Source organism: Kiloniella spongiae (assembly GCF_001026905.1).
GTDB classification, from domain to species: Bacteria; Pseudomonadota; Alphaproteobacteria; order Kiloniellales; family Kiloniellaceae; genus Kiloniella; species Kiloniella spongiae.
Genome location: NZ_LAQL01000008.1, coordinates 228981 through 286503, shown reverse-complemented (window position 1 = coordinate 286503; position 57523 = coordinate 228981). Strand labels below are relative to the sequence as shown.

Here is a 57523-nt window from a genome sequence, read left to right as displayed (position 1 = left end):
AAAGACGGTGAATCTATTAAGTTACTTGAAATTAATCCTCGTATATCATCCTCAACATCTATTCGTACTGCTTTTGGCTATAATGAAAGTGAGATGGCAGTAAATTATTTTCTCGAAAAACAGGAACAAACCCAACCAATACTTAGAATGGGCCGGGCTGTTCGCTATACTGATGAGTATGTTTTTTATGACGATAGCATTTATCTCTGACATTCACGGTAACTTTGAAGCCTTAAAATCTGTGTTATCAAAATTGGATAACTTAGGGATTACTGATATTTACTGTTTGGGTGATACAGTTGGATATTATAGTCAGATTAATGAGTGCTGTAACGAACTGCGAAAAAGAAAAATACCATCGGTAATGGGGAATCATGATTGGTATATGGCTGGGGGTGGATTTTGTTTAAGATCGAAAAGCGTAAATGATTGCCTAGAATACCAGAAAAGAGTGATTGATAAGGAAAATCGCGATTGGCTTAAAGCGTTGCCGATACACTTAAGGGTTGGTCATATTAAAATGGTTCATGGTGGCTGGGATAACCCTATCGATGAATATTTAAGCCCTAACCAAACCTATTTTGATCGCCTTGAAGGAGAGGTGTTTGTTTCAGGTCATACACACGTTCAATCAATACATAAATTTGGCAACAAAACATATTGCAACCCAGGTTCTGTAGGTCAACCAAGAGACGGAGATCCTCGTGCAGCCTTTGCTACATTTACTGAGGGTATTTTTCAGTTGCACCGTGTGAAATATGATATGCAAAAAGTATTTGACCTTATGAAATTGGCTGGATTTAACGATTATTATTATGGGTGCTTAAAAACAGGTGCCAATAAGTTAAAAAAACTAAATGAATAATAGATTAGATGTAAGGTATATTCTTCATAATGTTTGAGTTAATTTGATTTTGAGGTGATTGTTGTTCAACTGGGAAAAGTTAGGGAAAATTTTTGATCCTCGTGATCATAGATACTGTGGTTGGATGAAAGAATTTGCCCAATCTCCTTCTGTGGTTGTTTTTGAAGAGTATGTTCGCGTATTTTTTTGTACACGCCCCAGTCCTACGAATGATGGGAATTATCTTAGCTTTCTCTCTTTCATAGATCTGGATCGAAATGATTTACGTAGGGTCATAAAAATATGCTCTTCACCTCCTTTAGCATTGGGAGATTATGGTACTTTTGATGAGTTTGGTACGAACCCAATCAGCGTAATTCAATGTGAGAATGAGATTTGGGTGTATTATGCAGGGTGGACAAGGTGTGAATCTGTTCCGTTTAACGGTGCTATAGGTTTGGCTGTCAGCAAAGATAATGGTGTTAATTTTACACGAATTGGCCGTGGACCTGTCTTGTCATATAGTCCTGATGAACCCTTTTTAATCGGTAGTCCCCGAGTGCGAAAGCTTCAAGGTAAGTGGTATCTTTGGTATGTCGCAGGAAAGGAATGGATAAAAGGAAAAGAGAGGCCAGAGCCTATCTATAAGATACGCATGGCAACCTCAGAAGATGGCATTAATTGGATTAAGCAAGGAGAAGATTTGATCCCAGATAAATTAGGGTCAAATGAATGCCAAGCTTGTCCTGATGTTATTGAAAAAGGGGGAAGATATCACATGTTTTATTCCTATAGATATAGCCACGATTACAAGGGGGGGAAAAATGGTTATCGAATTGGTTATGCTACATCATCGGATTTAGAAAAGTGGACAAGGCGGGATGAGTTGGCAGGAATGAACCTTTCTAAAGAAGGTTGGGATTCTGAAATGGTAAATTATCCACATGTGTTTGTCGTAGATGACACAACCTATATGCTTTACCAGGGAAATGAGATGGGACGATCGGGTATTGGGTTAGCAAGATTAAACAATTCTGAAGATTGGAATGAACAATTAAGTGGTTAAAGCTGGGAAAAATATTTGCTCCAAAAAAGCATATTCTTCCAAATAATTGCTCTGAATTTGCCCAGTCTCCACAAGTACTAGTCAAAAAGGACCGTGTTCGAATTTATTTTTCTACACGTGTAAGAGATAGTATTGGAAAATATTTAAGCCATGTTGCCTACGTAGATTTTAATAAAGAGCTTAATTCTGTTCTTGGTGTATCTAAACATACTGTCATTGAGCTTGGTGGATTAGGGTGTTTTGATGAGCATGGCATATTCCCCTTTAATGTATTTGACGATGGAGATAAAATTTTTGCTTATACGTCAGGGTGGAACCGAAAAATATCGGTGTTGGTTGATTCTTCTATAGGTTTTGCAGTTAGCCACAATGGTGGATATAGTTTTGATAAATATGGGACAGGCCCTATTCTATCGGCATCATTAGATGAACCTTTTCTCGTTGCCGATGCTTTCGTATCTAAATATGAAGACATTTATCACATGTGGTACATATTTGGTACAAAATGGAAGAAGTTTTGTGAGGCCGGGCCTCCTGAACGTATTTATAAAATTGCGCATGCAATATCGAAAGATGGAATCAATTGGCAACGTGATGGGCAGCCAATTATTGCCGATAGGCTAAATGAAGATGAATGTCAGGCCTTACCGTCTGTTTTTTATCATAACGGTATGTATCATATGTATTTTTGTTATCGGCAAGCTCATGGTTTTCGAGAAAACAAAGAAAGATCTTACCGAATTGGATATGCTGTTTCAGACGATTTAATCAATTGGAAGCGTGATGATACTCTTGCTGGCATAGATGTTTCTGAAAAGGGATGGGATTCTGAAATGCAGTGCTATCCTCACGTCTTCCATTTAGAGGATAAAGCTTACATGTTGTATAATGGCAATTCTTTTGGTCGGGATGGTTTTGGCTTAGCTGTCTTAGATGATTGATATTGTAGATTTTAAGGTAAATTAATATGGCGATGAAAAGAAATTATGACAAAGAGCTAAATGATAGCGGTAATAAAGAAAATGAGAGATATGCTTACAGCTTTGATTTTGATGTTCTACACCCATTTATGATTAGGTCGTTTGAAGCTTTCTTTAAGAAAGGGAACATGCTCGAATTAGGGAGTTACAAAGGAATTTTTACAAAACATTTATTGTCTTATTTTCAAGATATCACCTGTGTTGAGGCCTCTGGAATTGCTATAGCTGAAGCTAAAGAAAAGCATGGTGATAAAGTAAATTATGTAAATGATGTTTTTGAAAAAGCTAGTCTTCCCAAAGAATACGATAATATCGTAATGACTCATGTTTTAGAGCATATTGATGACCCTGTGTTTGTCTTAAAGCGAATAAATGAAGAATGGTTAGCAGATAGTGGAAGGCTTTTTCTCGTTGTGCCTAATGCTAATGCGCCTTCAAGACAAATAGCAGTGAAAATGGGTTTGATTTCGCATAATTCTGCAGTGACCCCTGCAGAGGAAAAGCATGGACATCGTTGTACTTATTCGCTTGATACTCTTGAACGAGATGCTGTTTCTGCTGGATTAAATGTGACTTATCGGACAGGTATCTTCTTTAAAGCATTAGCTAATTTTCAATGGGATCGTTTGTTGAAAACAGACATTATTTCCAAGGAATACCTTGAAGGGTGCTACCAACTTGGGCAAGTTTATCCCGATTTGTGTGCAAGTATCATGTTAGTTTGTGAGAAAAGGAAATAAAAGAACGTACGACGTATTATTTTTTGCGTGATTTTAACTGTATAAATAATGATTTATCAAAGCAAAAGCTGAGTTCAATATTATCTTGATTATCTTGCAAATACTCGTCACCGGCTCTAGTCGGCCCATCTCCGTGAAGCCAAACATAATCATCAAAAATTATCCATCCACCAGGTTTCATAAACTTTAGCCAAGAATCGCAATCCTTTTTAACCATGTCATAATCATGATTCCCATCTATGTGGATAAGTGAAATTTTACCGCAGTATTCTGTTGTCCCAAAGGCAGAGGATTGTATTTCTTTGTTGGATAAATAAATTATAGCTGCATCCTGAGATGGTTTCCGAAGATAGTTTATGTGGCCAATAAATGGCGATAGAACCGCGAGAAAACCATGATATGCAGCTTCCCAAAATGATTCGACATCTTTGACCATCTCTTGCTTCGGATCTTTTAATTGATCAGGGGAATCATTTTGTTGCGCAATGGCTGAGTTCCAAGGATCAACGACGAGTACCTTCCCAATATTATAACGTTTAGCTGCCCAGGATAAAAAGTAAGATGATTTTCCCCTGAAGGCACCAATCTCTACAATATCGCCTTTGGGAAGTTGAGGAAATATAGACGTAAAGGCAGCTAGTTTTTCTTCTGATGTCATGCCGGGTATGGCCCGTGTATAAAAAAGCAATCCGGCAATTTCTTCTTTGTTTGGCAATTGGTCCTTATGATTTGTTGCCATATTTGATGCAATTTCATGGAACTCAGTTGCTGATTTGTAGAGTGAATTTATTTTAGTGGTTTCAAGCTCTCCTGGAGGAGGATTTCTGAAACAGACAGAAAGGTTGTTCGATAATATGACTTTTTCTATCGCTTTATAAAGAAGCAAATGAGGGCAATAAATCTGAGAAACGTTGTGTTCTAGTATTGTTTTTACAAAGGCATCTTCAAAGTTGTTGCTGTGTATTGATGGAATGTGTTGCCATTCGTCATAGAGTTTTTTTGCAGGATCATTTGGCGTGCACGAAGCGCCAATGATTCGTTTATTTAGGGCCTCGGCTTCAAGTTTATAAGCTTTTGAATCAGGTAATCCGCCGGGAAATATCAGTTCAGTTGACGATGTCATATTTTTTATTATTTTCGAGTAAAATTTCTTGTAGGTATTGTCCATAGCCACTGGACATCAAATTTTTGGCTAAAGCATTTAAATCCTTGGATGTTATATACCCCATGCGCCAGGAAATTTCTTCCGGGCAAGCTATTTTAATTCCTTGACGACTTTCAACGGATCGAACGAATGCTGCGGCGTTATGCAGTGATTCTACAGTGCCAGCGTCAAGCCATGCATAACCGCGACCAAGTCTTTGAACGTGAAGGTTTCCTTGTTTTAGGTAGTGGTTGTTAATGTCGGTTATGTGTTTTTCATTGTTCAATGTAGGTTTGATATCTCGTGCTATTTTCACAACGCTATTATCATAACAATAGAGGCCAATAAGCGCGTAATTGGATTTTGGATGTTGCGGTTTTTCTTCAATATCTATTCCGATACCCTTTTCATCAAAGGATACAACACCATAATTTTCTGGATCTTTCACGCGGTAGGCAAAAACTGTAGCCCCTGATTTAGGCTTCATTACGGATTGTAAAAGACCTACTAATCCATTCCCAAAGAGAATGTTATCGCCTAGGGCGAGTGTGCAATGATCGTCGCCGATAAAGTCTTCTGATAATATAAATGCTTCTGCTATTCCATTTGGGTCATCTTGAACGCACCAAGAAATGTTAATCCCCCACTGATGCCCATTTCCCAATAAAGTTTGAAATGCTTGTTGATGTTCTTTTGTTGTGATGATTTGTATGTCTCTGATTCCCGATAACATCAGATTTGTAAGCGGGAAATATATCATCGGTTTATCGTAAACAGGAAGTAGTTGTTTACTAACGACGCGTGTGATCGGGTAGAGGCGGCTACCTGTTCCTCCTGCTAATATAATCCCTTTCACTGTATATCCCCCCGGTTTCTAGTTTTGTTAGCCTGAGGCAAAAAACTAGTTTACAGCGTGGCGAACATTATATTTTTCGGAATTTAAAATATGCTGCCAAGCGAGTTTGTTCTCTGTGTCTATAAAAACGGGCGCCCTTAAGTTTACAGTCTTTTGAATTGCATTCGGCGTTTGACGTAAAGTTGTGACGAGCATCACAGCAAGATTTTCGGGTGCTATGGCATGTTGGTTCATTGCCCCGGCAAGATCTTTGTCTTCGATCTCTCCGCTGGTCAAGTCGTAAGGTTTTAATATAAAGGTCAAATCTGCTTCATCAATGGATTGCAAAAGCATATAGCCGTCCAGCACTGTATGTGATGGAACGGATAAACCGTACTCTTTGTATTCCGAGAATCCTACAATACCTTGAGGGACTTTGATGGTTTTTTCGCGATCTATTTCCATCACCCCAAAGCGGGTTTTCAGCGTTATAACGTTATTTGACACTTCCTCGGCCTTCGGCATTGTGATCCCGGCGAAATTTTGAGCTTTATAATTTGTTTCCAAGTCCAACATAATGGTCTCTCTAGTCACAATAGGCAACCATGATTAACGAATAGTAAGCGTGAAATCACAAAGGCTTATCTAAGGTAATTTAAAAGGGTTGTTTCGTTTATTCGTGTCAGGCTGATATATGAGGCCTGAAGCTGTACTTGATCAAAGGCTAGCTTACTCGTAGCTTCGGCAACATCAACGTCTTCAATGCCAGAAATTGTGTTCTGTACATAGGTTTTGAAATCAGCATGATTTTTATTTGCACCTTCCAAAACAGTTAATTGTGCGCCGATTTGACTTCGGAATGAAGCAACGCCATCAAGAGAAGTTTGAAGTAGGTTATATGCTTCTTGTAAAACAGTGGTATCGTTATTTGTTCCCGCATATTCTACATAGGCAAGACTTCTGAGCAGTTTTTCAAATGTTGGATCATCTGCTGTAATGCCATAGGTAAGGGTGGCATCTTGGTCAATTCTATTGCTTAGCTTGACGTTATCGCCGTCGTAGTAGTCGAAGTCGGCTGTGAAAACACCAGGCAGCCCTGCTTGTGGTGTGTAGGCCGGATCATTAATATCGACAGGCGGTGTATCGGTCAAGCTACCGGAGAAAAGGTAACGTCCTTCATGTTGGGCATTCATTAAGGCGGTGATTTCCTGACGGAAACTTACAGCAAACTGTTCAAGCGGAATTTCTTGAATGTTTGAACTATTCAGACCGTTTAGGACATCGCTTAACAAGTTCGTAATGCGTTCTGACATGGTTGTCATGTTGCTATCCATAATCTCCAGCCGTGTTTTTGTTGTCTGGATATTACGTTCAAACTGAGTGGTTCGGACATTATCGCGTTGTAGGCTTACTAATTCCAAGGCTTGAGAAGAAAGATTGGTATATTCCTGCGTTACTTTACCGCTGGCTATTTGTACGGTTCTGTCAGAGACCTTGGCCTGTGTAGAGGCCATGTTCGTTTGTAATAGCTGATTTTGGGCATAGCTGGAAACGCGAATCATCTATTTTCTCCTTAGGCGAGCTCAATAATTGTATCAAACATTTCACCTGTAATCTGTATTACACGTGCAGCAGCGTTATAGGCGTTCTGAAAAACAACCATATTGGCCAATTCTTCATCCATATTAACACCGGATTCATTTTGCATTTTCACTTGCAGGTCGCCTGTGAGAGAGCTTTGAAATGAAAGAGAGTTTTCAGAAGCCTGCGCTGTTGTTGCGCTATAGGATAGCATGACACCTGCATAGCCACTTATTGTGGTTGATGTCGTATCAGGGCCGTTTGCAACACCGTTAAAAGTCTGGTTTTGTTCGAAAACGGCTGCAAGTTGAAGGGCGACATCGTTATTGCCCGGTCCTAGCGTATAGTTTGGTGGGGTGCCACTTAGACTACCTCTTGAAATATTTGATGGGGTGTCAATCATGTCTTGTCTGACAACGATACCCGAAGAAATACCTGTCTGAATGCCTTGTCCTTCAACCGCAGGAACAGTTGTTGATAATTGTGGAGTGACAAAGAAGTCATTTAAGCCAAAGAAATTTGAAAATCCGTTGTAATTTTCAAGAACAGTATCACCGTCGGCATCGTATTGAATAACAGAGTCTCCACCGTTTGTTGCGGCGCCTGTATCTTTAAATGCTAATTTGACATTGTTATTTAGTTTTATTTGTAGCCTGCCATCGGCATCAAAGCTGGCGTTACCATTTGCGCCAAGAAAGGCGTTGATTGATGCCTGAACTGCAGCCGGAGTTGTTGCTCCTGCTGCAATGTTTCCCATTGCTCCAACCATTGCACCGGTTGAATCCAGAAGAACCATGTTAACGTCGCTGCCAAGGGTCATAGCTTGTGCTGTATTTGGAAAAGATCTTGAGCCGAGCATCGTTGCTGGGTCAAGAGCCCCAGTACCCAATCCGATCGGCGTATTGGCCCCTCGGTTGTGAATACGGTTGACCTGATCCCTTAGTTTTTCGGACATTTGGTCCAGTTGATTCGTCATTGACGGAAGAATCGTATCACGAGCTTTGAAAAGCGCGCCTAATTTACCGCTTGTAATGCTTGAAGTGATGTCGTTTGCCGCTGAAGGGGTATTGCCAGCATTTAGATGAATACCATCAAGTACACTAGGATAGGTTTCATTTGCAGTTATAAGGGTTGTTTGGCGAAAAGATAGATCGGCTTGAAAGCTACCACTAATCAATGTATGGCCAGTTTTCGTTAGAATATTAACTTGGTTTTTATCCGTCTGGAAATACTGAATATCCATGTATTCAGCTAATTTGTTTATCGCTTGATCTCGTTTATCTTCAAGGTCACCTGTAGGTAGTCCTAAGGCGGTTTGGCCCGGGATTGTTCCGTTGATTTCTGCAATAATAACAAGTTGTTGTTCAATGTCATCGACAGCTTGTTTTATTTCTTGATCAGCGCGGATACGTTCTGACTGAACTGTGTCTGCCATATCTCGGATGCGTTGTGCCAGAATTGCCCCATTATTTACCGAAGTAAAGTAATTAGATGAAATTTCAGGACTGCTTCCTAAGCTTTCCAAAGAGGCAGAGAATTTATCAATAAGATCACCGACAGAATTCTTGTTTGCGACTGATCCAAACATCTGTTGGATACGATTTAAATAGTTACTTTCTGTCTGGATAGAAGAAAGTGTTGTTGTCTCTTCTCTGAAATCCCTTTGGATCAATGTGTTTACATTACGTCTTATGGTATCAGCTGTTACACCGGAACCAACTCCAGCGATAACCTGTGTTTCCTGTAAAAGAACCTTACGGGAATAATTCGCGTTATTTATATTGGCCAGGTTAGATGATGTGACTGCCAGAGCATTCTGGTTCACTTTCAATCCTGTTAGCGCGTTGTTCAGGGCGATGGATAGAGACATAATGTCCTCAAATTTTATTACTTATTTAATCAGAGTTTAGAAATTAGAGGCACTGGTTTAAGTGCATAGGTGTGGTTGACTGTGTCGATTGAGCTTTTTGAGCTGCAAGTACACCTGTCTGTGAGTAACTTGTGCTGCTTTTTACTTGCTGTTCCTGAACCGCTTCGACAACGGCTTGCATTAGGCGTTCATTACTTGTTTTTGCGGCAAGAAGGGCCGTTTCGTTCTCGGTCACAGTGGTATTAAGTAACTGGATCACATCACGAAGTTCCCCTTTTAAAAGAGGGTCTAGGTGTTGCATGAAAGAAGGATCTTTCTTGAGCTGAGAGGAGCCTTGCTCATAGGCATTCACGAGAACAAGTTTTTGTTCTTGTAATTGGCTCATTTCCTTGATTTTCATTGCACGGAGAAGCTCAATTTCCCGGCTCATGACTGAAACGAGGCCTTTAACTGTTGCAATGACACTATGAACAGTTGTTTCCGGTGTGTGTTGTATTGCAGTTGCTGTAGTCATTTAAACCTCCTGCAGCTTCATTATTTCGCGATAGACAGCATTGGAGATTCCAACACCACCTGATTCGGCAAGAGATTTTCCGTACTCTTGAACCATGAGAGAACGAAAAATCTTCTCTCCAGAGCCTCCACCCATGGGACCATCGGTAGGTAGGCTCTCAAAAATAGGGGTTAACATTTGTGTTAGAAAAACGGCCTCAAAGTCTTTGGCTGTCGCCATTGCTTCGGCTTCGCTTTTCGGCTTCATGCTGGCAAGGGATTGAGCTTTTCCAACAATCGAATCGTTGATTACGTTATCGGCGAATGTTTTTGTATCTATCAGCATTATAATAACTCAATATCAGCTTGAAGCGCGCCAGCGGCTTTGATGCTCTGTAGAATGGCGATCATATCTCTGGGACCAACACCAAGTGCATTAAGGCCATTAACAACTTCTTGAAGCGTTACGCCTGATGGAAGAAGAGCCAGGCGTTTGTCACTATCGTCATCAATTTCAATTTCTGTACGGTCAACAACTTCTGTTGTGCCTGTGTTCGAAAACGCATTAGGCTGACTTACTTGCGGTGTTTCTGTGATCCGGACAGTAAGATTACCCTGGGCAATTGCGACTGTGCTGATGCGAACATCATTGCCAATGACAATGACACCTGATTTTTCATCAATAACCACTTTTGCAGGTGTATCAACGCGAACAGTTAGCTGTTCAATATCTGTCAACATTGCAACGGTATTACCTCTGTAGCGTTCAGGTACATCCAGTTGAACAGTAGAGGGATCAGTACTCACAGCTGAATTGCCGCCGAGTTGAGTGTTAATAGCTTGGGCGATCCGTCGGGCTGTTGTCAGGTCCGGGTTTTTAAGGGCAATTTTTACACTCTGAAGTTCTTTGAGATCGAAATCGATTTCTCTTTCAACAATTGCGCCGTTCGAAATCCGTCCCACAGTTGGTACGCCGCGGGTAATTGTTTCTGCATTACCAGCAGCGCTGAAGCCGTTTATGGCGATCGGACCTTGGCCTACAGCATAAACTTCACCATCAGCACCCATAAGAGGTGTGACAAGCAATGTGCCGCCTTGAAGGTTTTCTGCAGTGCCTATTGCGGAGACAGTTAAGTCAATTCGTGTTCCTTGGCGTGCGAAGGGAGGAAGGTTTGCTGTGATCATAACTGCAGCTACATTGTCAGTATCGAGATTACTATCTCTAGCGTTAACGCCTAAACGCTGTAATACACCGATAAGGCTTTCACGAGTGAAAACAGCATCATCAATGTCATCCCCTGTGCCATTAAGGCCAACGACCAATCCGTATCCAACCAAAAGGTTGTCACGAATGCCCTCAAAATTGGTGATATCTTTAATTCGTGACTGAGCAGAGGCATCTGGTACTTGGATAGCAAATGATACTAACAACGCACCAAGCAGGGCTGTAGCTCTGTTTAAGATGTTTATGTGTTGTACTAAGTTCATTCTTCTACCCATTGTTTGGTTGGTCTTTGGTGATATGATTAAAACCAACGCGATGTTCACTGTACCTTATGCGAATTTCGTGCCAATATGATGAGACCTTGACGATTGGCACGAAACTGCCAATTTATAAGGAATAATTTTGCTTCTAATTGTGAGCTGGGTAACAATGGTGCTGTTGATTTGGTAAAAGTTGCCCACAAGAAGACAAAATTTCTTGCGACCCTGAAGTCCATTTGTAGTTAGATTAGGTAATAGACTTGAAATGAAGATTAGAACGGGATCATCCGTCACACCTGCTGCCGGGGCAAAGTCGAAGCGTAAAGCTTCTGGCGTTAGCGGTAGTTTTAGCGATGCACTGGAAGCGGGCGCTGGAGATTCTGTTTCTGATGCTGGTGGCGTATCTGCCGCTGGTGGGGTCGGTGGTTTACTATCTATTCAAGAAGTCCCGGATGCATTGACGGGAAAACAAAAGGCTAAAAAACAAGCTGAAGACATTCTGGATGAGCTGGAAGAATTACGCCTTGGTCTGTTATTTGGGTCTATTCCTGTTTGGCGATTGGAAAGAATCGAATCGCTTGTTGCTCAGCGAAAAGAACAGATCAATGATCCTCGACTCCTTGAGCTTTTGAACGAGGTAGAGGTTCGAGCGGCTGTTGAACTCGCTAAATTAGGGCGATAATCTACTGTTTTTAATCGTATAAATAGAAAATAACGCTAATTTTTCATGACTAACTTGTCGAGACAGGGAAATTCCCTATACTGCACGCCCAAATTGCCAATTTATGGGGGTTGCCATGACTATTCCTCTTCCAATTGATTATCGTCCGCAAGAAGACGAAGAGTTTATGAATCCAGTCATGCTGGAATTCTTTAAATATAAACTTTTGGCTTGGAGAGAAGAACTACTCGCTGAATCTTCTGCTACGTTGCAGACGCTCCAGAATGAAACATTACAAGAGCCTGATCTTGCTGATCGTGCTTCGTCTGAAACCGAACGTGCCTTGGAACTGCGCACAAGGGACCGTGAGCGCAAGCTTATTGGGAAAATTGACGAAGCTCTTCGTCGTATTGATGAAAATGAATATGGCTTTTGCGAGATTACCGGCGATCCGATAAGCATTAAACGGCTTGAAGCTCGCCCGATTGCAACAATGACGCTGGAAGCTCAGGAACAGCATGAGCGGATGGAAAAAGTTCACAGAGACGATTGATGAGTAACTGATTAGTTCTCTTCTGTTGAACTTTACATAAAAAGGGTCCGTGAAAAATATTTTTCACGGACCCTTTTTATGTAATGGCTTCCAGTTTCTTAGAATGGGAAGATTATGTCATACAACTGCTGACCATAACGTGGTTGCTGAACATCGCTGAGCTGTCCACGTCCACCATAGGCAATACGTGCTTCTGCAATTTGATCATAACTGATCGTATTTGTTGAGGTTATGTCCTCTGGTCTGATCATGCCAGAGACTAGGAGCTCTCGAACTTCAAAGTTAACGCGAACTTCTTGGCGTCCTGAAATAATAAGGTTTCCATTTGGCATAACTTGAGTAACCAAAGCGGCGACACGAAGATTGATTTCTTCTTCTCTGTCGACAGTCCCTACGCCTTTTGAGGCGCTTGTGCTTTCTCCGTCAACAAGTGTCGCGGGATTCAGGTTATCGTTAAAAATACCGCCGAGTTCGGTTTCATATCCAAGGAAGTTGGTCAAACCTGCACCTTCTGCATTGGCTCTTGTGCGCTCTGTTGTATTAGAGACGGCCGCTTTATCATCGATCTGAATAACGACTGTCAGAAGGTCGCCAATTTCATCAGCGCGCTGATCTTTCAGAAATGCTCTCGAACCTGGGCGCCACAGAGAATTTGGTTGTCTTGTTGCGACTTGTGGTGCTGGCATTGGTAGGGTAATTGGTTGAGGCGGCGCTGGGTTTTCGATTTTACTCAGCTTGGGAACTTCCCCAATTTCTGAGATACGAGATATCGCATTACAAGCCGTTAATGAGAAGCCTAATACGCCAGCTATTAGATACCTGCTTATGGGGGATTTCAGTAAAGTATTCATAGCTGAGCTCCTTAGTTTGTGCCGATGATGGTTTTGTTGACAAGTGAGACTGTAACTAGTCCGGCACCTGTAACTGTACCATTGACGATTGTGTTGGATTGCGTGTTGACCAAACGAATGACTTCGCCGATTGCACCATTTTCCAGTGCCCTGCCTTGAGTACGAAGATTTAAGGATCCGCTTTGTAAGAGCATAGTAACAAGTCCGTTCTTGCTAACGGCTTTTGGTGTGTCAACATCACTGGTTCTGATTATCGCTTGATCTTTGAGGGTTTGTTTCGGTGTCATCCCGATCAAATTATCAATATCAGTTATAGCATTTTTACTGAGCTTGGACTCTTTGACCGTGATCCACTGAATGTCATTTGCCTGAATGATGTCGCCTTTTGAAACGCGCCGTTTGAGAACGGGTACGTTGACCATTTCTATTAAATAACCGGATACTGTTTTGTTGATGTGTGGACGACCTTCGGCAGGGATCACAATCTGTGCGGTGAAGCGATTTCGACCAGGCCTGTAGCTTATGTTCTCTACGCGAAGAGTAGGCTCAATTTCAGCCGGAATTTTAAGGTCGCGATCTTTCCGGTCAAATTCGATTTTTTTGTCATCAACCAAACCTCTTTCGAGTAAGGCAGTTTCAATGCTGTTGCGAATATCAACAGCATCAATTATTTGGCTGGCCCGGGTTACCATCGCTGTATCTAGGTGTGAATTGGGTTGCCAGTCGAGCTCATTTTGTTGTGCTAATGCCCAAAGCCATCTTGCAGAAAGCTCCACATCTTTTCCTAATGCGGGGGAACGAGCAATTGCTGTTCTGTTGTCAGTACTGACGCCTGAAAAAATATCATCTAGATAAACGATATCTCCTTCAATCACGATATCCTTGTTCAGGTTAATGATTGATGGAACTGCATTTACATTTACCTCGGCAAAACTTGCCCCAACAACACTAATTTGAGTAGAGAGGGATAGACTGGTAGCAAATAATAATGTTTTAAATAGATGCATTGTTCTTCTCCACCTAGTCTCTGTTATCTTAAGTTCGCAACAGAACGCATCATTTCATCCGATGCAGTCAGTATTTTGGAGTTCATTTCATATGCTCGTTGTGCCGTAATTAGATTTGTGATCTCAGAAACGGCATTGACGTTTGATGTTTCCAACGCGCCTTGCAAAATACTACCAAACCCGGTTGAATTCGGAGATCCATTGGTCGGCGCACCTGATGCGGGTGTCTCAAGGAAATAGTTATCACCAATGGCTTCCAGCCCGGCTTCATTTGGAAATATTGCAAGATCAAATTGTCCGGCTAACGCTGCATTAACCTGACCATCAAGTTTTACATAAACTTCACCAGCAGAATTAATGGAGATGGACACTGCATTTGTGGGCACATTAATACCTGGCTGTACTGTGTAGCCATCGGGGGTCACAATATCACCGGTTGGTGAAAGTTGAAGGGCACCAGCACGTGTATATCCGGTTTCGCCACTTGGTAGTTCAACGTTGAAGTAACCTTCGCCGTTAATAGCAACGTCCAACGAGTTATCGGTGATGTTCATTTCGCCTTGGCTTGTGATACGGTAAGTCGCTGATGGCTTTACACCTAGACCAAGTTGAATGCCGGTTGGAACAACAGTACCTGTATCGGAAGAGTTGGTTCCGACCCGTCGTAGGTTTTGATATAACAGATCGCTGAATTCTGCTCGTTGGCGCTTAAAGCCTGTTGTGTTGAGGTTGGCAATGTTGTTTGAAATGACCTCAACATTAAGCTGTTGAGCCAGCATTCCGGTTGCACCAATGTTTAATGATCTCATGTTACGGCTCCCGTTAAACTTTTGTACTGGCCAGAGTTCGAATAGCTTGAAGCTGGCGGTCATGTTCTTGTTTGATAAATTTAGCCATAGAAGTATAGCTGCGTGTCGTATCGATCATCCGGGTCATCTCGATGACACCTTGAACGTTAGAGCCTTCGATTGCTCCCTGGATGATTTCGCCAGTTACCTGATCAATTGGCTCTTGATTGTCTGCGGGGCTGAAAACGCTTCCGGCCTCTTTCACAAGAAGTTGTTCATTTTCAAAATCAACAGTTTTAAGGCGGCCAGCCGTTCCCGCACTTGATGCGATGGTTCCGTCCCGGGTGATTGTTATATCTGTCGCCGTTGCTGGAATTGTAATTGGCGCATCACCATCACCAAGTACCAGATGTCCTTCTGATGTGACGAGTTCTCCATCAGGGCTTAATTTGAAAGACCCATTGCGTGTGTAACGGCTTTCACCGTCCACTTCGACGGTAAAATAACCTCTTCCCGAGATTGCAACGTCAAGAGGATTGTTCGTTGTATGAAGTTCACCTTCGGCAAGGTTCCTGACCAGTCTCAAATCTTGTGTGAAACTAAGATTTTCACCCGTTTTGGTATCTTTAAGATACTCAACAAACATCATGCCTTCGTTCTTGTAGGCGTTGGTGTTCATATTCGCAACGTTGTTAGCAATAATTGCCATCTCTCTGCCGAGGGCCATTTGCCTTGAAAGTGCTATGTAACTGGGGTTTTCCATCCTGGATACTTCCTTGCCATCTTGTGTTTGCTTTCATCAATGCATGATGCATGCCAATTGTGTAATGGCTTGAATATCAAGGAGTGTTGTGAAAGCTAGTCAGTACAAGAAGCCTATTTGATGGTTAACAATTTCCGGTGTAGGGAAACATTTACCGCTAGGTGGGAAGCTATGATATTCATGGTTCGATTAGGGGGGGCGAACAGGTGGTAGAATTAATATAAGCAGAGTTTAACTATAAAATTTCTGGCGGGAGCTATTTAGTATAGGGCAGATATTAACACTTTTCGAATAAGCTACTTTCGGATACAAATAATTTAAATGAAGAGTTTATTTATTAAACCTATCTTTTTACTGATAAGTATCTGATTTAGCATCTATACTACTTAACGACTTTTTAACCATCTTGACCCCTTATTAAGTGGGGTATTTTAATTGGAGGCTGATATCAGCGTATGACTGATGAATCTGTTGGTGAAGAAGATCTTGAGGTAGAAGCGCGCCCGAAAGGCGGGATGTCGGGGAAGAAACTCGTTCTCTTTTTCATATTGCCTCTATTGTTGATAATTATAGCAGGTGCTGGGGCTTATTTCACTGGTATGCTTGATTCGTTGTTAGGTAAAGAAGAGGTCGCTGAAGAAGAGGTGGTTGAGGAGGTTATTCCAGCGCACGGCCCAGCAGCATTTTATGATGTCCCGGAATTATTGGTTAACCTTAATTCTTCTGGCAATAAAAAACATTTCTTGAAAATTACCATTAGTTTGGAACTGGAAGCGCAAACAGATATTCCTGGTATTGAGGCCGTCATGCCAAGGATTGTCGATAATTTTCAGGTATACTTACGTGAACTTAGAATTGAAGATTTGAGCGGATCGGCCGGTATTCAGCGTTTAAGAGAAGAACTACTCCTTCGTGTAAACGCTGCGGCAGCTCCTATTAAGGTGAAAGATGTATTGTTTCAGGAAATGCTGGTACAGTAACCTGTAAGGTAAGAAATGGCTGACGAAACGGAAGAAGAAGTCGATCAGGAAGCCATGATGGCCGAATGGGAGGCCATGGCGGATGATGATGCGGATGAGGCTGATGATGTTTTCGACGAAGTCGATGACGGGCCTGGTGGTACGCGCGTTCTAGACCAAAGTGAAATTGATAGCCTGTTAGGAGTTGACGCCGGAGATGATGACGGTGGAGACAATTCGGGCATTCAGGCTATTCTCAATTCGGCGTTGGTGTCTTACGAACGTCTTCCAATGTTGGATATCGTTTTTGACCGCTTGGTCAGAATGATGTCCACGTCTCTGCGTAATTTTACTTCTGATAACGTTGAAGTAAGTTTGGATAATATCACGTCTGCGAGATTTGGTGATTATCTCAATTCAATTCCTTTGCCTGCAATGCTGACAGTTTTTAAAGCCGAGGAATGGGATAACTACGGTCTCATGACGGTTGATTCAGCATTGATCTATTCAATTGTAGATGTGTTACTTGGTGGGCGTCGGGGAACGGCGGCCATGCGAATTGAAGGGCGTCCCTATACAACAATTGAGCGTAATCTTATCCAAAGGCTGGCTCATGTTGTCCTCGCTGATTTATCCAGTGCCTTTGACCCTCTTTCGCCTGTTACTTTTAGATTTGATCGATTGGAAACAAACCCACGCTTTGCAACAATTGCGCGTCACGAAAATGCTGCGATTGTGATCACTTTGCGTGTTGATATGGAAGATCGAGGCGGACGTGTTGAACTTCTGATTCCTTATGCAACGTTAGAGCCTGTTCGTGAACTCTTGCTCCAGATGTTTATGGGCGAGAAGTTTGGTCGTGATTCCATTTGGGAAGGACATCTTACCGCCGAGCTATGGCAGACAGATGTTTCCATTCTGGCAGTATTGGAGCAGGTGAATATTTCTCTTGGTGATGTGATGAACTGGAAGGTTGGTGATACTATGGATCTGACTGTTTCCCCTGAATCACTGGTGGAATTGAGATGTGGTGATGTCTCTATGTTCAAAGGTAATATGGGCCGTAAAAGTGGTAATATTGCGGTGAAAATTGCGAATAAAATTGTTCGTGATGATGGCGAATAAGCGATGTTAGATATTTCAAGTATCGAGCTTGGATTTAATATTCTTGTTGCAATCTTACTTGTGGCAACGATTGTCTATGCAGTGATCTTAAATAAAAAGCTGGATGCCCTTCGGGAAGCCAAGGCTGAAATGGAAGGGCTAATTGTCTCATTTGCAGAGACAACGGCAAAGGCAGAAAAAAGTTTGGCCGAGTTTAAAATCCATGCTTCTGATACTGGATCTGGTCTTAAAGAAAATACAGTTAAAGCCGACGGGATCCTATCTGATCTTAGTTACTTGGTTGATCGAGCCGAAGTCGTTGCGGATCGGTTGGAAGAAGATCTTGGTTTGGCCCGACAGAAATCACCTGAAACAGTTCTTCCCAAAGGAGTAAAGTCTGGTGATGTCAAAAAAGACAAAGCCAAGTTAGCTCATAAAGATGGGGAAGCAAAAAAAGATTTGTCCCCTGCTGCAGAAGACCTTTTGAAAACCCTCAAAGGCATGCGTTAAGGAGAATATATGATGCGTTTGCTGCCTGTATTAATTGCTGTGTCTTCATTGACTTTGCTTGTAAAGGCCGGGGGAGTTTGGGAAGGACTTAATCAGTCGGGTGAAGCTTTTGCGCAAGCTGCGCCTGACGCTGAAAAAACAACCGAAGAACAAGCGGAAACAGAAGTACTGGAGAATAAAGAAGAAGGCATAACAGCAGAAGAGACTGATCCGGAGAATACGCCTGAGACTGCTTCTGTAAGCGGGGAAGTTAAAGAAATTCCAAAAGTTCAAGGAATTGAAGCGGATCCATTTTCGATGACTGATGAAGAAATTGAATTACTTCAATCTTTATCAGCGAGAAGAGAGCAGCTTGAAATTCGCGAACGTGATGTCGAACAGAGAGAAACTCTTTTGCTGGCTGCAGAGCGCCGAATAGATGAAAAAATTGCAGAACTTGGCAAGCTTCAAAATACAATTGAGGGATTGATTGTTCAGCACGACGAACAAGGCGAGAAACAGATGCTGAGTTTGGTGAAGATATATGAAAGTATGAAGCCTAAAGATGCGGCCCGGATTTTTGAAGAGCTGGATATGATTGTGTTGCTGGGGGTTGTCGAGCGGATGAAAGAAAGAAAAACGGCGCCGATTCTGGCAAGTATGAATCCAAAAAGAGCAAAAGAAATCACGCTTGAGTTGGCACAAAGAAGAGAATTACCCCTATCAAAAGAGTAATCGAATCCCTAATAGGAATTATGGTTAATTTTCTTTATGACCATCTCTTAGCCTTAAATAAGCCCTGTATCCGTTGAGATATGGGGCTTTCGTTTTTTTGATGTTGAATTTTTTGTAAAAATAAAAGTCTAAGATCTTGAAAAGCTGTGGTTTGTTTACACTGCGTTAATTCTATGCTGATAGCTTAAAATCACAATTTATGCGAATGTGTGTGCAGAGAGATAGTTAAGGGAGTTGCTGATGTCGGATGTCGACATGAATATGCCAATCCTCATCGTGGATGATTATAAAACCATGTTGCGTATTGTGCGCAATTTGCTCAAGCAGTTAGGCTTCAACAATGTTGATGAAGCAACAGACGGCAGCAGTGCGTTACAAAAGTTACGTGGCAAGCAATATAGTCTGGTCATTTCTGACTGGAATATGGAGCCAATGAGTGGTCTTCAGCTGCTCAAAGAATGCCGTGCAGATGCGCATTTGAAAGACTTGTCTTTCATTATGGTTACTGCTGAGAGTAAAACAGAAAACGTCATCGCTGCAAAACAGGCGGGTGTGAACAATTATATTGTGAAGCCTTTCAATGCTGCGACCCTCAAAAAGAAGTTAATTGCAGTACTTGGAAACTTCTAAGGGGTAAGTGTTATGGCCAATCCGGTCAGAGAAGAGTTACTCGAAAAACTAAAGGCTTTTGACATTAATGCGCAAGATTCTGATCTTGAGGCATTAGTGGATAGCTTATTGCAAAATTTTGGTGAAGATGCAGTTGAAACCAATCACAAGCTTTTGGCTGAGATTGGGTCTGTTGCAAGTTATATTCACGATATGAAAACGCAATTGGCTTCCTTGAGGCCTGATGAAATTAAAAGTGACTTTCTTCCGACCGCGGCTGATGAACTGGATGCGATTGTGGGGGCTACAGAACAAGCCACCCACAACATCTTGTCGGCTATGGAGACTTTAGAAGAGGTGTCTGAAAAAATTGAAGATTCAGATGTTTCTGACAAAATAAATGATGCTGTAACTCAAGTTTATGAAGCCTGCAGTTTTCAAGACATTACAGGGCAACGTATTTCAAGAGTTGTGAATGCCCTTCAGCATGTCGAAATTAAAGTTGATAAATTACTTGGTGCATTTGGTGGTGAGGAATTTTTACCAGATGCAACAGGGGCAAAAACAACACCAAAACGTGCGGATGGTGTGGAAAGACCAGATGAAGATCTGCTAAATGGCCCACAGCTACCAGGCGAAGGTGTTAGCCAAGATGATATCGATGCGTTAATGGGATTTGATTAGTTGATATGCTTGGGCCTTTATTTCGCACACGCCGAGATGATGGCGATCGAAATTATATCGCTTTATTAAGCCTTAAGCTCCTGCTTTTGGCTTTTTTCATTATGCTTAATGCAATTTCTTCTTATGAAGAAGAGAAGGCTAGGGCTGTTCTGGAATCTGTTAATAATACTTTCCGGGGCGATGCCAGTCATATGGAACGCTATGCCTCTTTTGATCAGGCACTTGATAATCTTGATGATAAAGCTGATCTCGTCACCGAAATTGAGAGACTGTTTGAAACAACGATTCCGGCTGTGGAAAGAGAGCAGGGGAGCACGCAAAATTTTTTACGTTTAAAGCTGCCTGTTGATGCGATGTTTCTCGGTGATGAAGTTGAACTTGCTTCTGGGCGAGAGCTTCTTCTCAAAAGACTGGCTCAGTCTCTTCAAAAACTTGATGCCGAAGGCAGTTACTATGAATTTGAGTTTCTTTACGGAACTACTGCACGTAATACAGACACTCAGGTTGTGTCATTTGATTTAATCCTGAAGCGTTTGGAAGTTACTGCAAACGAGGTTCTTACAGCAGGTATTCCCAAAGAAAGATTGGCCGTCGGATTACAACCAAATAGAGCGGGCTCTGTTTTTGTAGTTATTCGGATATACGACCAGGTTCCTCCAAATATTACTTTTAGCTCTTACAGAGAGGAAAGGTAATGGCAGATCAGGGGAAGACAAATAATAATGGAAGTAGCAAGCGGGATAATCAAAAACGAGCTTCTGTTGGTGTCGATAAAGTTTACGAAAATAGCAAAAATATCTCTGGGGGTAAGAGTAAAGAAAACAGCGATCAAAAAGTTGAGTCGTTGAGTATTTCTAAATCCATGGCTTTGACGAACAGAAGGAAAAACGAACAGGCTGTTGCTGTGAACTATGGCTCGAGCTGGATGGTAACCTTTACCGATCTGGTTGCGTTAATGCTAACTTTTTTTGTTCTGTTGTACTCGATGTCTGTAATGGAGGAAAAACAATGGCGGAATTTGGTTGATTCACTTTCCAGTAATTTAAAAATTGAAAGAATTACTGCTGAACCCAAACCTGCGAAAAGTTTAACGATGGAACCGGTTGATTTTATTCCCGGAGAAGACTTGGATTATCTACAGGCTTTGCTGTCTGAAAAATTTAAAGAAGATAAAGATCTGTCTCAGGCTATTCTGACGAGGTTGGAAGATAGTATCGTAATTTCTGTTCCTGGTGATATTCTATTTCCGACTGGTGCGATTGAACCCTCGGATGAAGCTAAACCTGTTCTACGCAGGTTGGGTAGGATATTTCAAAACATTGATAACCTGATTGAAATTGCGGGTCATGCAGATCCGGCAATCCCATCAGGACAGCAGGAATTTCAAACAAACTGGCCATTATCTGTTGCGAGAGCTGACTATGTTGCTGGTTTATTGGAAAAAACTGGATATAAGAGTACAATTTTATCGCGCGGGTACGGTGATTCGCGTTATGATGAGATAGCCGACAGCTTACCCGAAGATCAAAGGAAAAAACTCGCGCGCCGTGTTGATATTATTGTGCATTCCTATGCAGGAGAAAATAGGTGATTAAAGCGCTATGCCAAATATTTCTGGCAGGGGCGTTTTTGTTGGTTTTTTCCTCAGCTCCTGATGCTCAGGAAATTCCTGTAAGAGCAGGAATCCATCCTGGTTATGGCCGCATTGTTTTTGATTGGCCACGGCAAGTGTCTTATAGCGCAAAAATAGATAACGGGCAGTTGATTGTAGAGTTTGACAACGCTGCGGACTATCAGCTGGATAAAGTTTCACAGGGTATAAAGGGGTTTACGGGAAAACCTTCGATTGATTCGGGTAAAAAAGTTCTGACTTTTCCTTTGCTTGATGACTTTTCACTTAAGACATTCAAAGCTGGGACAAAAATTATTGTCGATCTGCAAGTTGACTTAACCCAACCTTCAAATCAGTCACCGCAAAAAACAACGAGTGCGTCTATACTAGGCGTTGGCTTCCGCTTTGCTGAGCACCCTGATTATAATCGACTTGTTTTTGACTGGTCGGAAAAAGTCAAAGGAACTCTATCTCAATCTGGGAATACGCTTACTGTTCGTTTTAATGAAGGTGCTACAGTTGATCTTCGAAAATTGAACAAGCAGAAGATGCCCTTTGTGCAAAAGGGGCGGGTTGTTTCGACAGAGCCAAAATTGACTGTTGAGTTTGGGCTTGTACCGCAGGCACAGGCGCGTCTTTTTAATGTCGGATCTAAATCGGTTATTGATGTTCAACCTGCTAAAGTGACCAACACAAACGTATTGATCAACTCTGACAAGCAATCGGATAAGGTGCCAAATAAGGTAAATGAGCAAACGGCAACTAAGGATAAAACAAACTCAAAGAATAAAGAAGAGAATGTTCCTAAGGCCGAAACGGCTCAAGCGCTAAAAAAGAAGATTGAGGATGCATCCGAGACGACTTCAATTACTTTGCCTGAGCTGCAGGAGTTAGCGGGGCCTGGTCCTTTATCTCTCTTACCGAAGCCAACGGGTTCCAAGGCTACTGAGACTGCAAAGGAAACCGAAACGATTGAGGCAAAGAAAAGTGTAAATGTAGCTGATAATTCTAGAGCTAAAGAGGATAACAGTGATGATCAGGCTGAAACCTTAGATAAGAAAAATGATATAATAAAGCCAAGTAATAAAAAAAGGCTTTCCACACCACAGGGAAACAATTCTGGTCCCGTCAAATTGTCAGAGTTCAAGTTGGTCGACGATGACAGGGCCGATGAGGACGGTGAGGTTGGAATTGAGCAGGATCTTGTTACTCTCACCGAGCCGTTGGAAATTCCCAATCTTGTTCCTCCACCAGGGCGTTCCGCGGATTTGTTACCGCCAACAATTTTGAATTTTAATTGGGATGGGCCAACCGGGGCTGTTGTTTTTCGTCGAGGTGAGCATCTTTGGCTCGTTTTTGACCGTGAAGGGCCAGACAATCTGGCAGAAGCCATCGGAGCAATGGTACCGCACTTTGCGCCTGTTGATACCCAGAAGGTTTCCGGGGCTACTGTGGTTCGTCTTACGGCTCCTGTTACACAGGTCCCAAGGCTCAGTAAGGAAGATAATACCTGGATTGTCGATATCCGTCGTCGTTCCCCTTTGCCTGTACAGTCCATTTCCAATGTTTTGGGCGAAGGTGAAGATGGGCCGGAAGTTCGGTTCCTCGTTAAGTCAGTTAGTCGTTTATTATCGCTCTCTCATCCTGAGCTTGGCGATAGGTTGATTGTTGCGCCTATTGGAGAGCCCAATCTTGGGTCATCCAATATTGACGAGTTTCCACAGTTCAGGTCCTTGCCTTCCTATCAAGGGGTTGTTCTACAGCCAACAGCGGAGGGTTTAATTGTTGCTCTGACGCCTCGTGCAGTTGTGGTTCGTAGTCGTGACCAATTGATTGTTTCTGACGAAACTGCGAGATCACTCCCTCGTAGTGGTGAGATTACCCCCTCAGAACCTTCGCGGATGCTTAATTTGAATGTTGATCGGTTGGGCAGTGAGGACGATTATCTACGTAACTTACAAGATTTACAGCGAGCAACGGTTGAAACCACAGGCATGCAGCAGGGCTTGGCGCGATTGGATCTGGCTCGGTTCTTTTTTGCCCATGGCCGTGTTGCTGAAGCTGCGGGTATGTTAAAGCTCATTGGTCAAGAAAATCGCCGGTTAAGTGATGATCCTTCCTATCAGCTTCTATTGGGGGCCTCTCAATTTTTAAGTGATAAATTTGATGAAGCGCAAAAGACGCTCTCTAGTCCTGTGCTTGCTGGGGAATGGGAAGCTAACTTATGGCAAGCTGCCCTTGCTGCATCGGGTCAAGATTGGGGGCCTGCGGCGATTGGGTTTACACAAACAGAGAAATTGATGGATGACTTTCCTCAGAACATCCGAAACAAGCTGTATTTGCTGGCGGCTGATTCGAAATTGAATGTGGGGGATACAGGAAGCGCGAGCTTGTTCATAGGTGAAGTTCTATCGGGAAATCCAATCGAGTTTGAAAAAGCCCAGGCAGATTTTCTTGAGGGGCAAAGGTTACTTCAAGATGGTTTTCCTGAAGAAGCGCGAGCTATATGGAATGGCCTGAAGTATAACAGGCATCGTCCGACAAGTGCCCGAGCGCGACATGCTCTTGCGAAGTTGGGTATGGACGAGGGAACCATTACGCAGGAGGAGGGGATCGAACAACTCGAGCAACTCAGATTTGCTTGGCGAGGCGACAAGTTCGAATTTGCTATTCTGAGTGAGTTGGGGGACCGTTACGCCGATATTCTGGATTTCAGAAAAAGCTTACACTCGTTGCGACAGGCAGCATCTTATTTTCCGCACTCTGAACGTGCCGATAAAATTGCTAAGCGGATGCAAGAAATTTTTGAAGGTATGTATATTGATGATGGTGGGAAAAGAATACCTCCGCTGTCTTCTATTGCTCTATACGAAGAGTTTAAAGAGTTAACTCCTTTGGGTGACAAGGGGGATACAATGATTACCAAGCTGGCTGATCGTCTTGTTGATGTTGATCTACTTGAGCAGGCGGGTAATTTGTTGGAAGAGCAGGTTGATTTCCGTCTTGAAGGCGAAGAGAAGGCCCGTGTTGGAAGTCGTTTGGCCCTCATTCGTTTGCTTGAAAGAGATGCCGAAGAAACCCTTGTTGCTCTGGATAAAACAAATAGTGAGAACTTACCTGCGGATTTGGTACAGCAACGTTTACATTTGCGGGCACGAGCCTTGGCAGAACTCTCTCAGGAAAAAGAAGCACTGGATTTATTGGCCGAAGATCAGAGTCTTGATGCCTTACGTTTGAAAGCTGACATTCTTTGGAAACAACGTAAATGGGAAGAGACAGGTAAAGTCCTAGGAAAATTGATTCCGGCTTCTCCCTCAGCTGATGGTGTTTTGAATGACAAAGAAAGTCAGGCCGTTATTAATCTTGCTATTGCACAAACTCTATCCGGGGATAACGAAGGGCTCAAGCTATTGAGAGACAGCTATAGCTCTATTATGAGTAAAGGAACACATAACGATACGTTCAAGCTTTTAACCAACAGCCTGAATTCCGGTTCTGTAACGTCGATCGCGGATGAGCTGAAACAAATTTCCCAAGTTCAAGCCTTTATGGATCAATATCGTAGCCGGCTTAAGGCGTCACCACTGAGCGAAATCAATTAGGGCTCAGTGAATTCAGCTAACTGGCGAATCTGGTTTGTGGTTGTTTCTGTGCATTGATGAATTTCGAAAACTATCCGAAACTTCGAACTAAACTTCCGGCAATCAAATACCAACCATCAACCATCACAAAGAAAATTAGCTTAAAGGGCAGCGAGAGCATAATTGGCGGTAGCATCATCATACCCATGGACATGAGCACTGAGGCCACGACCATGTCTATGATCAAAAAGGGTAGAAAGATAAGGAAGCCAATTTCAAAAGCTCTTCTTAATTCGCTGATCATAAAGGCCGGTATAAGTGCACGAAGAGGGGTTGCAGATGGCTCTGCGACTTCCCCGGTCTCAGCAAGATCAAGAAAGAGGCGTAGGTCCTTTTCCCGGACGTGTTGCAGCATAAAATCCCTGATCGGCCCCGTGCCTCTGTCCCATGCTTCAATTTCAGAAATTTCTTCATCGACAAGCGGTTTTATTGCGTCCTCATAAACCTTTTCCATTGTTGGCGTCATAATAAATGCGGTTAGGAAGAGTGCTAAGCTGATCAAAACAGTATTTGGTGGAGCTTGCTGAATACCCATCGCGGTACGAATGAAGGATAGAACGACAATAATTCTGGTAAAAGATGTGACCATCATAAGAATGGCAGGGGCCAGACTGAGGATGGTCAGCAGAGCCAGCATCTGTAAGATGCGACCACTTCCAGATCCAAGCACCTCATTATTTAAATCAAGCGTGAGTGCTTGGGCCCAACTGTGCTCTGGAATGAATGAAAAACCTGTTGCAAGTACGGCAGCGGTAACAAACTTAGGATTAAAGTATTTTGTCATACCCCTGAATTTTCATCCTGTTTCCTGAAATTAATAACATCTTCCTGAGTGGCTGCTTGATTTGATGAGGTGCCGCAAGGAATAGAATCAATAAGAAGATCGTTTGTTCCGCCAACCAAAATAATGTGTTCTTTATTATCACATTGTACAATGATCACTTTCCTCTTGGCATCGAGCGGTCGAACTTCTTTGATTTGAAGGCGCTTTAGTTTGTTACCGGTTATCGCGGGACCATTACCTAGGCCAAGTTTTTTGGCGATAAGTGAGAAAGCAAAGATAAGACCAATAATAAAGATCAGACTCAGGAAAAACTGGAAATAGTTACCATAATCCATAGGGTTATTTTTTACCGGATATGTTGGCGCTGGTATACGCGCGGGCAGCTTTATTGTGGCTGGTTGTTTCTTTTATTTCCACGCGAACCTTATCCAGATTGCTGTTTATGGTGATTGTCAAATTATCCAATTCTTCAATTAAGGCTAAAAGTTTAGATGATAACTTGGCCCGTTCTGCTGCCGGAAGATTTTGTAGTTCTTGGCATAAAAAATCGGTGACCTTGGGTAAATCAGTCATATCAAAATCGCCGCCTGATTTGATTGTTGAATTGGCTAAAGCGATTTGTTGGGAAAGATGGATTATCTGTTCCTGAAGTTCTTCAAACTTTGTCATGACTGTTTAAGTATTTCATCAAGAGGTTGTTTTTGTTCATCATAAACATAGTTTAGGATTGTGGCTACAGCTGTTAGTGCCTCCAAAGGTATTTCGCTTTCCAGATCAACATTTGCGAGTATCTGAGCCAAGTCTGAATCTGTTCGAACTTTAACACCTTGGTCAAAGGCAATTTGCAGTATTTGCTCTGCGACTTCCCCTGTTCCTTTGGCCGTTACTTTGGTTTGCCCAGCAACATTTCTTTTGACCGCAATGGAAAGTTGTGGCGTATCCTTGTTTTCTTCTTTGTCGGCATGAGCTATTAATTCGTTTTGTGTGTCTGAAAACGAAGGGGTTAATTTTTTTACAGGATCTTCGTCAGTTACACTCATTCTGTCTTTTCTAGTGAAATCAGAAAATTCGCATACAGTTTGCCCTAATTATGCTTAACGAAAGGTTATAGTGGCAATTCTTATTGTATCATTATCGGATGGGAGAGGGATCAGTCTTCTTCAGAGGTAAGATCAATGTCGATGCCCAACATGTCCAGCGATCCAGCTACGGCTGCTTTGTTTTCTTCCTGAATTCTTTCATGGAGTTCTTGCCGTAGGACGGTTGCATCTTCTGGAAAGGTAAAGCCAATTTTCACTGATTTTCCACGAATATCAACAACCTTGACCTCTATGTCATTGTTAATGATGACTGATTCACCAATTTTTCGGGTAAGGTATAACATCGTGGACTTTGGACTCCCTGTCCTTAATATGCCAAATGTTGACTGGAAGGATTTTATAATTAACTACCTGTTCTATTCACGTATTTATACGTGCATTTTTTACTTAGGTCGAGCCAAACTTGTCATTTAAGTTTATTTTTTACTAGATCTGGAATTCGTTAACAGGTTATTAAGTGAGTAAGCGTACTATTTCGAGGGTTGTGGGCCTTATTGACGTATGAGGAGAACTGGCATTGGCTGATAAGCTTAAAATTACGGATGTTTTAGCCAGAAAAATGGACTGGCTGACACAGCGTCAAGCAGTGATCTCTAAGAATATCGCTAATTCAGATACTTTGAACTACGTCCCGCTTGATTTGAAAGACAACCATTTCAAATCCCTTGTTAGTCGATCAGCGCCTGTTATGGCACAGCGGTCCAGTCATGAGGGACATTTGTCGAGTAATCCTCTCAAAGGGGATCAGGCAAGGGCAAATAAGGCGAAAGATGTTTATGAAACTGCTCCGGCGGGAAACGCTGTCATTTTGGAAGAGCAGATGATTAAGATGTCTCAAACACAATTAGATTACCAGGGTATGGTGCGCCTTTATAAAAAGCATCAAGATATGTTCAAGATGGCTCTCAAGGGACCATGAGAAACGTTGGTATGTTTTAAGTATCTGGTGATAAATTAGGAATACACGCTATGTCCGATCTATATAAATCGATGCAGGTTTCTGCTTCTGGGATGCGAGCCCAAGGGACGCGATTGCGCATAATTTCCGAAAATATTGCCAATGCGGATTCTGTTGCTCAGGAACCGGGCGGTGCACCTTATCGGCGTAAAATGGTTTCTTTTGGCTCTGAATTGAACCGGGAACTTGGCGTTGAGAAAGTTGTCGTTAAAGACGTCCTGACGGATAAATCAGAATTTAAAAGAGAATATTTACCAGGTCATCCGGCTGCAGATGAAGATGGGTATGTGCTTCAACCAAACGTTAATTCGTTGGTCGAAATGACAGACATGCGTGAAGCTCAAAGAAGCTTTGAAGCTAATTTACAAGCGATACAGGCATCGAAGAGCATGTTGCAGCGTACCTTGGAAATACTTCAGTAGAATAGGCGTGAAAGGATTTAAATGATGGCTGTAAATTTTGTTGATGCAGTAAACGCTTATAATCAAGCTGCTGAAAAAGGTATTGCGGGCAAAAAAGATAAATCGGACCCTGTCGGAGAAGACTTTGCGTCTACACTACGCGATGTTGCTAGTGATACGCTGGCGACAATGCAAACGGCTGAAAATAAAACATTGATGGCAGCAGCAGGTAAGGCAGATGTAACCGATGTGGTGACGGCAATGTCAGAAGCGGAAGTGACTTTACAAACTGTTGTTGCTGTCCGGGACAAGGTTGTTCAAGCCTATCAGGAAATTTTACGGATGCCTATTTGATCTGGCTAAGATGATATTCTAGGTTGGTTACATATCAGTATTTAAATTTACAGGTGGGGCATGAGTGAAACCGACGTCATTGAGTATGGTAAAGAAGCAGTGTGGGTGATGTTGAAGATGAGCGCCCCTGTTCTTTCTGTTGCGTTGCTTGTTGGCCTGATCATTTCTCTTTTTCAAGCTTTGACACAACTTCAGGAAATGACACTTACCTTTGTGCCCAAGCTCATCATTATTAGCTTAACGCTTGTTGCGACAGCTCCTTTTATGGCGCAGACTCTTGGAACATTTACTGAAGAGCTTATGGACAGGATTGTCGCCTTAGGATAGATCATGCTCTATGATTTACTCCCTTCCAGTGTTTACATTGTTTTAATCGTATTCACACGTATCGGCAGTGCAATGGTATTGTTGCCGGGATTTGGTGAATCATATGTATCCCCCCGAACCAGATTAGCTTTGTCTATGCTGATCAGTATTCTGATTGCACCAATACTTGCATCTAATATCCCGACTATGCCTGATGATGTTTCAGGGCTTGGGTTCTTAGTTTTTAGCGAAGCTATCATTGGCTTTTTTATGGGCACAGTTGCGCGCATGTTTCTCAGTGCTGCTGCATCTGCGGGTATGATTGCCGCGACAATGTCGTCGTTGGCAAATGCGTTGGTTCAGGATCCTGTCTCGGCACAGCAAGCTTCTATTATGGGAACATTTTTAACGGCGATTGCGATTGTCTTGATTATGGTTTTAGATATTCATCATCTTTTCATTCTGGGATTGGTGGATAGTTATGAACTTTTTGTCCCTGGTCAGATATTACCCACGGGCGATTTTTCAAACATGATTGCTCGCATTGTTGGGGATACCTTTATTCTGGCAACGCGAATGGCTGCTCCTTTTATTGTTGTTGGAATGATTTTCTTTTTGGGCTTAGGGTTACTCGCAAAATTAATGCCGCAAATGCAGGTGTTTTTTGTGGCGATGCCTCTTCAGGTTGCTATGGGCATTACTGTGTTATTTCTTTGTGTTCCGGTCATGATCAAGGTCTATATGATTAGCCTGGAAGAGCATTGGATGGTGTTCGTGAAATGATTGATACAGCTGCTGATTTCGCAAATTTAGTGGGAGGACATCATGTCAAATGAGAGTGATGAATCCCAGAAAACGGAAGAACCGACCGCGAAAAAGCTAGCCGATGCGCGTGAAAAAGGTGATGTCCCTAAATCCCAGGAGATGAACTCTTGGTTTTCATTTTTTGGATTTTTGTTGTTTTTGAGTTTCTTTACAGTCTGGATTAGTAAGGAATTAGGATCCACACTCGCTACATTTTACGAACGTCCAGATACAATACGTTTTGAAACCGGACATATCTATGAAGCGACGATTTCACTTATTAAAGATGTAGGCATTCTTTTTATTGCGCCTGCGATTATCATGATCGCATTTGCGATTGCATCGGGCTTAATGCAGCATGGTTTTTTGTTATCATCTGAGTCTTTGACGCCCAAATTAAGTAAAATTTCACCTCTTGCTGGTTTTAAGCGGCTTTTTTCACTTCAATCTGTAATGAATTTAGTTAAAGGTCTCGCCAAGCTTATTATTGTTGGTGGAATCATTGGCTTTGTTCTTTGGCCTAAACGCGCAGTGGTACCTCAACTGTCAGAACTTAATGTCGCACAGATGACGATGATGTTGCTTGATTGGGCGACGCTTATTGTCATTGCTGTCGTTGCCGTTATGGCTGTGATTGCTGGTCTGGATTATTTGTATCAGTATTTCGAATACATAAAAAAACTGAAGATGACAAAGCAAGAAATCAAGGATGAGTCCAAGCAGAGCGAAGGTGACCCGATGGTCAAGGGGCGTTTACGCCAATTACGAATGGAAAAAGCACGTCAACGTATGATGGCCTCTGTTCCCAATGCTGACGTTGTTATTACAAACCCGACGCATTTTGCTGTTGCTCTTGAATACAATGGTATGATGATGGAGGCGCCAAAATTAACGGCAAAAGGGGTGGATGCTGTTGCTTTTCGTATTCGCAATGTTGCTGAAGAAAACAAAATTCCAGTAATCGAAAACCCGCCACTTGCTCGAGCGCTTTATGCGGGGGTTGAAATCGATCAAGAGATCCCACCGGAACACTATAAAGCTGTGGCTGAGATCATTGGTTACATCATGAAATTGAAAAAATAATCAAAATTCTTGAAAATAAGGAAGCTTTCTTTAGCTATCCAGTTTGTTTTTAAACGATTTTCGGGTTAATCTTTCATTTACTGTCTTTTCTTTCTTTTATTGGCCGACTTATAGAGCCGAAAAAGAAGACATTTCGTGGGGGAAGCAAGGAAGTGTCACCTACCATCTGGATCGCTCTTTGTAGCTTCTTAGCACTGGTCATATTTGTTCTTGGCTTCGTTATCTGGCGATACAGAAAAACACTAGCCCTGCGTCAATACGCTTTTGCCGCTGTTCCTCGCCCTCGGCAGATAGTCGATCCAAATGGAAAATGTCTTTTTGCAAATCCTGCATTTGAAGATTTTTTTGGTGGAGACTTAAGAGCCGTTCCCGACTTAATCCTTGATGAGAGTAATGGAAATGAAGAGATTGGCCGTAAACTGGCGACGCTTCAGCTAAATGCGAAGAACGGTGTTTCTGGGCATGTAGAGATTGAGATACCGGGGGCTGGGCCGGGATATAACGATGTTCAATGGCGTCATGTTGCGGCGTATCCTCTACCAAACCGCCCGGGGTATGTGTTCTGGTTTGTTGATGACATTACGATGCGTCGGCAAATGGAAAAGGTTATTAATGACCAGCAACAACGTTTTGTTGACCTTCTGGAAAATGCGCCGATAGGTTTCTTTTCTGTTGATGCTGCGGGCGCGTTTCTTTTTGCCAATCAAACACTGACAGATTGGTTAGGGTATTCGTCATCTGAATTGGAAAGCGGGCAAATCAAGCTTCATGATATTGTTGCTGATGCATCATTGGATGAAGTCCCTGCCTATCACCCCTTTGAAGACGTAGAAAGCCGTTCTGGCGAAGTTTTCCTTAAAACGGCGGACGGTGAGAAACGTATTCTTGCTGTTATCAGTCAACACATCGCCGAAGGGAGTGGTGATAAAGGTTTTAGGACACGATCTGTAGTACGAAACCTTACGCTTGAGCGCGAGATGGCAACAGCGCTGGAACAATCTGAGAAGCGGTTCCGTAAGTTCTTTAACGAAGCCCCAGTTGGTATTGTTTTGTTAAATGAGCGAGGTGTTATAACCGAAAGCAATAGAGCTTTTGAAGAGCTTTTGGCGGCAACAGAGGAAGTTAAGGGGAAACCGCTCCTTTCTTTGATTGGTGATCAGGAAAGAGAGAGCGTACGAGAAGCTTTGGTTTCTGCAACAACCTATGAACGCAAGGCTATGGAGGTTCATCTTACGGGCAATGCAGATACAGTTTGTAATATGAATGTTACCCATGTTGATGAGAATTCAGGCCTACCGAGTGGGTATATCCTGAACTTTACGGATACAACTGAACAACGCAGTTTAGAAGCTCAGTTTGCTCAATCACAAAAAATGCAGGCGGTTGGACAATTGGCTGGGGGGATTGCGCATGATTTTAACAATCTACTCACAGCAATGATCGGCTTTTCTGATCTATTGCTTTTACGGCACCGTCCGGGTGATCAATCTTTTGCGGACATTATGCAAATTAAACAGAATGCCAATCGAGCCGCAAATCTTGTTCGCCAGTTACTTGCTTTTTCCCGCCAGCAAACACTACAGCCCAGACGCCTAAATGTTACGGATATTATTGCCGAACTTGCTCATCTTCTTCGTCGTCTTATTGGCGAGACAATCGAGTTACGTATCACACATGGTCGGGACTTGGGCGATGTCAAAGCTGATCAGGGGCAGCTGGAGCAGGTTATTATTAACCTTGCTGTAAACGCCCGTGATGCTATGGATCAAGGTGGCATGTTAGAAATTATCACGTCAAACGTGATGGTGGATGCGCCATACAAAGTTAAAGGAGAAGAGATACCGCCGGGCGATTATGTTCTGGTTAAGGTGCAGGATACAGGACATGGCATTCCGTCTGAAATTATTGACCGTATTTTTGATCCCTTCTTTTCAACAAAAGAAGTGGGTGCGGGAACCGGGCTAGGGTTATCAACTGTCTACGGTATTGTGAAGCAGTCCGGTGGCTTTGTTTTTGTTGATTCAACAGCTGATCAGGGAACAGTGTTCTCACTGCTGTTGCCACATTTCCAGGAAGATGCGCAAGATCAGGAAGAACTTGTTGCAGAAATACCAAAAGCACAGGATTTAACGGGGCGAGGCAATATTCTTTTGGTTGAAGATGAGGATGCTGTACGATCCTTTAGTGCGCGAGCCCTTGAAAATAAAGGTTATAAAGTGCTCGAAGCGAATTCGGGAGAGGCAGCGTTAGAGATTCTTCAGCAAGATGGAGAAACCATTGATCTAGTGATAACAGATGTCGTTATGCCAAAGATGGATGGCCCAACTTTAATCAAGACGCTTTATAAAACGCACCCGGATTTAAAAGTTATTTTCATTTCCGGTTATACAGAAGATTCATTCCGAAAAACACTAGATGTAGATTCTGCAATTGAATTTTTGCCGAAGCCCTTTAGTTTGAAGCAGTTGGCTTCCAAAGTTAAGGATGTTCTGTCCGCACAGTAATCTTATGTATCGATGTTATTTCGAGTATAGTTGTATAAATAATAATGATTTATAGCTACGTATTTCCAAAATAATTGCTCTTTATATTGTTTTTGTTCTCTTAATGTTCTTTTTTGTTGCTTAGTGAGAACAAAGAGGGTACATTCTTCTCGTTGCAGCAAGTGTGAGCCTGTGGGATAAGGGAGGCAACGATGGCACAAAACGTCTTACAGTTAGTGGAGAATAGCACGGTGGATAAACAAAAGGCATTAGATGCAGCCCTGGGACAGATTGAACGCGCTTTCGGTAAAGGCTCGATCATGAAACTGGGAGAGGGAGCGACTGTTGAGGCTGAAGTTATTTCCACGGGATCCTTGGGATTAGACATCGGCCTTGGCATTGGTGGCTTGCCACGTGGGCGTATCGTCGAAATTTACGGCCCGGAGTCATCTGGTAAAACAACCCTGGCTTTGCACGTTGTGGCCGAAGCCCAAAAAGCTGGTGGTACCTGTGCTTTTATCGACGCAGAACATGCTCTTGATCCTGCTTATGCAAATAAGCTTGGAGTTGACGTAAGCGAGTTGCTAATTTCTCAACCTGATGCTGGTGAGCAGGCATTGGAAATTACGGATACTTTGGTACGTTCTGGCGCATTGGATGTGTTGGTTGTCGATTCCGTGGCTGCCTTGGTTCCTAAAGCAGAACTCGAAGGTGATATGGGTGATTCTCTTCCTGGTTTGCAAGCACGTTTGATGAGCCAGGCGATGCGTAAATTGACAAGTTCGATTTCCAAATCCCGTACACTGGTTATCTTTATCAATCAGATCCGAATGAAAATCGGGGTGATGTTTGGTAATCCGGAAACAACAACGGGCGGTAACGCTCTTAAGTTCTATTCTTCTGTACGTTTGGATATCCGTCGTATTGGTGCGATTAAAGATCGCGAAAATATTACCGGTAACCAAACCCGGGTGAAGGTTGTTAAAAATAAAATGGCCCCTCCATTTCGTGTGGTAGAGTTTGACATCATGTACGGTGAAGGTATTTCAAAAACGGGTGAAATGCTGGATCTCGGTGTTCAAGCCGGGGTTGTTGAAAAGGCAGGTGCCTGGTTCTCTTGTGATGGACAGCGCATTGGCCAAGGTCGTGAAAATGCTAAAAAATTCCTAACAGAAAATCCGGAAGTTGCAGCGAAAATTGAAACCGCTGTACGTAAAAACGCAGGAATTGTTGCAAACGTAATGCTTGAAGGAAAAGAAGAAAGCGAAACAGAAGACGCTTAATACTTTTCATTTTTGAAAATATAAAAGGAGCCATTTAGGCTCCTTTTTCTTTGCGTGTATGGGGTTTGATTTTGGTTATGGATTGGTGACACGCCCATAAGCCTTTGTGAAACCTTTAAGAGAAAAGGGGATTTCAATTTTTTTATTTACAGCATCAGAAAAAATAACGCGTCCTTGAGTTCCTCTTTTAAAGCTGTCACGCAATTCATCATCAAATTGTATTTCAGATTGGCATCCTGAACGAAGGCATCGAATAAAGGGGTATTGACGCTTTATGTTATCTCCGACCTGAATTCTAAATCCGCTTGGTAGTCTAATCCCTAATGGTAGAGTAATAATCATTATGGTACTTGCGGGGTTTTCGCTTGGATGACCAATGTCTAGAGCTAAAACTGGGTTTGGATTATCTCCAAAAACTATGATGTGATTGATGTGACAACTAAGAGGTTCGTTGACTGTACATAATGCTGTCCAATCACCAAAACGTTCTGTCGATCTTTGCGGAGCTTGTTGTTGAGCCGATGCGATTGAAGAGGTTGCGATGAGAAACAGGCCGCAACTGGCAACAGATTTAAAAATATTCAGGAGATTTATAAAGGCCATGATTTCAAGCTTATCTGTTGAGTAAATAGATGATCGTGAACGTCGATTTATAAGATATGGCTTTTAGCTATATCGAATAATCATGGAAAATTAAAGACAAGTTATTATAAGGCTTGTGTGAAGGTTAAGGCGGGGAAATTGTATTGCTGTAAGCGAAGTCTAGACAGAGCCTTGGCGGCACGTTAAAACCGCAGATAAGATTTCCCGTATTCTGATGTGAAAAGAATGCGTCCTGTCCAAGTTTTAGGGTAAGTGATTAAAATGATTACCGGCAATGAGATCCGTAGGGTCTTTCTCGACTATTTTGCAAAGCATGGTCATACAACCGTAGAATCTTCGCCGCTGGTGCCGCGAAATGATCCAACGTTGATGTTTACAAACGCGGGAATGGTGCAATTCAAGAACGTCTTTACCGGTAACGAGACATGTCCCTATAGCCGAGCGGCAACTTCGCAAAAATGTGTACGTGCAGGTGGTAAGCACAACGATTTGGAAAATGTCGGCTATACGGCGCGGCACCACACCTTCTTTGAAATGATGGGGAACTTTTCCTTTGGAGACTATTTTAAGGATGTGGCCATTGAACACGCCTGGAACCTGATCACCAAAGAATACGGTGTTCCGGAAGAGAAGCTATTGGTTACCGTCTATTCTGAAGACGAAGAAGCTGCTGCTCTCTGGCGTAAAATTGCTGGTCTTAGTGATGATCGTATCATCCGCATTTCGACAAGCGATAACTTTTGGTCCATGGGGCCGACAGGACCTTGCGGACCTTGCTCAGAAATTTTCTATGATCATGGAGATCACATCTTCGGTGGCCCTCCTGGTAGTCCAGATGAAGATGGTGACAGATTTATCGAAATCTGGAACCTCGTTTTCATGCAATATGAACAGATTGATGCACAGACACGCGTCGACTTACCCAAACCGTCAATTGACACGGGCATGGGCCTTGAACGCATTACTGCAGTTCTTCAAGGCAAACATGATAACTATGATGTTGATTTGCTTCGCACCATCATTGAGGCGTCAGCGCATGAAACTGGTGTTGATGCAGACGGGGACCATGCTGTATCTCATCGCGTTATTGCGGATCACCTTCGTTCGACTGCGTTCCTGATTGCGGATGGTGTTTTACCATCTAACGAAGGACGTGGTTATGTTCTGCGTCGTATTATGCGACGGGCTATGCGCCATGTGCACAAGATTGGTGTTAAAGATCCTGCTATCTACAAATTGGTTCCGTCTCTTGTTGGGATGATGGGGACTGCTTTCCCTGAACTGACACGTGCAGAATCCCTCATCACAGAAACGCTTAAGCTGGAAGAAAACCGTTTCGGTCAAACATTGGATCGCGGCATGAAGTTGCTGTCAGCTGAAACGGACAAGTTAGGGAACAAGGGTACGCTTAATGGTGAAGTAGCCTTTAAGCTCTACGATACCTACGGCTTCCCGCTTGATCTCACACAGGATGTTTTGCGGGGTCAGGGACAGTCTGTTGATACCGAAGGATTCAATGCGGCTATGGAACAACAACGTGCTGCTGCGCGTAAAGCGTGGAGCGGTTCCGGAGATGCTGCGACAGAAAAAGTTTGGTTTGAAATACAAGAACGTGTAGGGGGAACAGAGTTCCTTGGTTACGATACCGAGACAGCCGAAGGCCAGGTTCTGGCAATCTTAAAAGAAGGTGACGAAGTTTCTACTGCAAAGACTGGTGATGAGGTGATGGTTATCACCAACCAGACACCTTTTTATGGGGAAAGCGGTGGTCAGCAAGGTGATCACGGCCTTTTGTTCTCGGCTGAAGGTGCGGAAGTAAGGATCAAGGACACTCAGAAAAAACTGGGCAACATATTTGTTCATATCGGCGAAGTTACACGTGGCGAGATCACAGTGGATCTTGCGCTGGAAATGAAGGTTGATGTTTCTCGTCGCTCTGCTCTGCGTGCTCATCACTCTGCGACGCACTTGTTGCACGAAGCTCTTCGTCGACGTTTGGGGACACACGTAACCCAAAAAGGTTCCCTAGTGGCAAAAGAACGTCTTCGTTTTGATATCAGCCAGCCAAAACCTTTGGACGCTGATGATATTGCGATCGTTGAACGTGAGGTGAACGACTACATTCGAAGAAATGATCCTGTTGTTACCCGTCTAATGACTCCGGATGAGGCAATTAAAGAAGGTGCAATGGCTCTCTTCGGTGAGAAATACGGTGAAGAAGTTCGCGTTGTCTCGATGGGTGGTTCAGACAGTTCTACTGGAAGCGGGTATTATTCCACTGAACTTTGTGGTGGTACCCATGTCAAAAGAACCGGAGATATCGGTTTCTTTAAAATTGTTTCCGAATCTGCGCTTGCCTCGGGTGTTCGCCGTGTTGAGGCTGTCACGGGGCAGGCCGCACTGGAATATGTATCCCTACAGGAAACTCAACTGGCTGCGGCTGCAACAGCAATGAAGGCATCTCCTGCTGAATTGGAAGCGCGTGTTACATCGCTTCTGGAAGAAAGAAAGCGGTTGGAACGTGATTTAACCGATGCACGTCGCAAGCTGGCTGCTGGCGGTGGTAGTGCAGCAGGTGAGGCCGAGTTCAAGAGCGTGAATGGTATTAAAGTGGCTGCCAGAGTTCTCGAAGGGGTGTTGCCAAAAGATCTGAAACCTACCGCGGATGAGCTGAAAAAACAGATCGGTACCGGTGTTATTGTTCTTATTGCAGATACGGATGGCAAAGCCTCTATTGTTGTGGCTGTGACTGATGATCTCACTGCCAAAGTTTCAGCGGTTGATCTTGTTCGGGCTGGTTCTGCCGCACTCGGCGGTAAAGGCGGGGGCGGACGTCCTGATATGGCACAGGCCGGTGGACCTGATGCGTCAAAAGCTCAAGATGCAATAAAGGCCATCGAAGCTTTACTTGGGTGATTTACATTTCGTTCAAGACAAAAAGCTCCGTGGCTATAAAAGTTACGGGGCTTTTTTTATGACGAGGAAATCTTTAAGATATTACTTTTTGCCATTGGCGAGCTTTCTCGCGTCAGGATGATGGCGTAATTTTGCCATAGCCCAAACACCGAGGAATGGCCCAATGGCCAATGGCATAAAGGCATAATGCCAACTGAGAAGATCAACGGCATAAGGCATCAAATGGATTGTGATTAAAGTCAGTGTAAACCCTAGTGAGGTTTGTAATGTCAGCATTGTTCCCACGATTTCGGGAGGAGCTAATTCCGCCACGGATGCTGAAAATTGAGCTGAATCGGCAATGATGCTGATGCCCCAAAGAATACAGACGAGTGTCAGCCACAGAGGTGACGCCCCGAAAAGGAGGCCAACGAGCAGCGCGCAGCTACCACTAATTAACATAGAGATAATGGTAAGGGTGGTGCGACCGAGTTTATCTGCAAAATATCCCACTGCTATACAACCAATGGCGCCCGCTGCCATTGTTGCAAAGGTTGCCAGCTTGGCAAGATCATTAGCTTCGCTACTTTTCATCGATAGTGAAAAGCTGGCCGTAAGAAATATCCCAATCCAGGCCCACATAGCATAAAGTTCCCACATGTGACCAAGATAACCAAGATTTGCGAGGCGAACGGATTTGATTCTCCAAGCAGAGAGAATGTGAAGAGGATGGAACTTAGGTGCTTTGGTATAAGCAGGACCCATTTTAAAAAAGAGTACCCCGATAGCTGCAATAATTGCACAAACTGATGCCGTTGCAATTGTAAAGCGCCAGTCTATACCGCCTATTGCATTGAATAGGTGCGGAGAGGCTGAGCCGAGAGTTAGCGCACCGACGAGAATACCAACAAGAAGCCCCATATCTCCTTTGGCCCAAGTTGCGGCCATTCGCATTCCTACCGGATATATGCCTGCCATACAGATCCCTGTAATAAAACGAAGCAACGGGACGATTGGATCAGTTGGCTCAACGATTAATAACAGGGCGTTGGCTATAGCGGCTGTAACGGCAGAGCCCAAGAAAAATAATTTCGGGGGTAAACGATCCGCAAGGCCAAACAGGGCGGAAGACAGGCTACCTACGACAAAGCCAACTTGGACGGTGGAAGTGAAAAGGGCTTGTTGAAAAGGAGTAAGACTATACTCAATCGTAAGGGACGGCAAAACGGCTGAGGCAGAAAACCAGAGTGCCATTGCTGCAACCTGGCAAAGTGCCAGTATACCCAAGGAAAGCCATTTATCTGAAATAGGTGCCATATTGCTCTGGTGGGATAAAAGAATGATGCATTACAAGGTATTGAGCGGATCATGGTTTGTCGAATAAGAATTTGCCCGAGAGGTCACGATCTCGTGTGTAAATCAAACAAAGACAGAATGTGGATCATATTTTGGAACGGATTTGTTTTTCTTGTTTTTCACGAAATTAATCGCTTGTTCGCGTATAAGAAAGCGTCTGCGATTTGATAATCGTTAGATGCAAAGAAGGCCGCAGTTAGCGGCCTCCTTCTTGTAAAGTATTACTGATATCAGGCTTTCGCTTTAACGTCAGAGATAATATGTAAATCGCGTTGCGGGAACGGAATAGAGATACCTTCTTTGTCAAAGGCTTCTTTTATTGCCCGGCGGTTGTCACTCAATGCAGGCCAGTAGTCACCACTGTCTGTCCAGTAACGGACATTCAAGTCGACAGAACTTTCACCTAATCCGGTCGTGATTACCTGAGCAGCAGGATCTTTATGGATACGGGCGTCACCGGAAAGCACTGCTAGAGCAACTTTCTCTGCTTTTGCGATATCATCACCATAGCCGATGCCAATCGCCAGATCCGTCCGTCGTGTACTGTTTCTGCTGTAGTTTGTAACTGTTGCAGACCAAAGTTTGGAGTTTGGTACGGAAAGATACAGACCATCAACTGTTGTCATATGCGTGATAAACAGGCTGATTTCTTCAACAGTTCCGGAAATGCCGTCTGCATCGACAAACTCGCCGACTTTCAAAGGCCGAAGGAACAAAAGCATAAAGCCGGCAGCAATGTTTTGCATTGTTCCTTGTAGGGCGAGGCCGATAGCCAAACCTGCAGCACCCAGAACGGCTATGATACTGGTGGTTTCGACACCAAATCGAGCGAGAACGGCGATGAGAACAAAGACCATGATCGTATAGCGAATAATCTTTACGATAACAGGCTTCAGGGTTGAATCTACCTTACCGGATTTGGAGAGTAATTTATCAGTATATTTCGCAATACGTCCTGCGATAAAAATACCGACAATAAGAATAGCCAGTGCAGCAAGAATCTCTAATGAAAAATTCAGCGCTGTCTGTGTTAGTTGCTCTATAAGCTGTGTGTATTCTTCGGTGATTGTCACAACCAAAGTTCCTCTTTTTATGATTACAGGCTGTCCCCCTGATAACTCTCACTGGACAAAACCCCCGCTGCAGATAATACAGCGGGGGTTTTGAAAAATCACCTAGTAAAAATACCAACCTCTTTGGGGTTGAAATTTCTGTTGCTCCTAGGAACGTTTTATTCGATGTCAGCAAGAACTTTAACGGATACCATGCGATCTGGTTCATCAACGGCACCGCTACCTGGAGCACCTTTTTTGATACCATCAACAAGGTCCATGCCTTCGATTACTTGTCCCCAAACAGTATACTGCCCGTTGAGAGATGGTGCACTGTCAAACATGATGAAGAACTGGCTGTCACCAGAATGCGGGTTTTGAGCACGTGCCATACCTACGACACCACGAACAAATGGTTCCTGTGTAAATTCAGCGCGTAGTTTTTTGCCAGAACCACTTGTACCTGTACCGGTAGGATCACCTGTTTGAGCCATGAAACCGTCGATAACGCGATGGAATACGATGCCGTCGTAGAAGCCTTCACGCGCCAGTTCTTTAATGCGTGCTACGTGTGTTGGGGCGAGGTCAGGTAACATTTCAATTGTTACTTTACCGGTCTCCAGCTCGATAACGAGGGTATTTTCCAGGTCGGGTGTTGTTTCTTCTGTCATGGCTTGGGCCTTAAATGAGTGTGATGAACTACCAGCAAAATAAGTATCGGAATGTGTTTTTGCAAGGCGGCATCTTGGTTGGATAGAGAAATTTTAGAAAGCTTGAGAGCACGACGATTGTGTTCAAAAAGAAAAAGCGCTGTATCTCGGAAGAGTACAGCGCTTTTTTCTATACTGGCCTTGCGTGATATTTATTGAATATCAGCAAGAATGCGTACAGAAATCATTTTATCCGGATTGCTAACTTTACCGCTTCCGGGTTGACCTTTCTTGATCGCATCAACATGTTCCATACCCTGTATGACCTTGCCCCATACAGTGTACTGACCATCAAGCGATGGTGTTCTTTTGAACATGATAAAGAACTGACTATCCCCGGAATTTACATTCTGGGAACGTGCCATACCAACTGTACCGCGAACGTAGGGTTCACGAGAGAATTCGGCATTTAGTTTTTTACCTGATCCGCCAGTACCAAGTCCTTTGGGATCACCGGTCTGTGCCATGAACCCTGCAATCACCCGATGGAAGACAATGCCATCGTAAAAGCCATCACGGGTTAGTTCCTTGATTCTTGCTACATGGTTCGGGGCAAGATTGGGAAGCATTTCAATGAGAACTTTACCGGTTTTAAGTTCAATTACCAGTGTGTTTTCTGGCTCAGCAGCCTGTGAACCAGTTGACGCAAAGGTCAGGACAAGTAAACCTGCGAGTAGATTGCGTAGGATTTTTGGCATCTTTGTTAGCTCATTGCTTTCTGTAGATTAGCATCAATTGCATCAAGGAATTGATCTGTCGTCAACCAGTCCTGATTCGGACTGATCAGAAGAGCTAGATCTTTTGTCATACTTCCGGATTCAACTGTATCGATGCAAACTTTTTCAAGTGTTTCAGCAAACTCAACGACTTCTGGAGTTTCATCAAATTGTCCGCGGAATTTTAGGCCGCGAGACCATGCGAAAATAGAAGCGATTGGGTTTGTCGATGTGTCTTTGCCCTGTTGATGCAGACGATAGTGACGGGTCACTGTCCCGTGTGCGGCTTCTGCTTCAACAGTCTGTCCATCAGGTGTCATCAGAACAGATGTCATTAGGCCTAGCGAACCAAAACCCTGTGCAACGGTGTCAGATTGAACATCGCCATCATAGTTCTTACAGGCCCATACAAAACCACCAGACCATTTCATGGCTGCTGCAACCATGTCATCAATCAAGCGGTGCTCGTATGAAATGCCTTTAGCGGCAAATTTGTCAGCAAATTCTGTCTGATAAACTTCTTCGAACAGATCTTTAAAGCGACCGTCGTAAGCTTTCAAGATAGTGTTTTTGGTGGACAGATATACAGGCCAGCCAAGATCAAGGCCGTAGTTCATGCAGGCACGGGCAAATCCACGAATTGATTCGTCCAGGTTGTACATGCCCATTGCAACACCAGCTTCTGGAAATTCAAAAATTTCACGAGTAATTGGCTCACCACCATCTTCCGGCTGGAAAGTCATGGTCAGTTTACCTGCACCAGGGACAAGGAAGTCAGTCGCTTTATATTGATCACCAAAAGCGTGACGACCAATAACAATTGGTTGTGTCCAGCCAGGAACAAGACGTGGCACATTTTCCATGATAATTGGTTGACGGAAAACAGTACCACCCAGAATGTTACGAATAGTTCCGTTTGGCGAACGCCACATTTTTTTCAGGTCGAATTCTTCAACACGCGCTTCATCAGGTGTGATTGTTGCACACTTAACACCAACACGGTGTTCTTTGATGGCATTGGCAGCATCAACCGTGATCTGATCGTCTGTTTCATCGCGGCTTTCGATGGAAAGATCAAAATATTTCAGATCGACATCAAGATAGGGAAGAATGAATTTTTGTTTGATTTTTTCCCAGATGATCCGTGTCATTTCATCGCCATCGAGTTCGACGATTGGATTTTTAACCTTAATTTTGGACATGTTCGCCTCCTTGTTTGTCGGCTTGTTTCATATAATTTGGGGAACTCACAGAGGAAAATAACAGTCTTTCGCTGCAGTGCAAGATAACTCGGGATAACAATTGTAATCAAAGTAGTTTGATATCAGCCTTAATATGTGATTCTGGCATACTTTGAATTTGGGTGAATACGTCATCTATGCTATTGACAACACTATATATATCAGCTGGATTTTGCCTTAAATAACCTGCTGATATTTGATGATTTATAAGCTCGAGAAGCGGTGTCCAAAAATTTTCCAGATTGATGATGATAATAGGCTTGTCGTGCATTCCTAGTTGTTTCCAGGTCGCAATTTCGAAAAATTCGTCCAGCGTACCAAGACCGCCAGGAAGAATACAGAAGGCGTCGGAACGTTCAAACATTGCCATTTTCCGCGTGTGCATGGAATCAACAACGATAAGCTCATTAACCTCTTTATGGCCAACTTCAAATTTATCAAGATATTCAGGTATAATACCTGTTACTTTCCCGCTATGTGCCAGTGCACCATCAGCAACGCGTCCCATAGAACCAACCCGGCCACCACCATAGATAATTTCAATGTTGTTTTCTGCAGCCAATTTTCCAAGTTGATTGGCGCTTGTCAGATGCTTTTCGCTTACTGCATTTGACGAGCCACAATAAACACAAATGGATTTAATTTTGGTCATTGTTGAATTCCTTTTATTATTTTTTTTGTGCAGAGTTGCAAAACGGCACGTAGATAGCGAGACTAAATCTCTATCCAACGTGCCGACGGTCTTATTATATCTTTCCTTTATATAATGGCAATAATCAGAGAAAAACGGAGACATAGCCGATTATTGTTGAGTTTTTTATCACCTAAAATTTGTCATAACTCTTGTTCTTTTCCCATAAGGATTTAACCTAGAGTCATAAGAATGTTAGTTTGCGGGAAAAATTTTCCAGCTGTTTTGACGGTAGAAGCCTGTCAGTCACTGTAAAGTCTTAAGGAGGCATTTTTGAGCCGTACCTTCATTGTTTCATTTGTAACCCTGTTGGTCCTGATTGGGGCAAGCATTTCGGTTTGGTATGTCTTGGACGATGATCCTGGTTCCACTATTGTCACTGATAGCGCAAGCTCTTCGACGAATGCACCTAAAAAGATCGTGAAGAAGCTTAATGGTAAAAGTATGAAATCTGGTGAAGAAATTTCTGAAAACGAAGTTTCGTCAAGTGAAAAGCTAACCTCAAGTGAACCGGAACAAGATAGTGGAGCTAGTTCTTCTACTGCTGCTTCGGAAGAAAATCAAAATCCTTCTGAACCGATTGTCGAGAAACAATCTGATGTTTCTGAAGCTCAGGTCACTGATGATGAACAAAAGACTGCCGTGATTGTTGATCCGTCTCTTTCATTTGATGTGATCAGAGTAGAGAAAACAGGCGATACTGTTCTCGCAGGCAGAGCGCCGGCTGGAAGTGATGTTCGCATCGTTGATGGCACGACATTACTAGGTAGCGTGCAGGCTGACGAGAATGGGCAGTGGGTATATGTATTGGAAACGCCACTGGCGCCGGGTACTCATGAGCTTGGTTTGCAGGTGAATAAAGAAGAAGAGGGCGTTCAACTCAAGTCTTCCGACGTTGCTATTGTTGACGTCCCTGTCGGAGATAAATCTGTTCTTGCCGTTCTGGTGCCCGAGGATAAGGGAGGCGCATCAAAGGTCATCCAGCTGCCTGAAAAAGTTGAAGATGAAGGAATCAAAGACGGTGAACTTGCATTGGATAGCGTGGATTATGACGATGATGGACAAACAGTTATCGGCGGTACATCGCAACCGGGACAAAAGGTTGTTGGTTATCTGAATAATGAGTTTGTCGGTCAAGGGGTGACTGACGATGACGGACGTTGGGTTGTCGAAGCCGAGAAAAATGTACAGGAAGGTCTTCACCAGCTAAGAGTTGATCAGGTTGATGACGAAGGAAAAGTGATTGCGCGCGTTGAAATTCCTTTTTCCCGGTCAGGCAAAGTTGAATCCCGACCAGATGAGCGGGTTGTAACCGTTCAACCGGGAAACAGTTTGTGGCGAATTTCCCGCGCTATCTATGGGGAAGGCGCGCGTTACGCTGTGATCTTTGATCGGAACCAAGACCAGATAAGAAATCCCGATTTGATCTATCCGGGGCAAATTTTTGTGCTTCCCAAGGATAACTAAGCAACAGTAGCGATGTTAAATTGAGAGTTTTGTGGAAAATACCTTACATTGACCTTCGTAATACAGTATTACAGCCCACATGTTATATATAGCTCATGTCATTTAAGTGTGAAGCTATGTCATTAAGTGTTAAAATTATTGAATGGAGACGGCAGTGCTGAAGCACATTCTAGTGCCTATTAATAAAGCGGGTTGGCCTTTTGTCGGTGGCGCACTTGCGCTGAGTGTTGCATTTGCTCTGATATGGAAGCCACTGGCGATTGTCGGGCTAATTATTGCGGCATTTTGTACTTATTTTTTCCGCGATCCGGAAAGACAGACCCCTGTACGTGAAGGGCTTGTCGTCAGTCCGGCTGATGGACATGTCAGCGCTGTTGAAACCGCTGTTCCGCCTGCGGAATTGAACATGGGTACTGAGCCTATGATGCGGGTTTCTGTTTTCCTGAGTGTCTTTGATGTTCACGTAAACCGCGTTCCTACGGCAGGTAAAATTACTGAATTGGCCTACCATCACGGTGCATTTTTGAATGCGGCTCTTGATAAAGCTTCCGAGCTTAATGAGCGCATGTCCGTCAAAATGGAAACCAACGACGGTAAAGAGATTGCATTTGTACAGATCGCAGGCTTAATCGCGCGTCGTATTATTTGTAATCTGACACTGGATCAGGAAGTCAAAACAGGTGAGCGCTTTGGCCTGATCCGTTTCGGTAGCCGTACCGATATTTATCTTCCAGATGGGATTGCTCCTCTTGTATCTGTCGGACAGCAAATGATTGGTGGTGAAACAGTAATTGCCGATCTTCTGTCTGATGAAACACAACGCGAAACAGAGGTACGCTAAATGCCAGGTCTCAAGCGCCGTCGTCGACTTCATGGATTTTCTGTAAATCGTCTGATACCAAATGCTATTACTTTGATGGCACTGTGCTCAGGGTTATCTGCGATCCGTGCGGCGCTTGAAAGTAACTGGAAGCTAGCTGTTATCGGCATCGTTGTTGCGATGATTCTTGATGGCTTGGACGGTCCAGTTGCCCGCCTGATGAAAGGGACAAGTGAATTTGGTGCGCAACTTGATTCGCTCGCTGATTTTGTAAATTTTGGCGTTGTTCCTTCATTGGTTATTTATCTCTGGGCGATGGATGGTACAGGCGGTCTTGCCTGGGCCGTGTCTCTCTTCTTTGCGGTATGTTGCGGTATGCGTTTGGCGCGATTTAATACCAGTTTACTGGATGAAAATCCGCCACCGTGGGCTTCCAAATTTTTTACTGGTATTCCAGCACCCTGTGGTGCTGGGCTCGTCCTGATCCCGGTTGTTCTATCATTTGAGTTGGGCGATGATATTCTGCGCTCTTCTGTCTTGAATGGCGTGATGCTGGTGGCTGTGGGCGCACTTTTTGTCAGTACAATTCCAACCTACTCGTCCAAACGTATCCGTATTCCTAGACGTTATGTTGGTCTTGTACTGTTGGGTTTTGCTGTTTGCATTATGCTGTTGTATAGCACACCGTGGGTTTTCTTGAGCGTGGCGGGTGTTGGATACTTGGTATCTATCATTCTGGCCCAGTTTTCTTACCAGGCAACGCGTAAGAAGATGTTGGCTCAGGAAAGTAAAGAGCCAGAGGGTTCGAATACGCCAAACGGCGCGATGTCTTCTGAAAAAGAATAAATTTCAGGCGTGTTATGTTTGATGCTTGGGTGAGAACGAAAATTGATCCTCCGCTTGATAAAATAGGGGAAGTTCTTTCGGGTTCAGGGCTTGGTGCCAATCAAATAACCTGGATTGGTTTTACCGGAGGGATAATGGTCATTCCTGCGCTGGCCACCCAGTCATACTATCTAGCCATAGCAGCAATTGTATTTAACAGACTGTGTGACGGTCTGGATGGGGCTGTTGCTAGAAAACAGGGTATCACCGATCTCGGGGGATATCTTGATATCACATTAGATTTTATTTTTTATTCAGCAGTTGTTTTTGGTTTTGCCTTGTCTGTGCCTGACGAAAATGGGTTGGCGGCAGCATTTCTGATTTTCTCTTTTATGGGAACCGGTGCGTCGTTTCTGTCGTTTGCAATTGTTGCCGCCAAAAAAAACATATCCACTGACATCCGCGGTAAAAAGAGCATCTATTATCTTGGTGGCTTGACAGAAGGAACAGAAACCATTTTGCTTTTTCTGGCGTTATGTCTTTGGCCGGATAAGTTTTCTTTAATGGCATGGGTTTTTGGGACCTTATGTTGGTTGACGACAGGATTCAGAATACACGCAGCACTTAGTCTTTTTGAAGATTGAAATCATAAAACGAAGCCGGCAAACAAGTGCCGGCTTCGTTTTAGGGCATAAGATTATCTACCCGCGTACTATTCGGCTGGTATAGCTTTTTCGTTGTCTGATACAGGTGGTTCAGATGAGTTGTCATCCTTTTTAAACCTCGCTTTAATCCGCTTCACAAGATTGCGGCTGTTGACCCTTACCATCAACAAGGAGGGGGTAATCACAAGGGTGAGGATTGTTGCAAAACAAAGACCAAATGCAATTGCGGTAGCAAGTTGTGTCCACCATTGCGTTGAGGGTGCACCAACCTGAATGGTTCTGTTGATCAAATCAATGTTTGTTGCCAGAACCATTGGCATCAAACCGAGGATAGTTGTGATTGTTGTCAGCATCACTGGCCTTAGGCGCTGTGCCCCTGTACGAATGATTGCTTCTTTCTGATTTTTGAATTTCGTTGAAACATAATCAAAGGTGTCAATCAGAACGATATTGTTGTTAACGACAATACCTGCCAGTGCGATTACTCCGATTCCGGACATGACAATGCCAAATGGCTGATCTGTGATAAGCAGACCAATCAAGACCCCGATTGTCGACATAATCACAGCAGATAAGATAAGAAAGGCGCTGTAGAAACTGTTGAACTGAGTAACCAAAATAATCGCAATCATAAAGAGAGCGATGCCAAAAGCTTTTACCAAAAAGTCCTGAGATTCTTTCTGGTCTTCGTTTTCTCCTTTGAACTGGATTGTTACTCTCGAATCAAGTTCTTGAGATGCCATCCATTCCGTCAGTTCCTTAACTTTATCATCAGCTAGAATGCCCGGGGCAATGTCGGATTTCACTGTTGCGACACGCTGGCCATCAACGCGGTTGATTACCCCAACTTTTGGGGCGGCTGTTCGTGTAATGAAGTTTGATATAGGAATCAGACCAACATTGGTTTGAATTTTGATTTGATCAAGATGTTCAATATTCCTATTGCTTCGTGGCAGACGTACGACGAGATCAATTTCTTCATCACTGTCGTCGGGGCGATAACTCCCCAGCTTCATCCCGTTGGTGATCATTCTGATGTAGCTACCGATCAGGGCAATGTCGGCGCCGAATTTTGCCGCTTGGGCACGGTCAACATCAATGCGCCATTCAATGCCGGGCACTGGTAGGCCATCTTCTATGTCGACAAACCCATTTGCTTCTCTTAAATGATTGGCGACTTTGGTTGCCCAAGGGTAAACGAGGCTGGGTTCAATGGATGCAATCTCTATTTGGATCGGTTTACCGGATGATGGGCCTTTTTCTTCTTTTCTGGGTTCGACCGAAATGCCACCCAAGACAGCTGTTCTGGCACGAATATCAGCAAGTATTTCATCGGCAGGACGTCTATTGAACCAATCTGTAAATTCCAACTGAATGTTGCCAATCACGTCTTCCGGTTGATTACTGCTTGTTGTACTGTCTGCATTAGTGCTGACATAAATACTGTGCAGTTCATGTTTTTCGTTTTGAAGATCTAAAACAATCTGTTCTACCTGGCCTACAAGGTGGTCACGCTCATCAATGGACATATTGCCTTGTGCACGAACTTGCAGAACAGCATTGTCGGGTTCAATGTCCGGGAAGAATTCGACACCTTTACCAAAATTGCTGTAGAGCATTATGACACCGATGAGAGAGGCAAAAGTCAGGGTTGCTATGACACCTGGAATTTTCAGAACCAAATGCATCAGCTTGATATAAAGGCCTGTAAAACCTGTAACTACATTTAAATTACCAGATTCAGATGCGGCCAGGTTTTCCATGGACTTCTTATCTGCCGCACCGCCGGCTTTACCAATCAATCCTCCAATTGTCGGAACCACAATCAAAGCCATGACCAACGAAGCACTGAGTGTTGCGATTAGGGTAATGGGCATGAATTTCATAAATTCACCCATAATTCCTGGCCAAAAGATGAGGGGGGCAAAGGCGGCGAGTGTAGTTGCCGTCGAGGCAATAATCGGCCACGCCATACGAAGACTTGCTTGTTTGTAAGCTTCTCTTCTGTGCAGGCCCTCGCTCATTTTTCGGTCTGCAAATTCGGTGACAACAATCGCACCATCCACGAGCATACCGACCGACAGAATCAGGCTAAAGAGAACAACGACGTTCACAGTCAGTCCTGCGGCATGTAGGATCATAATGGAAGCTAAAAAAGAACCCGGTATTGCAATACCTACAAGGATGGAAGACCTGAATCCCAAGGCCGCAACAACGACAATCATCACCAGAATGATGGCTGACAGAACGTTGTTTTGTAAATCCTGTAACATGGTGCGGATACCAGTTGATTGGTCCTGGCTATAAGACACGTCAATCCCATTAGGCCACAGAGCCTGTTGTTGGCTGACGACTGCGCGTACTTGCTCAATTGTCTCAATAATGTTTGTTCCCGTCCGCTTTGATATTTCCATGGTCAAAGCAGGTTTGTTATTGACGCGAGCATATTCCGTTGTGTCTTTGAATGTTTTGCGCAGAATACCGATGTCTTTAACGCGGACAACAGCATCGCCATTGACCTTAACGGGCATGTTTAAGATATCTGTCGTATCTTCGAATAAGCCAGGAACCTGAATCGAAAAACGTCCTTGGCCTGTGTCCAGTGATCCGGCTGCAACCACAAGGTTCGACTTACCAACTGCTGTGATAATATCATTGGCATCAAGGTTGTAGCTTTCAAGGATCAGAGGATCGACGACAATCTCGATCAACTCATCCCTGTCACCAACCAATTTCGCCTCCAGCACGTTTGGAATAGCTTCCAGCTTGTTCTGTAGATTCTTGGCAATGGCAAGCAAAGCTCTTTCTGGGATGTCACCAGACAGGTTTACGACAAGAATAGGGAACAGGCTGAGATTAACCTCGTGCACTGTTGGTTCATCGGCATCATCAGGCAATTCCGCCTTGGCAATATCAACCTTTTCTCTGACATCCGTCAACGCGAGGTCGATATCAGAACCAGCCTCGAACTCCATAACGACGTTGCCACCGCCAAGAAATGAGCTGGAACTCATTTCTTTCACACCTTCAATGCTGCGAAGCTCTTTTTCCATTGGTTTCAGCAGCAGGCGTTCAGCATCAACCGGGGAAATTCCTTCGTGATGCATGCTGACGTAGATGATAGGAATGGTGATATCGGGATTATCTTCTTTGGGGATCGCGACGTAAGATACAGCCCCGGCGATAAGAATAAGGATAAGCCCAAGTATTACAGTACGCGAACGTCCTAGGGCACCTGAAATGATATTTGTCATGACTGAGGTGCTCCAGCTACAGTCTCTTGTGTCTGTTCAGAGGGGACGCTTGGATTCAATTCTTTCAGAGTGTCAGAATCGATCGCTTTCACTTTTTGACCATCCTTGATAAGCTCTTGCCCGATAACAACAAATGTTACCTCTTTCTGAAGTCCACCAAGCCATAAACCATCAGTGGTGTTTTCAAGAATGCTGGCTTCCCTAAAAACGATCTTGTTGCCTTTACCCAAGGTTTTCACACCTATAGCGCCGTTGGCATTAATCGTGAGAATGCCCGGGGATACTTTATGTGCTTGCATATCGTTAAGTGTAAGTACCGTTTCAGCTGTGATGCCATCGGCAATTTTTAGATCCGGGTTAGGGACTGCTACCTCAATACGGAAGGTCCGGGTGATCGCATCTGCCATTGAGGCAATATATTTAACCTTTCCTTCGACGATTTGACCTGTAATCAGGCGTACTTTGGCATTGTGCCCGACAGATATGAAGGGAACGAGCCTTTCGCTGACGTCTGAAACAATCAGTATTGTCGATAGATCAACAATTGTGCCAATCTTGTCGCCAACATCGACGTATTCACCAATCTCGACAGCACGGCTATTCAAAACGCCTGTAAAAGGAGCTGGTATCAATGTGTTTGATAAGGCGACCTGCGCACGTCTTAACTCTGCTTGTGCTGATTCAAGAGCAGCTTTGCTCGCTGCAAGTTTGGTTTCGGCTTTAAAGCCTTTTTGAGAAAGGCGTTTTGCCGCTTTGTATTCAATAGCACGCTGCTCTTTCAGAGCTTTATACTCTTCAACCTTGGCAGAGCGCTCATTGACGTCAAGCTTGGCAATCAGTTTACCTGATTCAATTGTGTCACCTTTGTTGATTGCCAAATCAATAATCTTGCCACTGGCTTCGCTTCTGATTTCGACAGTACGTAGTGCTTCCGTTCTTCCACGTACCGTTAGGTAGCGTGTATAGGGAACCGCGGTTTGGGTTTGAACGCGCACAGACGGAATTTTGGCTTCTCGGGAAAGATTTACGGGGGGCTTCTTTATTTCCGGTTGTCCGGCCTCACCTGCTTCTGAATCGTCTGATAGTTGTCCAGACATAACCCAGCCAGCAGTTCCGATGGCGAGTACGAATGCGAGTAAATAGGAAACTTTCATGATGTGTGCCTGTTAGTATCTATCTGCTTGAGATTTGTATCTATAGAGGACGGTATTTCGTGTTGAGATCGAAGTTCTGCAATAAAACGTTCTTTGTTTTCTTCTAAATAGATCAGGGAGTTTTGGTAAACTGTTAGCCCCAAGCCGTGGCAAAGTCGACGTCCAGTGGGCAATGAAGCAGGATCACACTGTGTCATGCGATTGATGGTTTCTTGGTAAAACGAAATTCTTTGATCCAGTAGCTTTATGACCTGTAGCAAAGGCAAGAGTTCTGCAAAATAAAGAATAAAGAAAAAATCGGATGTAAATCTGTCTGGTGTCGGGGGCGCCAAAAGGCTTGTGATAAGTGTGTCTTCACCATTTTGAGTTAGCTTATACACCTTTTTGTCAGGTCTTTTCTCTTGTGCCATTTGGGTACATTCGACGAGACCTTCTGAAGAAAGTCTTCCCAGGGCGGGGTAGATAGACCCAAAACTAGCGTCTTGAAAGTGGCTAAAAGCACCTTCCTTGAAAGCTTTTTTGATTTCATATCCACTTGCTTCCCCTTGATATAAGACCGCAAGGCACAGTGTTCTGACATCCATAGTGAATAATTACCTGAGTTTTTTTCTTTGAAGGTCAAAAAGACTCGATCTTTTATCCTTCAAATGAGTCGTAGATTTATGTAGGTCAGATATACTTCAATTCAATATATATCAAGTCGATATATATTATTTATTTTTGAAAAAGATGAATTGTGAAATGAAAACGCTGTAAAATTAGTGCTTTAAGGGTTATTTGGGTAGGATTTATCTAAAATGCCCGAAATTGTAATTAAATTTCAGATAGCGTATTATTGGGGAAAGGAGTTCATATATGGACTATTCTATACCTCTGTCGGGGCTACAATATCAGGCACAGCGTCTTTCTGTGTCAGCAAACAATATTGTCAACGCGGGATCACTTGATTCTTCACGCCTGCCAGAGCGTGTTCCTTTTGCACCAAGTAGATTGGATGCCGTGAGCCGTGAGCCAGGGGTTTCTGGAAGCTTACAACAGCTTGGTCCCAACGCTCCTTTGTCCGAACCTGGGCAGAGTGCGGGTTTTGCAGAAGTTTTTTCTGCAACAGGCGTTAATGTGGAGAAGGAATTGGTTAATCAAAAGCTGGCATCCATTGCTTACAAGGCAAATGCAGCGGTGGTTCAAACCTTCTCAGAATTAGACGAAACTCTTCTTGATAGTATCAAGGATTAAAATCGCGCCAAAGCCTTTTAAAACGCCATATGCGACTATTAACCATAAAAAGTTAAGTCATTGTAACCTGTTAAGTAGTTCTATGTTTTCTTGTTGTGGTTTTGATCGAATTTTATTTATAATTTAGTAAGATTTGTTCGGCATCCTTTGTATCTGTTGCCAGTTAAATGCGAAGCAAACACGGAAACTTTTACCCCTGTTCCGTTTGATGATCGAGTGCTCGGAAATCTCATGTCTCTTAAAAAATCCATGTCTCAGAATATGCATAATACAAAAGATAAAAATGCCACTAACACAGATATAACCGATGACAAACGTCGTTTTCAGCGGGTGTCAGTGCTTTGGTCGGGTGAATATGCAGATGATCAAGGGGCAGATCAGCAATGTGTTATTTTTGACATTTCTGTAAATGGTGTCCGGGCAAAATTTGACGAGACTCTTGAAATTGGAACGCAATTCGTTTTGAAGATTGCTGGTGGCGTTCAATTACTGACAGAGGTTGTTTGGTCAAAAGGCAAAACTGTCGGACTTCGTTTTAGTGATAATCCGGATAAGTTGGCTAGTATTATGGCGGGTGTTTTGCCGGCAAAATGTTTGGAGTATCCATAGGGGTCGTGCTGTTGATATTTCAATTGAATATATAATTTAATCAAGGTGCTTTTATTTCTAAGCGCCTTTTTTATGAATGCTTTTAGTGCATTCTAAATTTTAAGGTTGGGAGCATCGTTCGTTAGTTGTGGCTGGGTCATGAAGCTACGGAATGATTTTTTGACGCTTAGGCTTTGTGCTTTTTTTTAAGCGAATCTTCAATTGTCCGCGTCTTTGAGTTGTTTAGGATGGATAGACATGTGCTTTATGCTATTACTTCTCTAGAAAAGGTGCGAAATTTTATTGCTTTTTTTTGTGTCGTAGTGTTTGATAATATTGCTTCAATGTTGTTGAAGTGAGGAGGAAAATAATTTTATCTAATTGAATTTAAATATATAATTCTGCAATGTTCATGTATAATTCTTATCTTTCATAAGGCGTGGATTTTGTATACAATTTTATTGTGCTGACTAACTGTAAATTGACTATGCAACTCCAGATGGATAGCTTAAAACCATCCTTATTTGATTAGGTAACAATAACAGTAATTAATAAAAAGAGGCGCATCCTGCGCTTATTTGCGACATTTGGGAGGATATCGTGATTAAAAGAGGACTTTTGGCTACAGCGGCTCTCGCTAGTATGCTTACAATGGGTGCTGTAACAGCAGAAGCAAAAACGTTTGTTTATTGCTCTGAAGGTAGCCCGGAAGGTTTCACACCTGCTCTATACACATCAGGTACTTCATTTGATGCCAGCTCTCGTAACATCTACAACCGTCTTGTAGAGTTCGAAAGAGGCTCAACCATCATGCAACCAGGTCTGGCTGAGTCCTGGGAAGTTTCAGAAGATGGTCTTTCTTACACCTTTAAACTTCGTCCTGGTGTAAAGTTCCACACAACGAAATTTTTCACACCGTCACGTGAACTGAATGCTGATGATGTACTCTTCAGCTTTAATCGTCAGTGGAAAGCGGATCATCCGTATCATAAAGTATCCGGCGGTACCTATGAGTATTTCTCTGGTTACGTTAGCTTCCCGGACATTCTGCAAACTATCGAGAAAGTTGACGATCTAACTGTCAAGTTCACTCTGCAAAAGCCGGATGCTGCTTTCATTTCGAAAATCGCAATTGATTTTGCTTCTATTCATTCTGCTGAATACGCTCAGCAAATGATGGATGCAGGTTCACCTGAGAAATTTGACCAAGAGCCAATCGGTACAGGTCCTTTCCAGTTCGTATCTTATCAGAAAGATGCTTTCATTCGCTATCAGGCTAATGAAGATTATTGGTCTGGCCGTACTCCGTTAGACAAACTTGTATTCGCGATTACACCTGACGCGCAGGTTGCGTACCAGAAACTAGCTGCTGGCGAATGCCACCTTGTTCCTTATCCAAATCAGGCTGATCTTGCTGCAATCGAAGCAAACAAAGATCTGACTGTGGATAGCCAGGAAGGTATGAACGTTGGTTATCTTGCGTTCAACACCGAGAAAAAACCATTTGATGACAAACGTGTTCGTCAGGCTCTTAACTATGCCATGAACAAAGAGTCTATCATCAAAGCTGTTTTCCAAGGCGCTGGTAATGCGGCTAAAAACCCGCTTCCACCAACCCTTTGGGGCTACAATGAAGAGATTCAGGATTACCCTTATGATCCTGCAAAAGCGAAAGCTCTCTTGGCTGAAGCTGGTGTAACAGATTTGAGCACAAACATCTGGGCTATGCCTGTGAAACGTCCATACAACCCGAATGCGCGTCGTATGGCTGAACTTATTCAGGCTGACTGGGCAAATGTTGGTGTAAATGCCGAGATCGTTTCCATGGAATGGGGTGAGTATCTTTCCCGTTCACAAAAAGGCGATCATGATACAGTACTTCTAGGTTGGACTGCGGATTATCCAGATCCAGATAACTTCCTGTCACTTCTTAACTGTGCATCTGCTAAATCCGGTGGTAACCGTGCGCGCTGGTGTCACAAAGAATTTGACGATCTTTTCCAGGAAGCTGTGAAAGTATCTGACCCAGAAAAACGTACTCAACTATATGAGCAGGCTCAGGCTGTCTTCAAAGAAGAAGCTCCTTGGGTAACTGTTGCTCACTCTGTTGTTCACAAAGCTATGAGCAACAAAGTTGTTGATTTCCGTATTGATCCACTTGGTGGTCATGTATTCTACGGTGTTGATTTAGAAGAATAAGAGAAAAATCTTATAACTAAATATGAAACGGGGGGGGTGTAAACCTTCCCCGATTTTCTTATAAGCGAAGTCAGGATCGCGATGTTACGCTTTATTTTAACGAAGTTGGGTGTTCTTATCCCAACATTTCTTGGTGTTACTCTGATTGCATTCAGTTTCATCAGGATGTTACCAGGTGACCCAATCGAGCTTCTTGCCGGCGAACGCGGTGTTTCTGCGGAACGACATGCAAAGCTTATGGCAGATCTCGGATTTGATCGCCCGATTTGGGAACAGTATTTTTCATTCCTCTGGGGAATTTTACATGGAGACCTTGGTGTTTCTTTTACAAGTAGGCAACCTGTTCTCGAAGAGTTCCTAACGCGGTTCCCCGCGACGGTAGAGCTCGCAGGTTGCGCCATTATTTTTGCTGCTTTGATCGGCTTACCAGCAGGTATAATCGCTGCTGTAAAACGTGGATCAGCTTTTGATCATACACTGATGGGGATTTCCCTTGCCGGGTATTCCATGCCGATCTTCTGGTGGGGACTTCTGTTGATTATCTTGTTCTCCAGTCCGGATATGCTTGGATTAACACCGGTTTCTGGGCGTCTATCAGCATTGTTCTGGATTGATCAAGATACAGGATTTATGTTGATTGATGCCTTTGTTAGTGATGAAAAGGGCGCTTTCAAGTCAGCAGTCTCGCACCTTATCTTGCCGACTATTGTCTTGGGGACGATCCCTATGGCAATCATTGCACGTCAGACACGTTCTGCTATGTTGGAAGTTCTCGGTGAAGATTACGTACGTACAGCAAGGGCAAAAGGACTAAAGCCTTTACGAGTGATTGGTATTCATGCGCTAAGAAATGCCTTGATCACAGTTATTACTGTGATCGGTCTTCAAGTAGGTGTTCTTTTAGCTGGCGCCATTCTGACGGAAACAATTTTCTCTTGGCCTGGAATTGGTAAATGGATGATTGATTCTATCTCTCGCCGCGATTATTTCGCGGTACAGGGTGGT

The 57523-nt window shown here is 43.4% G+C and carries 60 protein-coding genes (2 of these 60 only partly in view); 33 read left to right on the top strand and 27 right to left on the bottom strand.

Translation table 11 applies throughout. The features are described from left to right. The 5 genes from WH96_RS14205 to WH96_RS14185 all read left to right on the top strand — a co-directional run. On the top strand, positions 1 to 210 hold the 3' portion of the coding sequence (locus WH96_RS14205) for an ATP-grasp domain-containing protein (RefSeq protein ID WP_047764846.1). Its footprint begins 768 nt before the window's first position; only the last 210 of its 978 coding nucleotides appear in the window; its start codon lies beyond the left edge, outside the window; its stop codon occupies positions 208 to 210. Then, entirely contained in the window at positions 188 to 865 is a 678-nt protein-coding gene (locus tag WH96_RS14200) for a metallophosphoesterase family protein (RefSeq protein ID WP_047764845.1), read from the top strand. Before WH96_RS14205 ends, WH96_RS14200 begins: the two co-directional genes overlap by 23 nt. 61 nt (positions 866 to 926) lie before the next feature. Further along, positions 927 to 1910, top strand: a complete 984-nt coding sequence (locus WH96_RS14195) for a glycoside hydrolase family protein (protein ID WP_047764844.1) — start codon at positions 927 to 929, stop codon at positions 1908 to 1910. A gap of 329 nt (positions 1911 to 2239) precedes the next feature. Further along, positions 2240 to 2851 (top strand): glycoside hydrolase family protein, encoded by a 612-nt coding sequence (locus WH96_RS22345; protein ID WP_204248202.1) that lies wholly within the window; start codon positions 2240 to 2242, stop codon positions 2849 to 2851. A gap of 26 nt (positions 2852 to 2877) precedes the next feature. Continuing rightward, the gene (locus WH96_RS14185) at positions 2878 to 3630 is read left to right on the top strand and encodes a class I SAM-dependent methyltransferase (protein ID WP_047764842.1); all 753 of its coding nucleotides are present in this window, start codon (positions 2878 to 2880) and stop codon (positions 3628 to 3630) included. Positions 3631 to 3646: 16 nt separating this feature from the next. Here the strand turns inward: WH96_RS14185 and WH96_RS14180 are convergent, their stop codons facing one another. From WH96_RS14180 to WH96_RS14145, 8 genes are all read right to left on the bottom strand, one after another. After that, on the bottom strand, positions 3647 to 4798 hold the full coding sequence (locus WH96_RS14180; protein ID WP_082130494.1) for a class I SAM-dependent methyltransferase: 1152 nt from the start codon (positions 4796 to 4798) through the stop codon (positions 3647 to 3649). After that, on the bottom strand, positions 4737 to 5630 hold the full coding sequence (gene rfbA, locus WH96_RS14175) for a glucose-1-phosphate thymidylyltransferase RfbA (protein ID WP_047764840.1): 894 nt from the start codon (positions 5628 to 5630) through the stop codon (positions 4737 to 4739). Before rfbA ends, WH96_RS14180 begins: the two co-directional genes overlap by 62 nt. 45 nt (positions 5631 to 5675) lie before the next feature. Further along, the gene (gene fliW / locus WH96_RS14170) at positions 5676 to 6185 is read right to left on the bottom strand and encodes a flagellar assembly protein FliW (RefSeq protein WP_047764839.1); all 510 of its coding nucleotides are present in this window, start codon (positions 6183 to 6185) and stop codon (positions 5676 to 5678) included. Between the two features lie 65 nt (positions 6186 to 6250). Further along, complete coding sequence (locus tag WH96_RS14165) at positions 6251 to 7171, bottom strand: flagellin (RefSeq protein WP_047764838.1); 921 nt, start codon at positions 7169 to 7171, stop codon at positions 6251 to 6253. 11 nt (positions 7172 to 7182) lie between these two features. Further along, positions 7183 to 9060 carry a flagellar hook-associated protein FlgK gene (gene flgK / locus WH96_RS14160; protein WP_047764837.1) on the bottom strand — a complete coding sequence of 626 codons (1878 nt, stop codon included), beginning with the start codon at positions 9058 to 9060 and terminating at the stop codon, positions 7183 to 7185. A gap of 43 nt (positions 9061 to 9103) precedes the next feature. Further along, positions 9104 to 9574 carry a hypothetical protein gene (locus WH96_RS14155; RefSeq protein ID WP_047764836.1) on the bottom strand — a complete coding sequence of 157 codons (471 nt, stop codon included), beginning with the start codon at positions 9572 to 9574 and terminating at the stop codon, positions 9104 to 9106. Beyond that, positions 9575 to 9898 carry a rod-binding protein gene (locus tag WH96_RS14150; protein WP_047764835.1) on the bottom strand — a complete coding sequence of 108 codons (324 nt, stop codon included), beginning with the start codon at positions 9896 to 9898 and terminating at the stop codon, positions 9575 to 9577. Beyond that, positions 9898 to 11040, bottom strand: a complete 1143-nt coding sequence (locus tag WH96_RS14145) for a flagellar basal body P-ring protein FlgI (protein ID WP_047764834.1) — start codon at positions 11038 to 11040, stop codon at positions 9898 to 9900. Before WH96_RS14145 ends, WH96_RS14150 begins: the two co-directional genes overlap by 1 nt. A 262-nt stretch (positions 11041 to 11302) precedes the next feature. Here WH96_RS14145 and WH96_RS14140 point away from each other — a divergent pair, with 262 nt between their 5' ends. Further along, positions 11303 to 11719, top strand: a complete 417-nt coding sequence (locus WH96_RS14140; RefSeq protein ID WP_047764833.1) for a flagellar assembly protein FliX — start codon at positions 11303 to 11305, stop codon at positions 11717 to 11719. Positions 11720 to 11834: 115 nt separating this feature from the next. After that, a complete protein-coding gene (gene dksA, locus WH96_RS14135) occupies positions 11835 to 12251 on the top strand; it encodes an RNA polymerase-binding protein DksA (protein WP_047764882.1) in 417 nt (138 codons plus the stop codon). 98 nt (positions 12252 to 12349) lie between these two features. Here dksA and flgH read toward each other — a convergent pair whose 3' ends face one another. The 4 genes from flgH to flgF are packed head-to-tail and all read right to left on the bottom strand — an operon-like array spanning position 12350 to position 15660. Beyond that, positions 12350 to 13102 (bottom strand): flagellar basal body L-ring protein FlgH, encoded by a 753-nt coding sequence (gene flgH / locus WH96_RS14130; protein ID WP_047764832.1) that lies wholly within the window; start codon positions 13100 to 13102, stop codon positions 12350 to 12352. Positions 13103 to 13113: 11 nt separating this feature from the next. Beyond that, the gene (flgA, locus tag WH96_RS21435; protein ID WP_053005923.1) at positions 13114 to 14109 is read right to left on the bottom strand and encodes a flagellar basal body P-ring formation chaperone FlgA; all 996 of its coding nucleotides are present in this window, start codon (positions 14107 to 14109) and stop codon (positions 13114 to 13116) included. A gap of 23 nt (positions 14110 to 14132) precedes the next feature. Further along, positions 14133 to 14918 (bottom strand): flagellar basal-body rod protein FlgG, encoded by a 786-nt coding sequence (gene flgG / locus WH96_RS14120; RefSeq protein ID WP_047764831.1) that lies wholly within the window; start codon positions 14916 to 14918, stop codon positions 14133 to 14135. Positions 14919 to 14931: 13 nt separating this feature from the next. Then, positions 14932 to 15660, bottom strand: coding sequence for a flagellar basal-body rod protein FlgF (gene flgF, locus WH96_RS14115; protein WP_047764830.1), 729 nt, complete (start codon positions 15658 to 15660; stop codon positions 14932 to 14934). A 455-nt stretch (positions 15661 to 16115) separates the two neighbouring features. Here flgF and WH96_RS14110 point away from each other — a divergent pair, with 455 nt between their 5' ends. From WH96_RS14110 to WH96_RS14070, 9 genes are all read left to right on the top strand, one after another. After that, on the top strand, positions 16116 to 16640 hold the full coding sequence (locus tag WH96_RS14110) for a flagellar basal body-associated FliL family protein (RefSeq protein WP_047764829.1): 525 nt from the start codon (positions 16116 to 16118) through the stop codon (positions 16638 to 16640). Positions 16641 to 16655: 15 nt separating this feature from the next. After that, positions 16656 to 17744 carry a flagellar motor switch protein FliM gene (gene fliM, locus WH96_RS14105; RefSeq protein WP_047764828.1) on the top strand — a complete coding sequence of 363 codons (1089 nt, stop codon included), beginning with the start codon at positions 16656 to 16658 and terminating at the stop codon, positions 17742 to 17744. 3 nt (positions 17745 to 17747) lie between these two features. After that, positions 17748 to 18233, top strand: coding sequence for a DUF6468 domain-containing protein (locus WH96_RS14100; RefSeq protein ID WP_047764827.1), 486 nt, complete (start codon positions 17748 to 17750; stop codon positions 18231 to 18233). A 9-nt stretch (positions 18234 to 18242) separates the two neighbouring features. Continuing rightward, positions 18243 to 18947: a MotE family protein gene (locus WH96_RS14095; protein WP_047764826.1), complete on the top strand. Its 705-nt coding sequence runs from the start codon at positions 18243 to 18245 to the stop codon at positions 18945 to 18947. Between the two features lie 240 nt (positions 18948 to 19187). Beyond that, the gene (locus WH96_RS14090) at positions 19188 to 19577 is read left to right on the top strand and encodes a response regulator (RefSeq protein ID WP_046507440.1); all 390 of its coding nucleotides are present in this window, start codon (positions 19188 to 19190) and stop codon (positions 19575 to 19577) included. Between the two features lie 12 nt (positions 19578 to 19589). Continuing rightward, positions 19590 to 20240, top strand: coding sequence for a protein phosphatase CheZ (locus WH96_RS14085; protein WP_047764825.1), 651 nt, complete (start codon positions 19590 to 19592; stop codon positions 20238 to 20240). Positions 20241 to 20245: 5 nt separating this feature from the next. After that, on the top strand, positions 20246 to 20935 hold the full coding sequence (locus WH96_RS14080) for a flagellar motor protein MotB (protein ID WP_047764824.1): 690 nt from the start codon (positions 20246 to 20248) through the stop codon (positions 20933 to 20935). Beyond that, on the top strand, positions 20935 to 21831 hold the full coding sequence (locus WH96_RS14075; RefSeq protein ID WP_047764823.1) for a flagellar motor protein MotB: 897 nt from the start codon (positions 20935 to 20937) through the stop codon (positions 21829 to 21831). The genes WH96_RS14080 and WH96_RS14075 overlap by 1 nt, the downstream gene beginning before the upstream one ends. Beyond that, entirely contained in the window at positions 21828 to 25454 is a 3627-nt protein-coding gene (locus tag WH96_RS14070) for a tetratricopeptide repeat protein (RefSeq protein ID WP_047764822.1), read from the top strand. Before WH96_RS14075 ends, WH96_RS14070 begins: the two co-directional genes overlap by 4 nt. A gap of 70 nt (positions 25455 to 25524) precedes the next feature. Here WH96_RS14070 and fliP read toward each other — a convergent pair whose 3' ends face one another. The 5 genes from fliP to csrA form a co-directional block, all read right to left on the bottom strand. Next, on the bottom strand, positions 25525 to 26277 hold the full coding sequence (gene fliP / locus WH96_RS14065) for a flagellar type III secretion system pore protein FliP (RefSeq protein ID WP_047764821.1): 753 nt from the start codon (positions 26275 to 26277) through the stop codon (positions 25525 to 25527). Continuing rightward, entirely contained in the window at positions 26274 to 26612 is a 339-nt protein-coding gene (locus WH96_RS14060; RefSeq protein WP_053005921.1) for a FliO/MopB family protein, read from the bottom strand. Before WH96_RS14060 ends, fliP begins: the two co-directional genes overlap by 4 nt. 4 nt (positions 26613 to 26616) lie before the next feature. Beyond that, positions 26617 to 26946, bottom strand: coding sequence for a hypothetical protein (locus tag WH96_RS14055; RefSeq protein WP_047764820.1), 330 nt, complete (start codon positions 26944 to 26946; stop codon positions 26617 to 26619). Then, positions 26943 to 27317, bottom strand: coding sequence for an EscU/YscU/HrcU family type III secretion system export apparatus switch protein (locus WH96_RS14050; RefSeq protein WP_082130493.1), 375 nt, complete (start codon positions 27315 to 27317; stop codon positions 26943 to 26945). The genes WH96_RS14055 and WH96_RS14050 overlap by 4 nt, the downstream gene beginning before the upstream one ends. 110 nt (positions 27318 to 27427) lie before the next feature. Further along, entirely contained in the window at positions 27428 to 27661 is a 234-nt protein-coding gene (gene csrA, locus WH96_RS14045) for a carbon storage regulator CsrA (protein ID WP_047764819.1), read from the bottom strand. A gap of 233 nt (positions 27662 to 27894) precedes the next feature. Here csrA and WH96_RS14040 point away from each other — a divergent pair, with 233 nt between their 5' ends. From WH96_RS14040 to recA, 8 genes are all read left to right on the top strand, one after another. Continuing rightward, on the top strand, positions 27895 to 28296 hold the full coding sequence (locus tag WH96_RS14040) for a flagellar basal body rod protein FlgB (RefSeq protein ID WP_053005920.1): 402 nt from the start codon (positions 27895 to 27897) through the stop codon (positions 28294 to 28296). A 50-nt stretch (positions 28297 to 28346) separates the two neighbouring features. Continuing rightward, the gene (flgC, locus tag WH96_RS14035) at positions 28347 to 28757 is read left to right on the top strand and encodes a flagellar basal body rod protein FlgC (protein ID WP_047764817.1); all 411 of its coding nucleotides are present in this window, start codon (positions 28347 to 28349) and stop codon (positions 28755 to 28757) included. Between the two features lie 24 nt (positions 28758 to 28781). Then, the gene (gene fliE / locus WH96_RS14030; protein ID WP_047764816.1) at positions 28782 to 29090 is read left to right on the top strand and encodes a flagellar hook-basal body complex protein FliE; all 309 of its coding nucleotides are present in this window, start codon (positions 28782 to 28784) and stop codon (positions 29088 to 29090) included. A 60-nt stretch (positions 29091 to 29150) separates the two neighbouring features. Next, entirely contained in the window at positions 29151 to 29417 is a 267-nt protein-coding gene (gene fliQ, locus WH96_RS14025) for a flagellar biosynthesis protein FliQ (protein ID WP_046507466.1), read from the top strand. 3 nt (positions 29418 to 29420) lie between these two features. Next, positions 29421 to 30179, top strand: coding sequence for a flagellar biosynthetic protein FliR (locus tag WH96_RS14020; protein WP_047764815.1), 759 nt, complete (start codon positions 29421 to 29423; stop codon positions 30177 to 30179). 42 nt (positions 30180 to 30221) lie between these two features. Beyond that, positions 30222 to 31283: a flagellar biosynthesis protein FlhB gene (flhB, locus tag WH96_RS14015; RefSeq protein WP_047764814.1), complete on the top strand. Its 1062-nt coding sequence runs from the start codon at positions 30222 to 30224 to the stop codon at positions 31281 to 31283. A gap of 152 nt (positions 31284 to 31435) precedes the next feature. After that, entirely contained in the window at positions 31436 to 33787 is a 2352-nt protein-coding gene (locus tag WH96_RS14010; protein ID WP_053005919.1) for a PAS domain S-box protein, read from the top strand. Between the two features lie 191 nt (positions 33788 to 33978). Next, positions 33979 to 35049 carry a recombinase RecA gene (recA, locus tag WH96_RS14005; RefSeq protein WP_047764812.1) on the top strand — a complete coding sequence of 357 codons (1071 nt, stop codon included), beginning with the start codon at positions 33979 to 33981 and terminating at the stop codon, positions 35047 to 35049. 75 nt (positions 35050 to 35124) lie between these two features. Here the strand turns inward: recA and WH96_RS14000 are convergent, their stop codons facing one another. Beyond that, the gene (locus tag WH96_RS14000; RefSeq protein WP_047764811.1) at positions 35125 to 35652 is read right to left on the bottom strand and encodes an invasion associated locus B family protein; all 528 of its coding nucleotides are present in this window, start codon (positions 35650 to 35652) and stop codon (positions 35125 to 35127) included. 261 nt (positions 35653 to 35913) lie between these two features. Here WH96_RS14000 and alaS point away from each other — a divergent pair, with 261 nt between their 5' ends. After that, positions 35914 to 38568 (top strand): alanine--tRNA ligase, encoded by a 2655-nt coding sequence (gene alaS, locus WH96_RS13995; RefSeq protein WP_047764810.1) that lies wholly within the window; start codon positions 35914 to 35916, stop codon positions 38566 to 38568. Between the two features lie 81 nt (positions 38569 to 38649). Here the strand turns inward: alaS and WH96_RS13990 are convergent, their stop codons facing one another. From WH96_RS13990 to WH96_RS13965, 6 genes are all read right to left on the bottom strand, one after another. Then, positions 38650 to 39864 (bottom strand): MFS transporter, encoded by a 1215-nt coding sequence (locus tag WH96_RS13990; protein WP_047764809.1) that lies wholly within the window; start codon positions 39862 to 39864, stop codon positions 38650 to 38652. 269 nt (positions 39865 to 40133) lie between these two features. Then, a complete protein-coding gene (locus WH96_RS13985) occupies positions 40134 to 40976 on the bottom strand; it encodes a mechanosensitive ion channel family protein (protein ID WP_218045057.1) in 843 nt (280 codons plus the stop codon). 158 nt (positions 40977 to 41134) lie between these two features. After that, positions 41135 to 41626, bottom strand: a complete 492-nt coding sequence (locus WH96_RS13980; protein WP_047764808.1) for a peptidylprolyl isomerase — start codon at positions 41624 to 41626, stop codon at positions 41135 to 41137. Positions 41627 to 41817: 191 nt separating this feature from the next. After that, on the bottom strand, positions 41818 to 42363 hold the full coding sequence (locus tag WH96_RS13975; protein WP_156176812.1) for a peptidylprolyl isomerase: 546 nt from the start codon (positions 42361 to 42363) through the stop codon (positions 41818 to 41820). A gap of 5 nt (positions 42364 to 42368) precedes the next feature. Then, positions 42369 to 43583, bottom strand: a complete 1215-nt coding sequence (locus tag WH96_RS13970) for an NADP-dependent isocitrate dehydrogenase (protein ID WP_047764807.1) — start codon at positions 43581 to 43583, stop codon at positions 42369 to 42371. Positions 43584 to 43689: 106 nt separating this feature from the next. Then, positions 43690 to 44274, bottom strand: coding sequence for an LOG family protein (locus WH96_RS13965; RefSeq protein ID WP_047764806.1), 585 nt, complete (start codon positions 44272 to 44274; stop codon positions 43690 to 43692). Between the two features lie 312 nt (positions 44275 to 44586). Here WH96_RS13965 and WH96_RS21430 point away from each other — a divergent pair, with 312 nt between their 5' ends. The 4 genes from WH96_RS21430 to WH96_RS13945 all read left to right on the top strand — a co-directional run bounded on the left by WH96_RS21430 (position 44587) and on the right by WH96_RS13945 (position 48069). Then, positions 44587 to 45780, top strand: a complete 1194-nt coding sequence (locus WH96_RS21430) for a LysM peptidoglycan-binding domain-containing protein (RefSeq protein ID WP_053005918.1) — start codon at positions 44587 to 44589, stop codon at positions 45778 to 45780. Positions 45781 to 45922: 142 nt separating this feature from the next. Continuing rightward, positions 45923 to 46621: a phosphatidylserine decarboxylase gene (locus tag WH96_RS13955; protein WP_047764805.1), complete on the top strand. Its 699-nt coding sequence runs from the start codon at positions 45923 to 45925 to the stop codon at positions 46619 to 46621. After that, positions 46622 to 47446, top strand: a complete 825-nt coding sequence (locus tag WH96_RS13950) for a CDP-alcohol phosphatidyltransferase family protein (protein WP_047764804.1) — start codon at positions 46622 to 46624, stop codon at positions 47444 to 47446. A gap of 14 nt (positions 47447 to 47460) precedes the next feature. Continuing rightward, positions 47461 to 48069, top strand: a complete 609-nt coding sequence (locus WH96_RS13945; RefSeq protein ID WP_047764803.1) for a CDP-alcohol phosphatidyltransferase family protein — start codon at positions 47461 to 47463, stop codon at positions 48067 to 48069. A 68-nt stretch (positions 48070 to 48137) separates the two neighbouring features. On the opposite strand, the gene WH96_RS13940 is transcribed toward WH96_RS13945, so the two are convergent. The 3 genes from WH96_RS13940 to WH96_RS13930 are packed head-to-tail and all read right to left on the bottom strand — an operon-like array spanning position 48138 to position 53082. After that, the gene (locus tag WH96_RS13940) at positions 48138 to 51344 is read right to left on the bottom strand and encodes an efflux RND transporter permease subunit (protein ID WP_047764802.1); all 3207 of its coding nucleotides are present in this window, start codon (positions 51342 to 51344) and stop codon (positions 48138 to 48140) included. Next, complete coding sequence (locus WH96_RS13935) at positions 51341 to 52498, bottom strand: efflux RND transporter periplasmic adaptor subunit (protein ID WP_053005917.1); 1158 nt, start codon at positions 52496 to 52498, stop codon at positions 51341 to 51343. Before WH96_RS13935 ends, WH96_RS13940 begins: the two co-directional genes overlap by 4 nt. Then, on the bottom strand, positions 52495 to 53082 hold the full coding sequence (locus tag WH96_RS13930) for a PadR family transcriptional regulator (protein ID WP_047764801.1): 588 nt from the start codon (positions 53080 to 53082) through the stop codon (positions 52495 to 52497). Before WH96_RS13930 ends, WH96_RS13935 begins: the two co-directional genes overlap by 4 nt. Positions 53083 to 53353: 271 nt before the next feature. Between WH96_RS13930 and WH96_RS13925 the strand changes: the two genes are divergently transcribed. The 4 genes from WH96_RS13925 to WH96_RS13910 all read left to right on the top strand — a co-directional run. Then, positions 53354 to 53731 (top strand): flagellar basal body rod C-terminal domain-containing protein, encoded by a 378-nt coding sequence (locus WH96_RS13925; protein WP_047764800.1) that lies wholly within the window; start codon positions 53354 to 53356, stop codon positions 53729 to 53731. A 231-nt stretch (positions 53732 to 53962) separates the two neighbouring features. Further along, positions 53963 to 54340: a PilZ domain-containing protein gene (locus WH96_RS13920; protein ID WP_047764799.1), complete on the top strand. Its 378-nt coding sequence runs from the start codon at positions 53963 to 53965 to the stop codon at positions 54338 to 54340. A 621-nt stretch (positions 54341 to 54961) separates the two neighbouring features. Continuing rightward, positions 54962 to 56518 carry an ABC transporter substrate-binding protein gene (locus WH96_RS13915; RefSeq protein ID WP_218045061.1) on the top strand — a complete coding sequence of 519 codons (1557 nt, stop codon included), beginning with the start codon at positions 54962 to 54964 and terminating at the stop codon, positions 56516 to 56518. 81 nt (positions 56519 to 56599) lie between these two features. Next, positions 56600 to 57523: the 5' portion of an ABC transporter permease subunit gene (locus tag WH96_RS13910; RefSeq protein WP_047764798.1), read on the top strand. Its footprint extends 93 nt past the window's final position; the window shows 924 of its 1017 coding nt (coding positions 1-924); the start codon lies at positions 56600 to 56602; the stop codon falls past the right edge of the window.

What these genes read in the sequence shown, in the direction of transcription:
- WH96_RS14200 (WP_047764845.1), top strand. Translation starts at nt 188, where the DNA reads ATGACGATAGCATTTATCTCTGACATTCACGGTAACTTTGAAGCCTTA.
- WH96_RS14185 (WP_047764842.1), top strand. Translation starts at nt 2,878, where the DNA reads ATGGCGATGAAAAGAAATTATGACAAAGAGCTAAATGATAGCGGTAAT.
- WH96_RS14180 (WP_082130494.1), bottom strand. Translation starts at nt 4,798, where the DNA reads ATGGACAATACCTACAAGAAATTTTACTCGAAAATAATAAAAAATATG.
- fliW (WP_047764839.1), bottom strand. Translation starts at nt 6,185, where the DNA reads ATGTTGGACTTGGAAACAAATTATAAAGCTCAAAATTTCGCCGGGATC.
- WH96_RS14165 (WP_047764838.1), bottom strand. Translation starts at nt 7,171, where the DNA reads ATGATTCGCGTTTCCAGCTATGCCCAAAATCAGCTATTACAAACGAAC.
- flgK (WP_047764837.1), bottom strand. Translation starts at nt 9,060, where the DNA reads ATGTCTCTATCCATCGCCCTGAACAACGCGCTAACAGGATTGAAAGTG.
- WH96_RS14155 (WP_047764836.1), bottom strand. Translation starts at nt 9,574, where the DNA reads ATGACTACAGCAACTGCAATACAACACACACCGGAAACAACTGTTCAT.
- WH96_RS14150 (WP_047764835.1), bottom strand. Translation starts at nt 9,898, where the DNA reads ATGCTGATAGATACAAAAACATTCGCCGATAACGTAATCAACGATTCG.
- WH96_RS14145 (WP_047764834.1), bottom strand. Translation starts at nt 11,040, where the DNA reads ATGAACTTAGTACAACACATAAACATCTTAAACAGAGCTACAGCCCTG.
- WH96_RS14140 (WP_047764833.1), top strand. Translation starts at nt 11,303, where the DNA reads ATGAAGATTAGAACGGGATCATCCGTCACACCTGCTGCCGGGGCAAAG.
- dksA (WP_047764882.1), top strand. Translation starts at nt 11,835, where the DNA reads ATGACTATTCCTCTTCCAATTGATTATCGTCCGCAAGAAGACGAAGAG.
- flgH (WP_047764832.1), bottom strand. Translation starts at nt 13,102, where the DNA reads ATGAATACTTTACTGAAATCCCCCATAAGCAGGTATCTAATAGCTGGC.
- flgA (WP_053005923.1), bottom strand. Translation starts at nt 14,109, where the DNA reads ATGCATCTATTTAAAACATTATTATTTGCTACCAGTCTATCCCTCTCT.
- flgG (WP_047764831.1), bottom strand. Translation starts at nt 14,918, where the DNA reads ATGAGATCATTAAACATTGGTGCAACCGGAATGCTGGCTCAACAGCTT.
- flgF (WP_047764830.1), bottom strand. Translation starts at nt 15,660, where the DNA reads ATGGAAAACCCCAGTTACATAGCACTTTCAAGGCAAATGGCCCTCGGC.
- WH96_RS14110 (WP_047764829.1), top strand. Translation starts at nt 16,116, where the DNA reads ATGACTGATGAATCTGTTGGTGAAGAAGATCTTGAGGTAGAAGCGCGC.
- fliM (WP_047764828.1), top strand. Translation starts at nt 16,656, where the DNA reads ATGGCTGACGAAACGGAAGAAGAAGTCGATCAGGAAGCCATGATGGCC.
- WH96_RS14100 (WP_047764827.1), top strand. Translation starts at nt 17,748, where the DNA reads ATGTTAGATATTTCAAGTATCGAGCTTGGATTTAATATTCTTGTTGCA.
- WH96_RS14095 (WP_047764826.1), top strand. Translation starts at nt 18,243, where the DNA reads ATGATGCGTTTGCTGCCTGTATTAATTGCTGTGTCTTCATTGACTTTG.
- WH96_RS14090 (WP_046507440.1), top strand. Translation starts at nt 19,188, where the DNA reads ATGTCGGATGTCGACATGAATATGCCAATCCTCATCGTGGATGATTAT.
- WH96_RS14085 (WP_047764825.1), top strand. Translation starts at nt 19,590, where the DNA reads ATGGCCAATCCGGTCAGAGAAGAGTTACTCGAAAAACTAAAGGCTTTT.
- WH96_RS14080 (WP_047764824.1), top strand. Translation starts at nt 20,246, where the DNA reads ATGCTTGGGCCTTTATTTCGCACACGCCGAGATGATGGCGATCGAAAT.
- WH96_RS14075 (WP_047764823.1), top strand. Translation starts at nt 20,935, where the DNA reads ATGGCAGATCAGGGGAAGACAAATAATAATGGAAGTAGCAAGCGGGAT.
- fliP (WP_047764821.1), bottom strand. Translation starts at nt 26,277, where the DNA reads ATGACAAAATACTTTAATCCTAAGTTTGTTACCGCTGCCGTACTTGCA.
- WH96_RS14060 (WP_053005921.1), bottom strand. Translation starts at nt 26,612, where the DNA reads ATGGATTATGGTAACTATTTCCAGTTTTTCCTGAGTCTGATCTTTATT.
- WH96_RS14055 (WP_047764820.1), bottom strand. Translation starts at nt 26,946, where the DNA reads ATGACAAAGTTTGAAGAACTTCAGGAACAGATAATCCATCTTTCCCAA.
- WH96_RS14050 (WP_082130493.1), bottom strand. Translation starts at nt 27,317, where the DNA reads ATGAGTGTAACTGACGAAGATCCTGTAAAAAAATTAACCCCTTCGTTT.
- csrA (WP_047764819.1), bottom strand. Translation starts at nt 27,661, where the DNA reads ATGTTATACCTTACCCGAAAAATTGGTGAATCAGTCATCATTAACAAT.
- flgC (WP_047764817.1), top strand. Translation starts at nt 28,347, where the DNA reads ATGTCCGATCTATATAAATCGATGCAGGTTTCTGCTTCTGGGATGCGA.
- fliE (WP_047764816.1), top strand. Translation starts at nt 28,782, where the DNA reads ATGGCTGTAAATTTTGTTGATGCAGTAAACGCTTATAATCAAGCTGCT.
- fliQ (WP_046507466.1), top strand. Translation starts at nt 29,151, where the DNA reads ATGAGTGAAACCGACGTCATTGAGTATGGTAAAGAAGCAGTGTGGGTG.
- WH96_RS14020 (WP_047764815.1), top strand. Translation starts at nt 29,421, where the DNA reads ATGCTCTATGATTTACTCCCTTCCAGTGTTTACATTGTTTTAATCGTA.
- flhB (WP_047764814.1), top strand. Translation starts at nt 30,222, where the DNA reads ATGTCAAATGAGAGTGATGAATCCCAGAAAACGGAAGAACCGACCGCG.
- recA (WP_047764812.1), top strand. Translation starts at nt 33,979, where the DNA reads ATGGCACAAAACGTCTTACAGTTAGTGGAGAATAGCACGGTGGATAAA.
- WH96_RS14000 (WP_047764811.1), bottom strand. Translation starts at nt 35,652, where the DNA reads ATGGCCTTTATAAATCTCCTGAATATTTTTAAATCTGTTGCCAGTTGC.
- alaS (WP_047764810.1), top strand. Translation starts at nt 35,914, where the DNA reads ATGATTACCGGCAATGAGATCCGTAGGGTCTTTCTCGACTATTTTGCA.
- WH96_RS13990 (WP_047764809.1), bottom strand. Translation starts at nt 39,864, where the DNA reads ATGGCACCTATTTCAGATAAATGGCTTTCCTTGGGTATACTGGCACTT.
- WH96_RS13980 (WP_047764808.1), bottom strand. Translation starts at nt 41,626, where the DNA reads ATGACAGAAGAAACAACACCCGACCTGGAAAATACCCTCGTTATCGAG.
- WH96_RS13975 (WP_156176812.1), bottom strand. Translation starts at nt 42,363, where the DNA reads ATGCCAAAAATCCTACGCAATCTACTCGCAGGTTTACTTGTCCTGACC.
- WH96_RS13970 (WP_047764807.1), bottom strand. Translation starts at nt 43,583, where the DNA reads ATGTCCAAAATTAAGGTTAAAAATCCAATCGTCGAACTCGATGGCGAT.
- WH96_RS13965 (WP_047764806.1), bottom strand. Translation starts at nt 44,274, where the DNA reads ATGACCAAAATTAAATCCATTTGTGTTTATTGTGGCTCGTCAAATGCA.
- WH96_RS13955 (WP_047764805.1), top strand. Translation starts at nt 45,923, where the DNA reads ATGGAGACGGCAGTGCTGAAGCACATTCTAGTGCCTATTAATAAAGCG.
- WH96_RS13950 (WP_047764804.1), top strand. Translation starts at nt 46,622, where the DNA reads ATGCCAGGTCTCAAGCGCCGTCGTCGACTTCATGGATTTTCTGTAAAT.
- WH96_RS13945 (WP_047764803.1), top strand. Translation starts at nt 47,461, where the DNA reads ATGTTTGATGCTTGGGTGAGAACGAAAATTGATCCTCCGCTTGATAAA.
- WH96_RS13940 (WP_047764802.1), bottom strand. Translation starts at nt 51,344, where the DNA reads ATGACAAATATCATTTCAGGTGCCCTAGGACGTTCGCGTACTGTAATA.
- WH96_RS13935 (WP_053005917.1), bottom strand. Translation starts at nt 52,498, where the DNA reads ATGAAAGTTTCCTATTTACTCGCATTCGTACTCGCCATCGGAACTGCT.
- WH96_RS13930 (WP_047764801.1), bottom strand. Translation starts at nt 53,082, where the DNA reads ATGGATGTCAGAACACTGTGCCTTGCGGTCTTATATCAAGGGGAAGCA.
- WH96_RS13925 (WP_047764800.1), top strand. Translation starts at nt 53,354, where the DNA reads ATGGACTATTCTATACCTCTGTCGGGGCTACAATATCAGGCACAGCGT.
- WH96_RS13920 (WP_047764799.1), top strand. Translation starts at nt 53,963, where the DNA reads ATGTCTCTTAAAAAATCCATGTCTCAGAATATGCATAATACAAAAGAT.
- WH96_RS13915 (WP_218045061.1), top strand. Translation starts at nt 54,962, where the DNA reads ATGCTTACAATGGGTGCTGTAACAGCAGAAGCAAAAACGTTTGTTTAT.